The 57671-nt window shown below is 36.3% G+C and carries 46 protein-coding genes and 1 pseudogene (1 of these 47 cut by a window edge); 12 read left to right on the top strand and 35 right to left on the bottom strand.

Features of this window, described 5'->3' with window-relative positions:
- The 3 genes from WAX78_RS21360 to fdhF all read right to left on the bottom strand — a co-directional run.
- Positions 1-1187, bottom strand: the 5' portion of a protein-coding gene (locus WAX78_RS21360; RefSeq protein WP_336484053.1) for a xanthine dehydrogenase family protein molybdopterin-binding subunit. Its footprint begins 1153 nt before the window's first position; the window shows 1187 of its 2340 coding nt (coding positions 1-1187); it begins with the start codon at positions 1185-1187; its stop codon lies beyond the left edge, outside the window.
- 119 nt (positions 1188-1306) lie between these two features.
- Positions 1307-1792: a helical membrane plugin domain-containing protein gene (locus WAX78_RS21365; protein WP_336484055.1), complete on the bottom strand. Its 486-nt coding sequence runs from the start codon at positions 1790-1792 to the stop codon at positions 1307-1309.
- Positions 1793-1804: 12 nt separating this feature from the next.
- Positions 1805-4747, bottom strand: coding sequence for a formate dehydrogenase subunit alpha (gene fdhF / locus WAX78_RS21370; protein ID WP_336484057.1), 2943 nt, complete (start codon positions 4745-4747; stop codon positions 1805-1807).
- 281 nt (positions 4748-5028) lie between these two features.
- Here fdhF and fdhD point away from each other — a divergent pair, with 281 nt between their 5' ends.
- The 5 genes from fdhD to WAX78_RS21395 all read left to right on the top strand — a co-directional run bounded on the left by fdhD (position 5029) and on the right by WAX78_RS21395 (position 10278).
- Positions 5029-5829 (top strand): formate dehydrogenase accessory sulfurtransferase FdhD, encoded by an 801-nt coding sequence (gene fdhD, locus WAX78_RS21375; protein WP_336484059.1) that lies wholly within the window; start codon positions 5029-5031, stop codon positions 5827-5829.
- Positions 5830-6104: 275 nt separating this feature from the next.
- Entirely contained in the window at positions 6105-6611 is a 507-nt protein-coding gene (locus WAX78_RS21380) for a GNAT family N-acetyltransferase (protein WP_336484060.1), read from the top strand.
- Between the two features lie 744 nt (positions 6612-7355).
- Entirely contained in the window at positions 7356-8027 is a 672-nt protein-coding gene (locus WAX78_RS21385; RefSeq protein WP_336484061.1) for a response regulator transcription factor, read from the top strand.
- A 230-nt stretch (positions 8028-8257) separates the two neighbouring features.
- Positions 8258-9634, top strand: a complete 1377-nt coding sequence (locus WAX78_RS21390) for a HAMP domain-containing sensor histidine kinase (RefSeq protein ID WP_336484062.1) — start codon at positions 8258-8260, stop codon at positions 9632-9634.
- A 128-nt stretch (positions 9635-9762) separates the two neighbouring features.
- Positions 9763-10278, top strand: coding sequence for a GNAT family N-acetyltransferase (locus tag WAX78_RS21395; RefSeq protein WP_336484063.1), 516 nt, complete (start codon positions 9763-9765; stop codon positions 10276-10278).
- Between the two features lie 75 nt (positions 10279-10353).
- Here WAX78_RS21395 and WAX78_RS21400 read toward each other — a convergent pair whose 3' ends face one another.
- Both WAX78_RS21400 and pdxR read right to left on the bottom strand, forming a co-directional pair.
- Positions 10354-10872, bottom strand: coding sequence for a hypothetical protein (locus tag WAX78_RS21400; RefSeq protein WP_336484065.1), 519 nt, complete (start codon positions 10870-10872; stop codon positions 10354-10356).
- Between the two features lie 236 nt (positions 10873-11108).
- The gene (gene pdxR / locus WAX78_RS21405; RefSeq protein WP_336484066.1) at positions 11109-12506 is read right to left on the bottom strand and encodes a MocR-like pyridoxine biosynthesis transcription factor PdxR; all 1398 of its coding nucleotides are present in this window, start codon (positions 12504-12506) and stop codon (positions 11109-11111) included.
- Between the two features lie 128 nt (positions 12507-12634).
- On the opposite strand from pdxR, the gene WAX78_RS21410 reads away from it, so the two are divergent.
- Positions 12635-13573 (top strand): DMT family transporter, encoded by a 939-nt coding sequence (locus WAX78_RS21410; protein WP_336484067.1) that lies wholly within the window; start codon positions 12635-12637, stop codon positions 13571-13573.
- A 274-nt stretch (positions 13574-13847) separates the two neighbouring features.
- On the opposite strand, the gene WAX78_RS21415 is transcribed toward WAX78_RS21410, so the two are convergent.
- Complete coding sequence (locus WAX78_RS21415; RefSeq protein WP_336484068.1) at positions 13848-14963, bottom strand: RNA-guided endonuclease InsQ/TnpB family protein; 1116 nt, start codon at positions 14961-14963, stop codon at positions 13848-13850.
- Between the two features lie 227 nt (positions 14964-15190).
- Between WAX78_RS21415 and WAX78_RS21420 the strand changes: the two genes are divergently transcribed.
- Complete coding sequence (locus tag WAX78_RS21420) at positions 15191-15724, top strand: DUF4871 domain-containing protein (protein ID WP_336484069.1); 534 nt, start codon at positions 15191-15193, stop codon at positions 15722-15724.
- 300 nt (positions 15725-16024) lie between these two features.
- Here WAX78_RS21420 and WAX78_RS21425 read toward each other — a convergent pair whose 3' ends face one another.
- The 3 genes from WAX78_RS21425 to WAX78_RS21435 form a co-directional block, all read right to left on the bottom strand.
- Positions 16025-16798 (bottom strand): transporter, encoded by a 774-nt coding sequence (locus WAX78_RS21425; RefSeq protein WP_336484110.1) that lies wholly within the window; start codon positions 16796-16798, stop codon positions 16025-16027.
- A gap of 89 nt (positions 16799-16887) precedes the next feature.
- Entirely contained in the window at positions 16888-17325 is a 438-nt protein-coding gene (locus WAX78_RS21430; RefSeq protein WP_336484070.1) for a hypothetical protein, read from the bottom strand.
- Positions 17326-17808: 483 nt separating this feature from the next.
- Positions 17809-19302 (bottom strand): carbohydrate-binding protein, encoded by a 1494-nt coding sequence (locus WAX78_RS21435; RefSeq protein WP_336484071.1) that lies wholly within the window; start codon positions 19300-19302, stop codon positions 17809-17811.
- Between the two features lie 480 nt (positions 19303-19782).
- On the opposite strand from WAX78_RS21435, the gene WAX78_RS21440 reads away from it, so the two are divergent.
- Positions 19783-20427: an alpha/beta hydrolase gene (locus tag WAX78_RS21440; RefSeq protein ID WP_336484073.1), complete on the top strand. Its 645-nt coding sequence runs from the start codon at positions 19783-19785 to the stop codon at positions 20425-20427.
- Positions 20428-20589: 162 nt separating this feature from the next.
- On the opposite strand, the gene WAX78_RS21445 is transcribed toward WAX78_RS21440, so the two are convergent.
- The 9 genes from WAX78_RS21445 to WAX78_RS21485 form a co-directional block, all read right to left on the bottom strand.
- On the bottom strand, positions 20590-21882 hold the full coding sequence (locus tag WAX78_RS21445) for a sensor histidine kinase (protein ID WP_336484074.1): 1293 nt from the start codon (positions 21880-21882) through the stop codon (positions 20590-20592).
- On the bottom strand, positions 21879-22550 hold the full coding sequence (locus WAX78_RS21450) for a response regulator transcription factor (RefSeq protein WP_336484075.1): 672 nt from the start codon (positions 22548-22550) through the stop codon (positions 21879-21881). Before WAX78_RS21450 ends, WAX78_RS21445 begins: the two co-directional genes overlap by 4 nt.
- 338 nt (positions 22551-22888) lie before the next feature.
- Entirely contained in the window at positions 22889-24058 is a 1170-nt protein-coding gene (locus WAX78_RS21455) for an ABC transporter permease (RefSeq protein WP_336484077.1), read from the bottom strand.
- Entirely contained in the window at positions 24006-24743 is a 738-nt protein-coding gene (locus WAX78_RS21460; protein ID WP_336484078.1) for an ABC transporter ATP-binding protein, read from the bottom strand. Before WAX78_RS21460 ends, WAX78_RS21455 begins: the two co-directional genes overlap by 53 nt.
- Positions 24744-24745: 2 nt before the next feature.
- Positions 24746-25753 carry an HlyD family efflux transporter periplasmic adaptor subunit gene (locus WAX78_RS21465; RefSeq protein ID WP_336484079.1) on the bottom strand — a complete coding sequence of 336 codons (1008 nt, stop codon included), beginning with the start codon at positions 25751-25753 and terminating at the stop codon, positions 24746-24748.
- A gap of 434 nt (positions 25754-26187) precedes the next feature.
- Complete coding sequence (locus WAX78_RS21470) at positions 26188-26892, bottom strand: metallophosphoesterase family protein (RefSeq protein WP_336484080.1); 705 nt, start codon at positions 26890-26892, stop codon at positions 26188-26190.
- A gap of 249 nt (positions 26893-27141) precedes the next feature.
- Complete coding sequence (locus tag WAX78_RS21475; protein WP_336484081.1) at positions 27142-27435, bottom strand: DUF2653 family protein; 294 nt, start codon at positions 27433-27435, stop codon at positions 27142-27144.
- A gap of 15 nt (positions 27436-27450) precedes the next feature.
- Positions 27451-27921, bottom strand: a complete 471-nt coding sequence (locus WAX78_RS21480) for a hypothetical protein (protein WP_336484082.1) — start codon at positions 27919-27921, stop codon at positions 27451-27453.
- A gap of 254 nt (positions 27922-28175) precedes the next feature.
- Entirely contained in the window at positions 28176-32192 is a 4017-nt protein-coding gene (locus WAX78_RS21485; RefSeq protein WP_336484083.1) for a Pls/PosA family non-ribosomal peptide synthetase, read from the bottom strand.
- Between the two features lie 449 nt (positions 32193-32641).
- Between WAX78_RS21485 and WAX78_RS21490 the strand changes: the two genes are divergently transcribed.
- Positions 32642-34003: a transglutaminase domain-containing protein gene (locus WAX78_RS21490; RefSeq protein WP_336484084.1), complete on the top strand. Its 1362-nt coding sequence runs from the start codon at positions 32642-32644 to the stop codon at positions 34001-34003.
- Between the two features lie 126 nt (positions 34004-34129).
- Here WAX78_RS21490 and WAX78_RS21495 read toward each other — a convergent pair whose 3' ends face one another.
- From WAX78_RS21495 to WAX78_RS21510, 4 genes are all read right to left on the bottom strand, one after another.
- A complete protein-coding gene (locus WAX78_RS21495; RefSeq protein ID WP_413789219.1) occupies positions 34130-34894 on the bottom strand; it encodes an ankyrin repeat domain-containing protein in 765 nt (254 codons plus the stop codon).
- A complete protein-coding gene (locus WAX78_RS21500) occupies positions 34867-35811 on the bottom strand; it encodes an alpha/beta hydrolase family protein (protein WP_336484087.1) in 945 nt (314 codons plus the stop codon). The genes WAX78_RS21495 and WAX78_RS21500 overlap by 28 nt, the downstream gene beginning before the upstream one ends.
- Before the next feature lie 4 nt (positions 35812-35815).
- Positions 35816-36361 (bottom strand): helix-turn-helix domain-containing protein, encoded by a 546-nt coding sequence (locus WAX78_RS21505; protein ID WP_336484088.1) that lies wholly within the window; start codon positions 36359-36361, stop codon positions 35816-35818.
- 211 nt (positions 36362-36572) lie between these two features.
- A complete protein-coding gene (locus tag WAX78_RS21510) occupies positions 36573-36827 on the bottom strand; it encodes a hypothetical protein (RefSeq protein ID WP_336484090.1) in 255 nt (84 codons plus the stop codon).
- Between the two features lie 370 nt (positions 36828-37197).
- Between WAX78_RS21510 and WAX78_RS21515 the strand changes: the two genes are divergently transcribed.
- Positions 37198-38505, top strand: coding sequence for a CitMHS family transporter (locus tag WAX78_RS21515; RefSeq protein WP_336484091.1), 1308 nt, complete (start codon positions 37198-37200; stop codon positions 38503-38505).
- A gap of 185 nt (positions 38506-38690) precedes the next feature.
- On the opposite strand, the gene WAX78_RS21520 is transcribed toward WAX78_RS21515, so the two are convergent.
- From WAX78_RS21520 to WAX78_RS21550, 7 genes and pseudogenes are all read right to left on the bottom strand, one after another.
- The gene (locus WAX78_RS21520; protein ID WP_336484092.1) at positions 38691-39386 is read right to left on the bottom strand and encodes a response regulator; all 696 of its coding nucleotides are present in this window, start codon (positions 39384-39386) and stop codon (positions 38691-38693) included.
- A 1-nt stretch (position 39387) separates the two neighbouring features.
- Positions 39388-40989: a sensor histidine kinase gene (locus WAX78_RS21525; RefSeq protein WP_336484093.1), complete on the bottom strand. Its 1602-nt coding sequence runs from the start codon at positions 40987-40989 to the stop codon at positions 39388-39390.
- A gap of 249 nt (positions 40990-41238) precedes the next feature.
- Positions 41239-42762: a flotillin family protein gene (locus WAX78_RS21530; RefSeq protein WP_336484094.1), complete on the bottom strand. Its 1524-nt coding sequence runs from the start codon at positions 42760-42762 to the stop codon at positions 41239-41241.
- A 15-nt stretch (positions 42763-42777) separates the two neighbouring features.
- Positions 42778-43320: a phosphate ABC transporter permease gene (locus WAX78_RS21535; RefSeq protein ID WP_336484095.1), complete on the bottom strand. Its 543-nt coding sequence runs from the start codon at positions 43318-43320 to the stop codon at positions 42778-42780.
- A 441-nt stretch (positions 43321-43761) separates the two neighbouring features.
- A complete protein-coding gene (locus WAX78_RS21540) occupies positions 43762-43932 on the bottom strand; it encodes a hypothetical protein (RefSeq protein WP_336484111.1) in 171 nt (56 codons plus the stop codon).
- 159 nt (positions 43933-44091) lie between these two features.
- Positions 44092-45543: pseudogene (locus WAX78_RS21545) on the bottom strand (RNA-guided endonuclease InsQ/TnpB family protein).
- Positions 45544-45799: 256 nt separating this feature from the next.
- Entirely contained in the window at positions 45800-46360 is a 561-nt protein-coding gene (locus WAX78_RS21550; protein ID WP_336484097.1) for an NADPH-dependent FMN reductase, read from the bottom strand.
- A 73-nt stretch (positions 46361-46433) separates the two neighbouring features.
- Between WAX78_RS21550 and WAX78_RS21555 the strand changes: the two genes are divergently transcribed.
- On the top strand, positions 46434-47525 hold the full coding sequence (locus WAX78_RS21555; RefSeq protein ID WP_336484099.1) for a low temperature requirement protein A: 1092 nt from the start codon (positions 46434-46436) through the stop codon (positions 47523-47525).
- Between the two features lie 144 nt (positions 47526-47669).
- On the top strand, positions 47670-48932 hold the full coding sequence (locus WAX78_RS21560) for an S-adenosylmethionine decarboxylase related protein (RefSeq protein ID WP_336484100.1): 1263 nt from the start codon (positions 47670-47672) through the stop codon (positions 48930-48932).
- 60 nt (positions 48933-48992) lie between these two features.
- Here the strand turns inward: WAX78_RS21560 and yhbH are convergent, their stop codons facing one another.
- The 6 genes from yhbH to queG all read right to left on the bottom strand — a co-directional run bounded on the left by yhbH (position 48993) and on the right by queG (position 57597).
- Positions 48993-50168: a sporulation protein YhbH gene (gene yhbH / locus WAX78_RS21565; protein ID WP_336484101.1), complete on the bottom strand. Its 1176-nt coding sequence runs from the start codon at positions 50166-50168 to the stop codon at positions 48993-48995.
- Between the two features lie 377 nt (positions 50169-50545).
- Positions 50546-52441: a PrkA family serine protein kinase gene (locus WAX78_RS21570; protein ID WP_336484102.1), complete on the bottom strand. Its 1896-nt coding sequence runs from the start codon at positions 52439-52441 to the stop codon at positions 50546-50548.
- Between the two features lie 299 nt (positions 52442-52740).
- Positions 52741-54834 (bottom strand): sensor domain-containing protein, encoded by a 2094-nt coding sequence (locus tag WAX78_RS21575; protein WP_336484103.1) that lies wholly within the window; start codon positions 54832-54834, stop codon positions 52741-52743.
- Positions 54835-54968: 134 nt separating this feature from the next.
- Positions 54969-55457, bottom strand: a complete 489-nt coding sequence (trmL, locus tag WAX78_RS21580) for a tRNA (uridine(34)/cytosine(34)/5-carboxymethylaminomethyluridine(34)-2'-O)-methyltransferase TrmL (protein WP_336484104.1) — start codon at positions 55455-55457, stop codon at positions 54969-54971.
- A gap of 55 nt (positions 55458-55512) precedes the next feature.
- Positions 55513-56409: an amidase domain-containing protein gene (locus WAX78_RS21585; protein WP_336484105.1), complete on the bottom strand. Its 897-nt coding sequence runs from the start codon at positions 56407-56409 to the stop codon at positions 55513-55515.
- A gap of 48 nt (positions 56410-56457) precedes the next feature.
- Positions 56458-57597: a tRNA epoxyqueuosine(34) reductase QueG gene (gene queG / locus WAX78_RS21590; RefSeq protein ID WP_336484106.1), complete on the bottom strand. Its 1140-nt coding sequence runs from the start codon at positions 57595-57597 to the stop codon at positions 56458-56460.
- Positions 57598-57671: the final 74 nt, after the last annotated feature.

The raw sequence follows: 57671 nt of genomic DNA on the forward strand, positions 1-57671 counted from the left end.
TTCAAGCGAAATTTAAGCGGACACATCCCTAACTTCTGAGCAAGTATATCAATCGTTCGTTCCATTACAAACGTATACTCCGAATGCGCAAAACCTCTAAACGACGTTGCATATGTATGGTTTGTATACATAGCAAGCGAATCACACCAAACACTCTCGATAGCATATGGGCCTGTGCAGTCCAGTCCAGCCGCCTGACTCATTTTTACTGCCCGACCAGCATAAGCACCGCCGTCAAATAAATACAAAATTTCGGCTGCTTGCAGCTTTCCATCTTTTGTGCATCCAAGCTTTACTTTTGCTTGTAAACCGATATGAACAGGAGACGTTATAAAATCTTCTTCCCTACTATTTCGAAGAGTAACTCGTCTTCCCCCTACTGCTTTCGAAGCAAGATATGCTAAATATTCAAGTTGTACCGCTGTTTTTCCACCATATGCTCCTCCGACTAACGGTACATATACAATGACTTTCCCTTCATCAATTTGAAACGATTTACTTAACTGCCTCTTTATTTCAAAAGGGGCCTGCGAAGTAGAATGAACAATAACATCTCCATTCGGCTTAATTTCTACCCTAGCACACCGTGTTTCCATTGCCGCATGATCGGATTGCCGAAAAGAAAATGTTTCTTCAACAATCGCATCACTGTTAGCAAATCCTTTTTGAATATCACCTTTACGGATTTTCGTCCGATTTGCGATATTTGTATGCGGCTTTGGGTATACTTTGTCTTCTAATTCATATTGTTCCACATGTTCATGTACTAATATGTTTGATTCATTATAGGCTTGCAAAGGCGAATGAATAACCGGAAGTTCTTCATATATCACACGGATTCGTGTTGCTGCCTCTCTTGCAATTGCTTCATTATCCGCTACAACGAGCGCAACTGGTTCACCAAAATATCGTACTTTCTCGAAGGCTAACGGAGGACGATCAACGATACTTGAACCGACAAGAATAGGATAATCTGCTCCTGTTATCACAGCATGTACGCCCTGTACTTTCTTCGCTTCACGAATATCTACACTCTTAATGTAAGCATGCGCATATGTACTCGTAAGAAGTTTTGCGTATAGCGTACCAACTTCTATTTCATCATTAATATACTTTGCTCTTCCCGTTACCTTATCAGCACTTTCTTTTCGCTTAACACTTTTCCCGATGATACGATACCGTTCCATTCCGAGCCTCCTTTGTTGTACTCTTCTACCATCCTATTTACACTACTAACAATTTAGTACAGATCTCTCTATACAAAAAAATAGGCTACTAGTATTTAGCTAGCAGCCTATTTTTCTTATTAGTTCTTCTTTTCTAGTTCTTGACCAAATGCTTTCAAAAAATTAAATCCAAATGTAATTGCTCGATTTATATCTGGATCTCGTAATACTTTAAAGAAGTCCATCACACTTGTTTTCTGGCCTTTTTTTAATTCATCTGTTGCATATTGTAAACCTGTAACTAAACTAGATGTTACTTGCTTGGTCACTTCTGGGTCTACTGAAGATAGCGCTTCTCCTGCACCCATCATATTATTTAATGCATTTTTTACTGGTTCACGGTTTAGTTGTTCGATCGCAATTTTCGAAACATCTTCTTTCGCTGCCAACAAGCTCCCTGCAGCATCAAGTATACCTGCTTTTTGAAGCTGCGCTAACAAATGAATCGTTTCTTCAATTGCCTGTTGATTCTCTCCTAATTGCTGTAATAATTCCTCAGAAGCCTGTTGCTTCTTTTGTTCCTCTGTTACAACCGTTTTTTGAATCATCGTAATTTCTTTTGCCACAGTGCTCCCCCCCTAGTTTTCATCCACAAGTGATACATATTGTTTTCGTTGCCATTTCTTCTCTACTTCTACACCATTTTGCGGATGACGCTTTTTATTTCGCGGGTTGGAAGCAGGCAGCGGACGATTTCCTTTTTCACGCAGCACACGCATTTTTACACGTGTTTGTTTATATGCCGGTGTACATGTATAAAGGTCTGTTGCCGTTCCTGTTAAAATATTAATTGCTTCTTCATTTACTGTTGCATGCATCGGTAAATATAATTCGTTTCCAGTTACCCGATCTGTAATAAGCGCTGGAACTTTTATTTTTCCAAATGGTGATGCAAGTTCTACAAGTCCTCCATCTTTCACATTTCGCTCCATCGCTAGCTCTGGAGAAATCTCAACAAATACCTCTGACATCTTCGATAAAATACCAGCCGATTTTTTTGTCATATTCCCCTCATGGAAATGCTCGAGCATTCGGCCATTATTTAACAATAAATCATATTCTTCCGGTGCCTCGACTGGCGGTACCCATTCATTAAGTGATAGACGTGCCTTTTTATCTGGAAAATTAAATCCATCTACATATAATAATGGTGTATCACTGCCGTCATGACTACCCCAGCACAAGCTATTCCATCCTTCTAAACGGTCATATGTTGCCTGTGAATATAACGGAGCAAGTGACGCAATTTCATCCATAATTTCGCTTGGATGTTCATAATTCCAATTTGCCCCTAGCGTACGAGCTACCTTTTGAAGAATCCACCAGTCTGGTTTCGAATCACCAAGCGGCGGCATTACTTCGTATAAACGTTGAATCCGGCGTTCTGTATTCGTAAATGTGCCTTCTTTTTCTAAACTCGGTGCTGCTGGTAAAATGACATCTGCAAAACGAGCTGTTTTTGTTAAAAACATATCTTGCACAACAAGGAAATCAAGATTTCCTAAAATGTGCTGCACATGATTAGCATTAGAGTCGACTAATGCCATTTCTTCCCCCATAACATACATGCCACGTAATTCCCCTGATTCTGCAGCAATCAGCATCGCAATATTATTTAATCCTGGTTCTTTCGGAATAGATACGCCGTATGCACTTTCAAATTTTGCGCGCAGTGCATCATCCGATATTGCTTGATATCCAGGCAACCAGTTTGGTAATGTTGCCATGTCACAAGCACCTTGTACGTTATTATGTCCACGCAGTGGGTATGCTCCTGCACCAGGACGACGGTAGTTACCTGTTACAAGCAATAAGTTTGAGATAGCAGCAGACGTAGTACTTCCACCTGTATTTTGGGTAACACCCATGCCCCAAAGTACACATGTGCCATCTGCATCACGAATCATTTTTGCCATTTCTTTTAATGTATCTTTGGAAATACCTGTTATGCTTTCTGTATAATCAAGCGTATACTTCTCTAACATTGTTTTATATTCATCAAAATTCTTTACGTTTTCAGCAAGAAATGCTTTATCATGCCAATCTTGATCGATCATATATTTCGTTACACCTGCAAGCCAAACATAATCTGTACCTTGACTTGGGTGAACAAATAAATCGGCACGCTCTGCCATTTCATGTTTACGTAAATCAGCTACAATTAATTTTTGATCATGTAGTTTATGTGCACGTTTCACACGCGTTGCAAGAACTGGATGACCTTCCGTTGGGTTTGCCCCAACAATAATAACAAGCCCAGCCTCTGCAATATCTTTAATTGTCCCTGCGTCACCGCCCATGCCTACAGTTTTAAATAAACCGTCTGTTGCTGGTGATTGACAATAACGGGAACAGTTATCCACGTTATTTGTTCCGTATACTTGGCGCGCAAGCTTTTGCATTAAATAGTTCTCTTCATTTGTTACTTTAGACGAAGAAATAAACCCAAAAGCATCACTACCGTATTGATTTTTAATATGACTCATATTTGCTGCAACAACTTCCATCGCTTCTTCCCAAGTTGCTTCAACAAACATGTCTCCTTTACGGATAAGCGGCTTTGTAATACGCTCTTCACTATTTACAAAATCCCATCCAAATTTCCCTTTTACACACGTTGAAATCCCGTTTACCGGTGCATCCGATACAGGCTGTACTTTTAAAATTTGACGGTCTTTCGTCCATACTTCAAATGAACATCCTACACCGCAAAACGTACAAACAGTTTTCGTTTTATTTATTTTCGTTTTACGCATTGCTGCCTCTACTTCCGAAACAGCTAAAATACTGCTATAACCCGGTTCTACATCCTTAACAAAATCAATCATTGGATTTAAAACATCTTGTTTGAGACCTGTCATAAAGCCAGCTTCCCCAAGCATCGACTTCTCCATTAAAGCATTACATGGACAAACAGTTACACATTGACCGCAACTTACACAAGACGAATCATTAATTGATACGCCATTATCCCAAACCACACGCGGCCGATCTAAATTCCAATCAATTGATAAGGTTTCATTTACTTGTAAGTTTTGACATACTTCTACACATTGCCCGCATGCAATACATTGATTTGGATCATAACGATAAAATGGATGAGACATATCCACTTCTGAAGCGCTCACTTTTGGTTCATATGGATATTTCTGCTCTTCAATCCCCATCATATGCACTGTATTATGCACTTTGCAATTCCCGTTATTATTATCACAAACAGTACAATACAATAGATGATTCTCCAATAACCGATCCATCGCTTCTGTTTGTGCTTCAATCGCTCGCTTTGATTTTCTTTCAATATACATACCTTCTTCAAGGTTCGTTGAACATGCACGCACCAACTTCCCGTTTACCTCAACAATACACGTATCACATGTCTGAATTGGATCTACTTCTGGTACGTGACAAATTTGCGGATGTTCAAGCTTTCTTTCGTTTAATAACTGCAAGATCGTTTTCTTACCAGATGAAATATACTCTACGCCATCAACAGTTACACGAATTGTGTGTTCTGACATCTTTCCCCTCTCCTTACAACCAACTGTACAACACGTTTTAAATACATTTTGAATGCGTTTTCAAAACAATGTTGCTATACGCTCTTTTTCAAAACAGTTCTTAGAGTTAGATTCTTGATGTATAAAATAAGCTTACAATCGATGGATATTACTACTATTCTATTATATCGTAGAACACAAATAATCACCAAGAAATGTAGCAAAAATACAAAACGGATGCGTTTCCTTTTCTATTGTTTTATGATGAAAATGGGAGAATAATTGATAAAGGGGAATTTTATATGGAGTCTGTTCAAGGTACATATCCAATGATTCAGTACCGAAATGGTACATTTCATCAAAAAGATGACGAAATTGTAACAGAATATCCACTTACAATTAAACTAAATGGTGAAGAATACGTAACGATTGTCTGTACACCTGATCATATTGAAGATATGGTCGTTGGCTTCTTAGTATCAGAAGGTATCATCTCTTCCTATGAACACATTGAACAATTATGGATCCAAAAAGAAAAAGGATTTGCGCATGTAACAACATCGCAAACAAATCCACTATATCAAACTTGTTATAATAAACGTTATGTTACATCTTGCTGCGGGAAAAGCAGACAAGGCTTTGTATTTGTCAATGATGCTGCAAAAGCAAAAACAATGCACGATATTCATATTACTCTCAAGCCAGAAGATTGCTTTCGTTTAATGAAAGATTTACAAGAGTCCTCTACTACTTTCAGGCAAACAGGCGGTGTACATAACACTGCGTTATGTGATGCAACACAAATTCTTATTTCCCGAATGGACATCGGACGCCATAATGCTTTGGACAAAATTTACGGTCATTGCTTACGTAATAACATTTCAATACATGGAAAAGTAATTGCCTTTAGCGGCCGCATATCATCGGAAATTTTACTCAAGGTAGCAAAAATCGGCTGTGAAATTGTCCTATCGAAATCAGCCCCGACAAAATTAGCTTTAGAACTTGCTCACGATTTAGGAATTACTGTCGTTGGCTTTATTCGCGGTGATTCTTGCAATATTTACACACATCCAGAACGAATTGAAGGGTTTATAAGGTGAAACTTCCTTTTGGAGCGCTCTTCTCCAAAGGGTTAGCCATCACCAATCGGGTTCTTACAGTCGGTTTGGTATTACTTCGTAGCTAAGCATCTTATCGACTGTTAGAGCGGGGTAAAGTGAAACTTCCATCAGTACACACAAAGAAATAACACAATCAAAAGGTTTCTCACACGAGGAACCTTTTTAGTTATAAAAACGTAACATATATAGCTATTGAATAATTAATAAAGTTAATATATAATTTCATTACATAAAACCATTAGGAGGTTGCTTGTATGAACATTCGTGTCTTAACAAAAGAAGATGCAAGTATATATTTACAGCTTTGCGTAGAAGGGTTAACTCAAAATCCTGAAGCATTTAGTTCCTCTTATGAAGATGTTATGAAACAAGAAGATCCTGTTGCTGCGATGGCAAAGCGATTAGATAATCCTGAGAAATTTACAATAGGTGCTTTTAAAGACGATGAATTAATCGGCATTGCCACACTTGAAATTAAACCTTTTATTAAACAAGAGCATAAAGCAAAAATTGGTTCCGTGTATGTTTCTCCGAAGGCACGTGGTCTTGGTGCTGGAAGGGCATTAATTGAAACAATCATTGAAAATGCACCAAGGTTAAATATAGAACAAATCATGCTTGATGTTGTTGTCGGAAATGAACCGGCAAAGAAACTATACGAATCACTTGGTTTCCAAACATATGGCGTAGAAGAACGTGGTTTAAAATATAACGGACAATATTGGGATGAAGAGCATATGGTTTTATTTTTAAATACTTAGTCTTCTTTTACTTATAGAAATTCAAAAAAGAAGCCTCGCACACTGTGCGAGGCTTCTTTTTTTATCCCGTTCTAACAGGCGGGTTTTAATACAAAATCATCTATAAGAGCCCAATTGGCTCAGTTCATTATCATCTTTACCGCAATACAGGCTATAGCTGCATTTCGTTCCTATTTTTCAAGGAATCCTTCTTTGTGTTCATTATTTAAATTCCCTTTATTAACAAAAAAAAGGTGAGATAGACATTTTTCTTATCCGATGCGAGGTGAATACGAAAAATGTTCTCTATCTCACTTACACAATAGAATGGAATTTGCCATTTTGAAAAACAAAATGACAAGACGTTATGTCGCAACATAGGGTATTTTTTGTGCTGCTACATTCCCAATTATAAAAGAAAGATTTGCAAAAGTAGTGCATTTTTTATGGCAATTGTCCTTTTCTTTATAATATGAACAGAGTTTTTTATAAAGTTCATGTAAAATATATAAGGGAAACTTCTAGTAATGAGAGTTTAACTTTACCTATCTTCTGTAGAAAAGCGGAAGCGGCTCGCCCAGAATCGCAGGACGTTGGAGCTCAAGGCAGAGAGGCGCTTTTCACCTCGTCCGAGGGGGCGAAACGACCGGAGATTCTAGCCGCTAGAGCTGGACAACGCTCTTCTCTGAATCTTGAGGCCGGGGTCTTACTGCCCACGAATAGAGGGATAATTATAAATACTGGAAACTTGAGGTGTACATCATTATGGCAAAACTATTATTAGTAGATGATGAAGAACGTATGCTGCGCTTATTAGATTTATTTTTAAGTCCGCGCGGGCATTTTTGTATGAAGGCAACTTCAGGACAAGAAGCACTTGAACTCGTTCAACAAAAAGAATTTGATCTTATCTTATTAGATGTGATGATGCCAAAAATGGACGGATGGGAAACTTGCTTTCAAATTCGGCAAATAAGCAGCGTACCCATTATTATGCTAACTGCACGTAATCAAAATTATGACATGGTAAAAGGTCTCACCTTAGGTGCTGATGACTATATTACAAAACCGTTTGATGAGCAAGTATTAATTGCTCGTATTGAAGCTGTACTGCGTCGTACGAAAAAGGAAGGGTTCGTAAGCTTTAACGGAATTGACTGGGATAAAACGAGGCATACCGTGACTGTCTATGATGAAAAACTTGCTCTTACACCAATTGAATTTTCATTACTTGGACTCTTTTTGCAAAATATAAACCGTGCTTATAGCCGTGATGAACTTATCGAAAAAATATGGGGATTTCAAACAGATATTGAATATCGTACCGTTGATTCTCACATTCGTAATATACGCGAAAAGCTTCGAAAAGTAGGATTCCCTATTGAAGATCATCTAGAAACTGTTTATAAAATCGGTTACAAATGGAAAGGTAACTAATCGTAAAGATAAAGTGAAACTTCCTTTTGGAGCGCTCTTCTCCAAAAGGTTAGTTGAACCAATCGGGCTCTTACAGACGGTTTGTTACTACTTCGTAGCTAAGCATCTTACCGACTGTTAGAGAGGGCATATGCCAGCAGTTTTTCTTCTACCGAATTTCGTTGTTTCTTCAGAACTTCGCGGCGGGAGTCTTACTGCCTGTTAGTACAGGAAAAAGGTTGTGAATCATAATGAATAAACTTTCTATAAAGCTTGGTACATACTTTTTATTATTATCTCTTTGCATTGAATCCGTATTATTTGTATCCTTTCATACAACACTGGCGCAAATGCGTATAAATGAAGAAACTACAGCCTTATTAGCAAAGGGAAATTGGTATCGTGATATTATTGAAAAACGCTATAGCGAACGAGCCGTTGAACGCGCAGCGATGATGGAATCTAACTCCCCATCCCATACGAAACTCGTCGTAACAAATGCAGCGGGTAATATTTTATCTTCTTCTGATCCCATTACAGAAGACATGCACAAACAACTTGTACAAAAGATTGAGTATATTCCTAGAGATGGAATGATAACAGAAGATCGCTGGAAAGCGTCAAAATATATTTCAACAGTCAGTCCTATTACAAAACATGGGGTAGTGGTTGGCTATGTCCATATGTTTTTAGCAACTGCTTCTATAAAAGAAATGATTTATCGCTTAACGAAACAATTCATTAGCGTCGGTGCATTGACAGTGGCTCTCACAACAATTTTAGTGTTTTTATTTTCAAGAGTTATTACAAATCCACTTATCAAAATGAAGCGAGCAACCGAAAAAATGATGAAGCAAAACGAACCGATTACATTAGGTATTAAGAGTAAGGACGAATTAGGAAGTTTAGCAGGAACAATCGAACAGCTTTCTAGTGAGCTAACCTATATGAAAAAAGAACGAAATGAATTTCTCGCAAGTGTCGCACATGAATTATTAACCCCGCTCACATATGTAAAAGGATATACAAAAGTTGCAAAAAGAGAGTCTTTATCGAAAGAAGAACGGGAAGAATATTTACAAATCATTGAAGAAGAAACAGAAAATATTACCGAACTCGTACAAGATTTATTTGAACTTGCACAGCTTGAACAACACCAATTTGCTATAAAAAAGCAGCCCATTTCACTGCTACCATTTGTAGAGCGTATGGTTGAAAAAATAAAACCATCTCTTCAAAAAAAGAAAATGAACATCTCTTTATATTGTCCTGAAGATTTATCTGTCTGCATAGACGAACGCCGCATGGAGCAAGTCATGCTGAATTTACTCCATAATGCACACCAACATTCTCACGAAAATTCTCAAATTACAGTACAAGTATTAAAAAAGGAGCATACTTTTCTTATACATGTGCAAGATGAAGGAGAGGGAATTCCAAGTGAAGACTTACCACATATTTTTGAGCGCTTCTATCGGGTCGATAAATCTCGAACACGAGCAACTGGTGGAAAAGGTATTGGCTTAGCTGTTGCAAAAGAAATCGTAGAATTACATGGTGGTTCTATACATGTAACGAGTGAAGTTGGAACTGGAACTGTATTTACGATAGAATTACCAATTCAATAGACATTTTTATTATTTTAGTAAATAATTTTCAACCAATAACATTAACCATAAATAGTATATTTTTGAAATTATTATTACTTTAATATAATATGTATATACAACTACCAAAGATTTAGAAGGTGATATGATTGGAAATTCGTGTATTGACAAAAAAGGATGCAGAAATTTATTTAGAACTTCGCGTTGAAGGATTAAAACAAAACCCGGAAGCTTTCAGTTCCGCTTACGAAGATATTCTTAACAAAGAAGATCCTGTTGAATATAAAGCAGAAATATTATCTCAAAATGAAAATTACACACTTGGCGCTTTTAAAGATGGCGAATTAATCGGTGCTGCAACTCTGGAAACGAAATCATTTTTAAAGCAGGAACATAAAGCAAAAATCGGTGCTGTTTACGTTTCTCCAAAAGCGCGTGGACTCGGTGCTGGTAAAGCACTTATGCAAGCAACCATTGAAAAAGCAAAAGAATTAGAAGTAGAACAACTTATGCTTGATGTTGTCGTTGGCAATGAAGGCGCGAAAAAACTCTATGAATCATTAGGCTTTAAAACATTTGGCGTACAAGAACGTTCGTTAAAATATAACGATCAATATTGGGACGAAGAGCATATGGTACTGTTTTTACATGAAGAAAACGAATAGAAAAAGGGACTTGCGAGAGTCCCTTTTTCTTTATGATTATAGAAACTTTTTCATTTTACAAACACTGAACTCAATTTATGAAGTAAAATGAGTTGCTCCTTTTAATATCCCTTCAATTTGTTTATTATAAAACCGAATTTCTGATGGACTAACAGCTGTTTTTACTTGCATTTGTAAATTTTTAAGTTTTTCTTTAGTCTCATCTTCTAAATTTATTTCTAATGAAGCAAGTTTCCCTTCATATTTCTTAATAATATCACTACTCTTTTGAGCTTCTATTACCATTGATTTTTGCACATAACTTTTCAGAAATGTGCTACTTCCAAAACCTGCAATTAAAGCTGTTTGTATAAATAAATAGTGCTCTTTCGTTACATCCATCGGTAGTGTTACTAAAATTGCACTAAATATACCAGCAATAGGCTCTTTAATTGTTCCAAACACATACCGACTTTCAATTCCACTTTGATCTGAGAGTATCATTCGACTTTTAATATAATTCCCATTTACTACAATGTTTACAATTCCTCCAACACAGCCGCAAATAGCTGCAAGGACTATTCTCCAAAGTATCTCCCTACAAGCATCCTCCACTAGCCATTCCCTCCCATCTCAATATCTATGCTGCAAGATTTCCTCTTCTTTTCCTAACCTATGATTGTTCTTCCACCATTATGTATATGTGGATGTAGCCACTTTTACATAGAGTAAAACTTCCATCGATAGAGGGCTTTCGCTCCATTAATATGAGCTAAAGAAGTAGACTTGTGAATAAGTTTCATCAGGAGAAGGATTATATGTAACCGTTCTAAAAAACATAGTTAAAATCATTAATTAAACCATGCTTTTGCCAGCAATTGAACCGCTTTCTCAATTTCTTCCTCAGATAAAATTGCAAAACCAAACAAAACGGTTTTATTATCCGCTTTCACCTCATCATAGTACATAGAAACCGAATATACCTTTATACTATATGCTGCTGCTCGTTCAATAAGCTCTTCCTCTGTCATGCCATTATTTGTGCGTAATAATATATGCAGCCCTGAATCTTGTCCAATTATTTCAACATATTTTGGAAAATACGTTGAAATTGCTGAAACTAATGTATCTCTCTTCTTTCGATATACAACTCTCATTTTATGAATATGCTTTTCCCAATGTCCGCCTTCGAGAAAACGTTTCACAATTTCTTGATCAATTCGCGATACGGTCTGCGTATAAAAGAAATACTCTTGTTGATATACTTCAATTAGCGCTTTTGGGAGCACCATATAACTGATACGTAACGATGGTAGTAGCGCTTTCGAAAAAGTACTCATATAAATAACCTTTCCATTTGGATCTAATCCTTGGAGGGCTGGAATTGGTTTACCAGAATAGCGAAATTCACTATCATAATCATCTTCTACAATATAACGCCCTTCCTCTTTCTCTGCCCAATTCAAGAGCTGCATTCGCCTTGAAACTGGCATAATCATCCCGCACGGAAATTGATGAGACGGCGTAACAAACACGACATTTGCATCGCTTTCTTCTAAATGCGAAAGTATAATTCCATCTTTATCAAGAGGAAGCAGTTCCACATGCTCTATCCCTTTTTCATACGTAACCATTCTTCGATGGTATCCTGGATTTTCTACCGCAAACATACTTTTCTTTAACATTTGAAATAGCATTCTTATTAAATATTGTGTTCCTGCTCCAATAATAATTTGACTCGGTGAACAATGTACACCACGCGATTCATATAAATATTTTGCAATTTCTTTTCGCAGTCCAAGTTCCCCTTGCGGATGCCCAAGCAGCAACACTTCTTCATTCTCAGTCTGCAGCACCTCGTTTGTTAATTTGCGATATAAGGAAAATGGAAATGAACGAGCATCAACACCTGTATGCGTAAAATCAAATACATAGTCTCGTTCATGATAAAGCATTTCTTTTACATGCTGCATCTTTTGTTTTACATGCAATACAGTTTGCTCCATTTCACATACAAAATATCCTTTACGTGGAATCGCCTCTACGTAACCTTCTGCAACAAGCTGGCCATAAGCAGCTTCAATTGTATTTTGGCTAACTTGCAAATAGTGGGCTAATTTTCGCTTCGATGGTAATTTCGTATAAGGCGGTACATTTCCAGATTTCATTTCCTCTTTCATGTAATTATATAGTTGTACATATAGTGGTTCTTTACTATGAATATCAAGTTTCGGCGTTAATTCTAACATACAAACTGACCCCTTTATTTTATAAAAAACTGACACTTTTTGCAGTACCAGATGTTATATATAATACTTTCATACTTATCATTTCCGTTTTAATAAATCAAGATTTTTCATACAAAGGAGGATACATCATGAAATCACCTAGACATCTCGGTCTAATGATGATTATTAGTGGAGCAACATTATGGGGATTATCTGGCCCTATGATTCAATGGCTATTTAACTATACTGAGCTATCATCTACTGATTTTTTAGTCATTCGTCTACTATTAGCGGGCATGTTTATTTTATGCTCCTTACTATTTACAAAACAAAATATATTTGAGATTTGGAAGTACCCGCGTCATTGGATTCAACTACTAATTTTTGCGATTGTTGGCATGCTTGGTGCTCAGTATGCATTTATTGAAACAGTGCATATAAGTAATGCTGTAACCGCAACACTATTTCAATTTCTTGGTCCAGTTCTTATTACTATTTATATTGCAATACAGCATAAAAAACTTCCTTCCTTTATGCAGGTTATAGCAATCTCTGCTGCACTGACAGGTACGTATTTTCTTATTACCAATGGTTCAATTGAAAATATTGTTCTTTCTAAACAAGCAATATTATTTGGTATTTTAACAGCAGTCGGCTTTGCTTTTTACACACTCCATCCCGCTTCTCTCATAAAACAGTGGGGGACATCAATAATTGTTGGTTGGGGGATGTTACTTGGAGGAATTTCCTTATTTCTATATAATCAAGAATTTCATTTCCGTTATGTAGCAAATACATTAACAATGAGCACATTCTCTATGCTTATTCTCGTAATTATAAGTGGAACACTTTCTTTCCTTCTCTATATTGGTAGTCTAAAATATTTATCTGCAACAGAAACAAGTATTTTATCAAGTATTGAACCACTCGTAGCAGCTATTGTTTCAATCATCTGGTTAAATGAATCGTTTGGAGCCTATCAACTATTAGGCGGTATTTTCATTATTGTCGCAGTTGTCTTTTTAACAATGCCAGAAAAATCTAGCAACAGAACACATGTAAGAAAAGAGGAAACGCTATCCGCGTAGCCTCTCTTTTTCTTTTACAGGAATTGTTCTTTCTTTTGTCCAATACAATTAAAATACAAATATGCATAGGAGCGTGGCCAAGTCAACAACCCGCCACTTAACACCCTTACGGGTCGTTTGAAGTGGGGGCTTGCGTCTGTCAGAGTTCGACAGTGCTTCTACCCTCATAGAGAGCAACTACGCTTATTCCTACCCAGTAGTACGAACGAGCAACGCTCTCCTACCTTGGTGTGGTGGAACATAAGGACGGTTGACTTCGCCCTTACTACAAGAGCTATACTCCTGTAGTAACTACACCAATATGTTCAATCCCTTTACGGTGTAGATTCATAGCACCAATACGGTCATCATTTGACTTGTATTGACAGTTTTTACAACAGAATGTGTGTAATTTCTTATTACGGTTTTCTTTCTTGATATGCCCACATTTAGGGCAGGTTTGAGAAGTATATTTTGGGTCTACGACAATTACCTTCTGTCTGTTCATTTCCGCTTTATATTCCAGCATCTGACGGAACTGGTAGAAAGCCCAAGAGACAGAAACATAGCGGTCTTTCACTCGTACTTTTTCAATTGCGGAACGAACACCTGTTAAGTCCTCTAAAACAAACATAGTACCTCTAGGGTATTTATCAACGAGTGCCTTTGTAATTTGATGGTTTACATCAGTTACATAACGGTTTTCTCTTGGACCAATTTGTTTTAGTTTTTTACGAGCAGACGGTGTTTGTCGCATTTGCAACTGTTTACGAGTAGCTTTAAACTTACCACGCTTATGCTTAACAACATTTCCGTTGTAGAAAGTAGTTTTACCCTGACTATCATAAGTGGTAGCAAGAAAGTTGATTCCTAAATCAATACCGACAATATTGTTTATATCTGCGTAATCTAATTCAGTAAATTCTTTTGTCATTGGAATGTGTAAGAACCATTTTTTATGTTTATGCACAAGTTTAGCAGTACCAAACTTCCAAGTATTATTAAAGTATTTTTTCATAGCCTTGCGTTCATAATTCAATTTAAGACGACCATCAAGTGTATTTACACTAAATTGGCTCTGAGTTAATGAGTAGTCACGATTCCAAACAAGGTCATATTCTGGAAGTTTAAATTCAATTAAAGACCATTCATGTCCATTTGATTTAGCTGACTTGTATCGAGCAATCACTGTTTTCATAACAGATTGAGCCATTTGACTTTTTAGTCCAAACTGATTTCGTAAGTTAGAATAATACAAGTTATTCAAGTTTACCTGATTTAGATTTTTTGTTTCAAAGATATGCTTTGATAGCCAATTACAAGCTTTACGATAAGCGTTGGTTGTTATCTTTAGGCTTTCAGCTTGATTTCCAGAAACATAGATTTGTATTTTCGCAGTAATTGTAGACATTATTCTCACCACCTTTCACTAAATATATTGTAACAAAATTTTAGTGAAATCAAATAACCTAAATAGGAGGAAGGAGGAGGCAAGGTGGAAGTTTCAGATACTTAATATGGTACAAAATCTTACGATTTTTAACGTACCATACCGTATCTGACGGCAATTCCTCCCCCACTTATCGTTGGGCTACGCCCTGCACACGATTGAAGTAGGGGTATCCTTGCCGATTTTAGATGAAAAAACTTGGAACCGTGCTGCTTCTCTTCTGTCTCATCACTGGTTGTACAACTATAGTAAAAAAATCTACTTCCCCCAAAATCATTGGAACGATGCAACCACAAAATCATATTCCCTCTTTCTTTCACCCTAGCATCCTTAAAGATGTCAATTGGGAGGAAAGTCCATCATTTCAGCATGATAAAATATCTCTAAAAGGTATAGAAAATAAGGTCGCACTTGTAGATACTACTTGGATTGCTAATCAACCAAATAAATATACGTGGTTCTTTCTGGGGCCAAATATCCCCTCTGGAAAGCTAACCGTCATTGCAATAAAACAAGGCTCAACGAAACCAGTTCCTGTCCTTTTTCAAGATGAGATAACAGGCAATGTTTGGACAGCACCGCAAGAGATTACAAAAGATATCACAAGTATTCCCTCTAGTATGTTACTCCCTTCTTCTGGCTTATGGCTATTAAATGTATACATTGGAGAAAAGTTATATGGACAGATTGTTGTACATGTAGAAGAAAGTGACAAGTCATAGCATTTCCCTTACAAAACTGTAATCCTTACGTCATCTAATTCAATGGTTCCATCTCTTCCTCCCATTTATACTAAGAGTAAGAAATAAAACAAGAAACAAGGAGAGATAAGAGATGAAAAAAATAATGGAAGTTGTAGTAGCAGTAGCCTTAGTTTTAGTGAATGGTAAAAATATTGCAATGGAGTTAAACAAATAATGAATATCACTCATACAATAACATAAAAAGAGATATGGTTTCATTGTTTTGATCCCTTATCTCTTCTTTTTATGAAAAACCAGCATACGTTATAAAACTCCTTTTTAGGACGTTAAATAATAATAAAATGCCTCTGCATCTGTTTGTACCCAAGGCGAAAAATGAAGTTCTTGCACTCGGTCTGGCTGTTGTTTTCCAATTTCCTCTGTAAGCTGCTGTGTATCCTTATTCGTCACATCTATCCCAAGCTCTTTTGCCACTTGCAAAGCCTTTTGATCATTAATTTCTTGTAACACTTGATAAATATCTTTTCCGTACAAATCAATATGAAGGTTTTTCGCTTCTGTTTGAATTTTCGTTTCATATATTTCTTTCGCTAACGCTTCCATACTTTTTCCCTTTTCTGAAATACCAAGTTGCTTTGCTTCGTTTTTTACTTTTGTGCCATAAAGCTCTTCAGCTATCGCACCAATCTCTTTCCCTTCTGTAGAAACTCCTAATTTTTCTGCTTCACTTTTTATTTTGATTTTATTAATTTCCGCTATTAAATCTACAATTGCTTTTCCCTCTACTGGTATCCCAAGTTTTTCTGCTTCTTTTTTAACCTTCGCTTCATATATTTCTTCAGAAAGTGTTCCAGCATCTTTTCCTTCTGTAGAAATTCCCAGCTGATTTGCTTCTTTTTCTACTTCCGTTTCATGAATTTCCTTCTCAAGTGTAAGTAGCTCTTTTCCTTCTGTGGAAATTCCTAAATTCTGTGCTTTATCTTCTGTATATGCAGCATGTATAGTCTCACCATTGACTTGTGCACTACTAGGTTGAGATGATTGTATTTCTTTATCTACCTCTTTATTTGTACAAGCTGAAGCTCCACCCATTACACTGAGACTTAATACTCCAACAACCAGTAGACCAAACGTCTTTTTTCTAACCACCTTTCACTTCCTCCCTTCATCATAACTGTTCCTTAAGCCTTTATGTCTTTTTGACGCTTTACTCTCCATTTTGCTCGCAACATGACAAAAGATATACATAGTCCAGTTCCAGCTAAAATAAGCATAACAATCGCACCAATTAATCCAATTACTCCTGTATGCAGTTCCTTAACTAATTTTGATAGAGAATTGAGTCCCCCATTATTTCTATCTTGAAAAAATTGTCCATTTGCCGCTGCACCTCTTTGATTAAAATCGGAATTCCCAGCTTGCATTCCTTGTCCATTTTGTCCATTCCCTATAGCACCATTTCTGCCAAATCCTCGTTCTTTAAAATTGGCAGCTCCTCCTATTCTTTCACCGTGGCCTTTTTCATTAAAATACATATATATCCCTGTTGCAGATTGAATAAAAATAAATACCGAAGCAATTAACCCAATCCAAAAATGGAGTTTTCTCATTCTTTTCATTTTCCACTCTTCACTCTCCTTTTTTATCATTTCTCATTTGTAATTCGTCATTAAGTCTATATTTATTATGAAAAGGGTTCCTTAACTTTCCCTTAAAAAAGACAGCCTTGTATAAAACTAACAGGTTCGGTTTTGAAGTACAAAATTTAAATTAACATAAAAAAAGTGGTGCAATTCGCACCTCTTTTTTTATCATTCAGCATATGAGTTAGCATTAGAATTAAATGTCTTTGTAAAGTAAGCGTCAAATATTTTTAAGAGTTCGGATGAAATACTGAATTTATCAAAAGAAGACTTTAAATTCCGCCCACCTAATTGAACTACCCCTACCTACCGTTTCCGCTTGAGGTGGGGGTCTTCTCGCCAGATATGATACATTCATTAATTATATTGGGACTTTAAGTACGATGACGTATGCCATCAGGGCAAAATGAAAAACAGGAAGCAAAATGCTCCCTGTCCCACAGATATATCAACATTTTATCAAGAACTGAATGTAAACCAATCTATATTTCCAAAACCATCTCCGCTGCCTTTTGAAACGATATACAATTTATGTATCCCTGAAACACCCGATACGCTGGAGGTTTGTGTAGCATATGTATTCCATCCTCCAGTAGAGCTTATAGTAAATGTACCGATAATGGTGCCTGTTGGACTATCCAACCGCAGTTCAAGTTGCTTGTCTATAGTTGCAGATGAAGGATCCATTCCTACGCTTGCGATAAACTTTGTTTTGCCTGTTCCAAAGTCAACATTGTCATAACTCAGCCAGCTTCCGGAATTTATGTTGCCTACCACAGTTCCCGTTCCGGCACTATGTGTCAATATTCCCTGTGAACCGCTATAACTCTCAGCTTGTATCGTCGGGGATGGCGCAGGATTTGTTGAGATCTTCTCAACTTTCAGACTTGACACTTGATGATTTAAGTTACCCAAATCATCAACATTACCTGTAACAACTGTCGATGCTCCACTATAATTTGCATCTGCAAATAAAGTTACTTGATAGCCTGGCGCAATGTGGATGGAAGAAATGGCATCATTGCCAATACCTTTTACGAGCTGGTCATAATTATAATTTCCAGAGCCGAGTAATTCTGATGCACCAGTTCCACTGTAAACCGTCACAGGCATTTCAACACCGTTTGAGCGAAAAAACATATCTATGAATCCAGCAGTCTCACGCTCCGCTTGATTCAACTGATTAAGGATCGGAGTTTTTACGGCGTTCTTCCACATGTCGGAATAATAATTACTGGTAGCTGCTTGCCAGAACCAACTAATGATAGAATCATTCCATACTTGAGGCATAACGGATTTCGCTTGTACTGCAGCTTGATGAATCCATAGCTCAGGATCGGTTGAAGATACCCAATTAAATAGACCTGAATCTGGAACCGTCACTTGATTTTGAATACTTTCGGAATATGATTCGAGTTTCGAATGATATCCAGGTGCTTGATGATCAAGATTGGAAATATTTGAAGCATGAAGAGGCATTGTAGCATCTGTAAAATAGTGCAAAGATACCCCTAAGTAATAGAATGCATTGTAAAAATCGCCATTTTTGTAGTAGTTCGATGCTAGATTAAAATATTTCGCCCCTGATTGACGTGCTGTTGGATAAGACAGTCCCGCATAATTCGTTTGCGTGTCCGGGTCATAAAAGTGGGACATAAATGTGCTAGAATCATAAAAAGGATTAATGTGATCAGCATCGTACAAGCCTTGCTCCCAACGATCACGAAACTGCGCAAGCAGAGTGGTTGGCTTGTTAATTGCAGAATCCGCATTGCCGGAAATAAGTTTCATACCGTTGTTTACGATAAAAAGATGTGTACTTTGATCTTGATTATGCGGATCATCGCAAGACCACGCGAAAGCTTTTGGAACACTGCTGAATAATGAAGTGATGGTAATTGCACTTACGGCAACTAATGACAATAGTTTTTTAGTTCGAATACGTTTTTTCATCATACACCTTCCTTATATTTTTTGATGTTGTCATACCGGTAATAATGCTAAATATAAAGAAGTTTTGTAAACGCTATATTAGTGTTATGTGAAATATTTGTTTAATTTTGTCGTTTTTAACCAATAATATTGTGATTTTTTGTATATTTTTATTGAACAATAACGAAAAACCACCGACACATAACATGAAAATGCTTAGTTCGAAACGGACTCATGATTATCCCAATGAATGTGGCAGCTTATTCGTCTGTCTAATTCTTTCCGATGTTTCAAATTAATTTTTTTCAACTATTTACTGATCACATAACTATAAAAGTTCCTTCAGAAGGGTATGTATCGTGATAGCAATCCCCCATGAATCAAGCAAACTATGAACGTGTGTATTTCCGATAAATCATCCTACTATAAAGAGGATGATTTTTTTATTAATAAATTGGTAATTTATGTTATGATGTTATAAAAGTTTCGGAGGGGAAAATGATGAAAGGAAATAAAAAGGAGATACAAACAAACGACAAAGCGATTCGTTATACACATATAGAAATGGGTTACAAAACGATTTGCTTTATGTTTTCAGGTTCAGGTTACAATTACGATAAACCCTTGTTTTATTATTCAACGATGGTAATGCTCCAAAACAAAGTCGACGTTGTCCATATCCATTACTCCTATGATAAGCAAACAATGAAAAAAACGATTGAAGAACTAACCAAAATAATGATGGATGATATTAATCCCGTGATTTTAGATGTTTTAAAAAATGGGCAATACAACAATTCGATTTTTTTAGGCAAATCACTCGGAACAATTCCAATAGTGAATGACTTAATGAAGAGAGATGAATTCTTAAAGTCAAAAATGATTTTACTTACTCCGCTGTTACAGTCTGATTCAATTTTTGATTCAATCTTGAATAGTGAACATCAAGGGCTTTTAGTTATTGGGGATAAAGACCATCATTACAATTCAAATCAAATTGACCAATTAAGTAAATCAAATTTAAAGATTGATGTTGTCCAAAATGCAAACCATTCCTTAGATGTTGGAGAATTTGAAACAACAAATTCAATTGTAGCTTTATCAAGGGTAATGGAAAAACTCCAAGAAACCGTTAGAACAAATTAGGGATAAACTGCTATCAAAAGTTCACCAATTTTGGTGCTAATTTCATTGCTAAAGTAAATGCAAAAGAGGTGCTAATTGCACCTCTTTTTAAATAGTTATTTTTAATTTTGTACTTCAAAGCCGAACCCGTTAGTATGAAACAAAATCGTCTTTTTTAATTGCCTATTTTTCTTTCATATACATATTTCGTACTTTTTGATTCTTTGGAAATATAATTTCAAAACAAGTACCTTCTCCGATTTTGCTATGCACTTTTATTTTCCCGTAATGCTTCTCAACAATCCAGTTTGCAATAGAAAGACCTAATCCAGCTCCGTTTGATGCCGCCCTTGCTTTATCACCTTGATAAAAACGATCAAAAATTTTTGGGATGTCTTCTTCAGCGATACCAACACCATCATCTTTCACTTGAATTACAATCCCATTTGTTGTTTCAAAGCAAGATACTTTAATATTTCCACCTGCATTTGTATACTTCATCGCATTATCTAATAAAATTACAATTAATTGATGAATACGCTCTTTATCTCCCATAAACGAAATAGAAGGAACGACATCTAACGTAATTGTTTTTTCTTCAAACAAAGCAATTTCCGAATAAGGATTTACAATTTCACTTAGCAATTCATCTAGTGCAAAAGTTTTCTTATCCATTTCAATTTGATCTGAATCAGAACGTGCTAATGTTAGTAAGTTTGCAACTAGTTTGGATAAGCGGCGGCATTCCTTTGATATAGTCGAAATATCCATCGCCTTATCTTCTATCGTTGCAGTAGGTGATTGAAATAATACATCCGTTTTCGATTGAATTACCGCCAAAGGAGTCCTTAGTTCATGCGAAGCATCTGAAACAAATTGCTGTTGTTTATGCCAAGCATTCTTAATTGGTATAAGCGCCTTTCCAGCTAAGAAAAATCCAATTCCCACCGCACATATGCTTCCTATACTGCATCCAATTACAAGAATAAGCAGAAGTGTATGCAGCATTTCCTTTTCAGGATTTATTTCCCTCAATACTTCAAACGTGACTTTTCCTAAATCCGTATCTCCCTGAGCTGCAATCATCCGAAAGTTCATACCTTCCACTTCTATATCTTGCCGTTCTCCAAATGTTTTAGGAAATAACTTCGATTGATTTCTCTCAAAAAAGTCTGGATCTAGAAGTCGCGGTTCCATCCCTATCAGTTGATTCTTTGCATCCCATTGTAAAACGATAATCCGAGAATCACCGATATGCAGGTCCTTGTTAAAATCAAAATGACTTGGAATAGACTTGTCCCCTTGTTCTAGTTTCTTAATGAACCTATCCATTGAATCATCTATTCCTTCATATAAACGTTTATGTGTATATGAATAAATAACATTTCCTAACATACCAATGAATATGATGAATACTAATGAGTTCAAAATCGTAAGTCGAATGCGCGTCTTTTGAAACATACTCTGTTTTCTCATTGTTCTTTTAATATATATCCAATCCCACGAACAGTTTGAATATCTTTATGATAACCAAATGGTTCTAATTTTTTTCGCAGATGATGCACATATACCTCCACAATCGCTACTGTTGTATCAGAATCAAATCCCCATACTCTATCAAAAATTTGTTCGCGCATTAAAATCTTCCCGCTATTTTGAATCAGATATTCCAATAGTTCATATTGCTTTAACGTTAATTTTATAGGTACCTCATCCACTTGAATATCTTTCTCTTTTCCAAACAACTCAATACCACGGTACTGAATCGTTTGATTGGTTGTTAAGCTTCCGCTCCTTCTTAATAAAGCGCGAATTCTCGCTTGAAGTTCTGGCGCCTGAAACGGTTTCACTAAATAATCATCTCCGCCAAAGTCCAATCCTTTTACTCGATCTTCTAAAGAGTCTTTTGCAGTAAGGAATAAAACAGGCGTTTGAATCTTTTCACTTCTAATTCGCTGAATTACTTCAAATCCATCCATCTCTGGAAGCATCACATCTAGAAGAATTGCATCATAAATATTTTGCAATGCTAAAAATAATCCTTCCTCACCATTTTTTGCTGTATCTACTTCAAATTCATTTCGTAAAATTTGTGTAATTGACTCCAATAATGGAGGATGATCTTCCACAACTAATAAACGCATCTCACTTCTTCACCTCTTATTTTTTCTTCGGTTATTCACGAACAATAAGACTTTCACCTCATCATTCTAAAAAACAAAGAAGATAGGCGGACAATAACTGTTCGTAAAAGTCCGATTGATGATGCAAATCAGTAGGGATAAAAAAATCACTGCTTTATCTCGCATTAACGAGCAGTACCCCCCCTAGATTATGAGGAACCACAAAAGAAATTTACTTATAAGACTATCATAGAGTAACTCCTCCACTGATGGAAGTTCCACTTTCTACTAGCAAAAGAAAGCGGCCGCAGTATGCGATCGCTTCAATTTCTAGGCAAAACTACTGCCTATAACATGTTCTATTCATATCGAAGTGCTTGAATAGGGTGCAACTTCGATGCTTTATTGGCTGGAAACACCCCAAATCCAACTCCTACTAATAAGGAGAATAAAAATGCAAGCAATGTAATAGGAAGAGAATAAGCAACCGTCATACCGGTTGCCGCGGAAAGAACCTTTGCAACCAATAGCCCTATTCCCATTCCGATTAATCCTCCAAGCGAACTTAGTACTACTGATTCAATGAGAAATTGTAATAAAATATCTCTTCTTTTCGCCCCAATTGCTTTACGAATGCCAATTTCTTTCGTTCGTTCTGAGACAGATACAAGCATAATATTCATAATTCCGATTCCGCCAACTAATAAAGAAATGCAAGCAATTCCTCCGAGCATCATCGTCATTGTACCTGTTACCGAACTCATCGTATCTACTAAATCTTTTTGATTAAATACGCTGTAGTTATCTTGCTTATTCGGGAACATTACAGCTAATTTATTTTGAATTTGTGCCATGACAGTATTTATTTTTTCCTCACTGCTCACTTGTACATACACTGTCTGTATACTTGTATTCTTTACAATTCGCTGTGCTGTACTTAGCGGCATAATAATAACATCGTCACCGCTTTGTCCCATAGAACCACCTTTTGAAGCAAGTACACCTACTATTTTAAAAGACGTACCATTTACTTGTACATATTTTCCAACTGGACTTTCAAATCCAAATAGATTTTGTGCTGTATTCGCACCAAGTACAATAACTTTTTGTCTATATTCTACATCCATATCTGATAAAAAGCGACCTTCATTTACTTTCATATCGCGAACTTGCTCATAAGAACTATTTGTTCCAGTAAGTGATACTTGTGTTGAAACCTTCCCATTTTTTACAGTAACTCGTCCTGAAACAACAGGGGACATGTTTTTTATTCCATCAATCTTTTGAAACTTTGCAACATCTTCCTCAGTAAGTTTTATCGTGTCAGATCCCATCATGTTTACTGTTAACAAATTCGTCCCTAAGCTATTAATTTGATTTGTTACAGCTTGACTTGAGCCTTGACCAATTGAGACAAGTACAATAACAGACGCAACACCAATAATAATCCCTAACATCGTTAAAAATGCTCGTAACTTATTGCCTTTGATACTGCGCATTGCCATTTTGACGGATTGTATCAGTCCCAATGTACTCACCTCTACTTTCAAACAATTGCCCATCTTGTATACGAACAATCCGGCTTGCTTGTTTTGCTACTTCTAAATCGTGCGTAATTAAAATAATTGTATGTCCCTGCGCATGCAGCTCTTTCATTACCTCAATAATCTCTTCACTTGTTTTGCTATCTAATGCCCCTGTCGGTTCATCCGCTAATAAGATTGGCGGGTTTCCAGCTAAAGCGCGTGCGATCGCAACGCGCTGCTGCTGTCCACCTGACAATTGGCTCGGCAAATGATGAGCCCTCTCTTGTAAACCCACTTTCTCTAAACAACTATACGCCATATTTGTTCTTTCCTTTTGACTCATCCCTCGATATAAAAGGGGCAATTCAATATTTTCAAGCGCAGTTAATTTTGTAAGCAAATTAAAGTTTTGAAAAATGAATCCGATTTTTTCATTTCGAATCGTGGCTAGTTGATTATCATTCATCTTATCTACTGCATCTCCATCCAATAGATACTGTCCATCATCTGGACGATCTAAACAACCAACCATATTCATAAACGTAGATTTTCCTGATCCAGAAGGACCGATAATGGAGAGAAAATCACCTTCATAGATTGTAAGAGAAACATTATCGAGCGCACGTACAATTTCGCCGCCCATCTCATATGATTTAGCCATATTATGAATCTCAATAATTGGTTTCATTCTCACCCTCTCCCCCCAGCTCTATTTCTATTCATACCTCCGCCGCCGTAGCCGCCACCGTAGCCGCCTCCCATGCCTCCGCCTGGTGACATCATAAAGCCTTTTTGTTTATTGTTGTTATTATTTGCTGCATTTCCTTGTGCAGCCATAGGTAATTGAACATGATCGCCTTCTTGCAATCCTTCCGTAATTTCTACGTAATCTTCATTATGAATACCTGTTTTAACAAGTTTTCGTTCCATATTTGCCTGTCCATTAGAATTTGTCTTACCCTTAGAACTTGTCTGTCCATTAGAAGAAGCTGTTGAAGATTGAACAAGAACGAATTTTTGATCTCCTCTTGTATGAACTGCTTCTACTGGAACATATAGAACATTATCTTTACTATCAGTCAAAATGCTAGCTTCTGTTGTCATTCCAATTTTCACATCTTTTGGATCATCGATATGAACCGTTACATTAAAGGAGGATACACCATTAGAAACTGTTCCTTCCTTCGCTACATCTGTTACCTTTCCTGTATAGGTTGTATCTGGGAATGAATTCACTTTTAATGTTACACTTTGTCCAACCTGCACTTTTGGAATGTCTAATTCATCAACTTGAATAATTGTTTCTAAATCACTGTAGTTTGTAATATGAGCAACAGCCTTCCCACTTGTTACACGATCTCCAGCTTGCACTGATATAGATGTAATCGTTCCATCAGCTGGCGCTACAATTGAATCACTTCCATCTGTAAATGTAATTAACTCCTGACCCTTTTTTACAACATCATTTGCTGAAACTAATACTGAATCGACTACTTTATTTGAGTCTGCTGTAATATCTTCATTTGTCACAGATTGAGTAGAACCAGAACCTGTTACTTTCACATCTAGTTTCCCTTTTTGAACTGCCACACTTACTGCTTGATTCATCACTGGTTGCGACTTATTCTTCAATACATACCAAGCCCCTGCACCAAGTACAATGATAAGAACCCCTAAAATACTAATCCATTTTTTCACAGTCCTATCTCCTTTTCTATGGTTCATTAAATAAGACTTATTATCGAATCTATTCCTTAAAATTCCCTTAATAAAAATAAATTTTTTAATTTGCTAGTGTTATTCATTTAAATCTCATTCCTTACAACACTGTAATTCTTACGTCACCTAATTCAACAGTTAGGAAATGAGCTTTTTACTACACTAAAAGTACGAAATGAAACAAAAAAATATGGAGAGATAAGAGATGAAAAAAATGATAGAAATTGCAGTTGCAGTAATCGAGGTTCTTGTAAACGGCAAAAATGTAGTAATGGAATTAAACAAATAACGAAGCAAGGAATATTAATTATGAATGATACAAACAAATAAAAAAGAGATAAGGTTTCATCATTGTTTTGATCCCTTATCTCTTCTTTTCCCCTACATTAGCTCGTTTGTATAGGGAATCTTTCTTATTTTATAGAATATACTTTTTGACTTGGCAATTCTAAACAGTTCAGCTGGCCGCCGTATACAGCCCCTCCATCAATACCAATGATACGATTTTCACCAAAATACACATCAAAATTCTCGTTATCCCCGTGAAGAATTTTCGTTTCTGTATGCCCAAAGACAACAATTTTCTCACCATTATATCCATTATGAAACTCATTTCTAATCCACATCAATGTATGCGCATCTGTTTCAGAAACAGGTGTCATTGGTTGTACACCCGCATGAACAAAAATATACTCATCTGTTTCAATATAGTGATCTAAGCCTTTTATGAATTCTAAATGTTGTTCTAACACTTCAGAATGTAACTGTGGTCTTATGAACTCCTCTTCATTTACAGCAATATCCCTTTCAGAAAAACCGTAGCTATGTAACGTTTGATCTCCTCCATTTCTCTTTACCCAATGATTCCAAAATTTCTCTTCCTCTGTCGTTAAAGCTTTTATCATCATATCTTCATGATTACCTTTTAAGACTAGTGCACCAGCTTCTTTTAATCGCATTACTTTTTCAATTACCTCTTTAGCATTAAGACCACGATCTACATAATCTCCCAGCAAAATGAGTTGATCTTCTTTTGGATTGTATTCTACTTTTTCTAATAACTCTTCAAATCTCTCTAATTCGCCATGAACATCACTTATCACAAGCATCCTTCTCATATGTATTTCCTTCTTTCTAATTTATAAAAGTTAATTCATATTATAGAGAGACTCTATTAATATCTCAATTTTCAAACTAAAAGGATATTACTAAAATAAAAGACTAGCGTCTATTTAGACGCTAGTCTTTTAAACATGTTTCATGTACTATAATCAATTTACTTTTTCATTTCTATCTATTCATTCCGTAAAACAACATTTTTCATACAATTTTCTTAAAGTAACTTAACTTACGGAATGTTTTCTTATCTACGCTACTTCGATATCCGCTGCAAATCCTGTTTGCTCATGGAATTGTAAGTCAATACGCAAACTTTCTGGAATAAAGTTGTGATATTCCCTTAGATAAAATGCAATTGCATCAATTAACTCCTGTTCACCAAGCTCTACAGTTCGGTACGGTAAACGAGCACTAGCGCCAAATCCCCTATTCGGATGAAACTGCAAATCAACATCAATTTGTTCCGGACGATACGCGTGGATAGAGGCCGCATGCACACAAACCGCATCAACTACATCCTGTTCAGTAAAGAAAATCTTCATTATTGTCTCTCCTTCTTAACGTCTTGCGAAAATACGTCGCAGAATCCAAACAATTGCTAAAATGATGACAATATCTATTAATAAACCACTAGAGAAAAAGCTTCCGCCTACTCCACCAACTCCATGATTTCCAAATGGATGTAGCATACTACCTAGTAAAGCTCCTGCCCCAAATGATGCTGCATGACCCCAGAAGCTAGATTTTTTAGGAGCTGGCTGTGGCTGCGATGTATGCTGATCTACAGAAGCTGGTTTCTTCGATTGCACATTTGATGACGAAGATTTATAGCCAGAATGATATGTCCCATCTGAAGAACGATAACTACTAGAACCAGAAGTTGATCCTTTCGTGCTGAATCCACCACTACTAGAATGAGATGAAACTGACGATTTACCGCCACTAAAAGTTTTTGCCTGTGCAAATGTTGGTAAGGCAAACAACGTGAAAGCTAACATTAGCGTGAAAATTTTCTTACTTATATTCATCTGAATCCCTCTTTTAATAAAAATGAATTGTAGCAATAGTATAAGCAACTTTTCTATTTCTTGCACGTATTTTGTACAAGGGATAGCTATAGTTGAAAGTCCTTGCTAACACTATGTTTTTTAAGATAAAACAACAAAAATCAGAACAGTTCTTCTGCATTTCCCGCTATGATTGTAATAAAAGAAAGAGGACGCTCCCAATTGATGAACGTCTCTTTCTCCATATGCACAGCATATATTTTTGGCATATGAAATCACCCGACTTCCTTAACTTGTCTCTGCTTGGCATAACAATAATGAGCAGATGTCCCTTCCCAATGTGTATAAGCTGGCAAAGTTTCTCCTTTCATGACAAGCGAAAGATTTCCAAGCGATGATCCTTGATTCATAACTGTATCATATAAAACAACAGAACCATTTCCGATTGAACAATTATCACCAATAACAAGATTGGACATTTTCATCACACGGTCCTCAAATAGATGCGTCTGCAATGTACTGTTCAAGTTAATAGCAGCCCCATTTCCAATATGGACCAAATCAAATTCTGATATGTGTGTAGAATCCAGGAAGACTCTTTCTCCTACTTTCACACCAAACCAACCAAGAATATAGCGAGCAAATGGTGTCCCAAGAAATAGATTTAACAAGTAAGGGACAGTCACATTTTCGTATAAAGCTGTCACTAATTCACTGCGCCATACAAATGTGCTCCATAGTGGCTTCGCTGTCTGCTCATAACTGCCAATAAGCAACCTTTTAATAAGAACAACTGCTCCTGATGCTAGCAAACCTGCTCCTATAGACAACAATGGAAACAACGCAATGGTCTCGAGGGCAGAAAAATAGCGAGTTTCCTCCCAGAGGCTAAACACTAAAAAGCCACTAATCCAAATCGCAAAAGCACCAGGAAGCGTAACGCGACAAAATTCAATCATAAGTCGTTTTATATAAAGATTTCTTGTTGGATGATATGTTTCCTCTTCCGAAAAAGAAGTATTAATGTCTCGGTTTGGTAAAAATATAGATGGTGAACCTAACCATGATGTATCATCCGAAATCTCTTTTTCTTCAGGAGGAACAGACATAACTCCAATTAAACAACCATTTCCGATTGTTTTTCCTCCTTCAATATGAGCGCTATTTCCAATAAACGTACGGCTTCCAATCTTTGTTTTCGCAATATGAATTTGATTACGAAATACTTTTGGTGTGCCAATAGAAACAGCATCAGCAATAAAGCTGCCTTCACCCGCGATTAGTAAATCCGGGGCAATATTCGTAACTGTAGAAACTTCAACCATTTTCCCCATTTTCGCACCGAGTAGACGTAGAAATGGCGCTGCATAAATTGTCGCATACAGCGAATTGTTGAATACTAAGCTCATCATAAGTAGCTTATCTACAAACCATTTTCGTACATAAAATGTGCTATGCAAAGAATATTGTCCTTCTTTTACTCGGCCTAGTATAACTCGTTTTAGCAATACGATTACAAAACATAACGTAACTACACCAATAAGCGAAAATATAGGTGCTAAAAGCAACTCCCAAGCTCCCATATATGGAAATAAGCCTCGTATTAGAAAAATAGCTGGTAAAAAACTCATGCTTGGAACGAGCATAAGCATAATGATTCCAAGTATATACAATGCGCCAAGTCCGAAACGATGCAATCTGTTTTGTTTTGCTGTAAAAGCTGCCATCGCTTCTACATGATCATCTTTTACATTTGTTTGTCGTGCAGGAGAGCCGCTCCAACGCTCATTAGATGGTATAACCATATTAGAAGGAAGCATCGATTGCTCTCCTAATTGCGAGTGATCTTGGACAGTTGTATTAGGTGAAATAACAGCATTTGATCCAATATAACAGTTGTTTCCCACTGAAATTTTACCGATTTTCAGCATGTTCCCTTCAACTGTGTAACCAAGCAGCTGTGCGTCCAATCCAATACTGCTTTCATTCCCGATTTCAATTAAGTCAAACGAATGCACGTGCTGCGTGCCAATATAACAATCTCTTCCGATTTTCGCTCCCATCAGACGATAATACCAATTTAAAAACGGTGTTCCTGTTAAGAAGCTAACCGGTGCAAGTGCTTGAATTCGGCGCACAAGCCACCAACGAAAATAATAATTTCCCCAAAGTGGATACTCTCCCTCTTTAAAGCGACCAATTAAGAGCCACTTTGCCGCAATAGAAATAATAATCGTAGCCGGGCAATAAATAGCAAACGTGGAAACCACAGCAAGGAAAATTTGTTCATCTCCCCATGGACTATTAGATAAATATAAATACACAAGCACAAACGGCAAAGATGCTAGCAGCGCAAGAGCATATATACTTATTCCCTGCATAAGTCCATTTCTCTTATACACGCTATCTGACACGGGAGGTAGTTCTTTACGAACTGGTTGTTTTGTTTCCGTTCTACATTGTGATTGTATAAAATCAGAAAGTTGTTTAATTGTTGGATGTGTATATACATCTGAAACAGCCATTCCCGTCATCATGCTATGTTCCCGAAGTTTTGATACGACAAGCGCAGCAAATAGAGAATGCCCTCCTAAATCATCAAAGAAATGCTCTGTAACGGAAATCATCTCTTGCTGGAAAACTTCTTGCCATGCCTTTGCAATTATTTCTTCCGTTTCATTACAAGGCGCTATATATTCTTTATGGAAACGATGCTGTCCCGTCGGTGCAGGTAAACTCTTACGATCGACTTTCCCGCTTAAAAGAGTCGGAAGTTCATCAAGCACCTCAATATAAGAAGGTACCATATATGCAGGAAGACGTTCTTTAAGACGATTGTGTATAACAGATATATCCAACGTTTTTCCTTCATCCAATACAAGATAAGCAACTAATACTTGTAGTCCAGGTGCTTGCTCATGTACATTCACAACGGCATTGCGTACATCGGGAACGGCCATAATAACTGCTTCAATTTCGTTCAGCTCAACTCGATATCCACGAATTTTTACCTGACTGTCAATTCTCCCTAAAAATTCAATGTCTCCTTGCTCGTTAAAACGAACTAAGTCTCCTGTCCGATATAAACGTGAAGAATCAAAAGGCGTTTTACAAAATGGATTATCAACGAACTTTTCTTTCGTTAACTCTTCTCGATTCACATAGCCACGAGCTAATCCGGCACCTCCAATATATAATTCACCAGACTCTCCAATTGGAATGGGATGCATCTGTTCATCTAAAATATAAACAGTATAGTTAGGAAGGGGTTTTCCAATTGTCACTGGTTTGTTCGGATCACATTCTGCATAAGTCGCAATTACTGTTGCCTCTGTTGGACCGTACGTATTCATCATGCGTCTTCCTGAACGACACCAGCGCTTCACAATATGACTTGGACACTCTTCTCCTCCTACAATTAACAAACGAAGTGTCGGAATATCTTCTTCCCACATCGTAAGCAATGTTGGTACACAAGAAAGAACAGTCACGCCAAGCTCCGTCAACCTCTTCGGTAACTCCATTCCGCTTTGCTGTAACTTACGTGTACCAACTACAAGAGCTGCACCATTTGAAAATGCCATCCAAATTTCTTCCACAGAAGCATCAAACGCAGTCGTAAATCCTTGATACACTCGATCTTCTGGCACAACGTTATAAAAGGTTTGCGAAGCTCTCACAACATGAGCTGCAGTATGATGCTCGATTAGCACGCCTTTAGGACGCCCTGTAGTGCCTGAAGTGTAAATAATGTAGGACAAATCCTCACATTGTACTTGCACTTCTTCTTTACATAAGCGTTCACCGTCTTGATTTGTAATCAACGCAGCCTCTTGATCCAATCGTACAGCTAAGCATTCTACATGATACCGAGCAGCAATTTCCTCAGTCATAATAACTGCAGCAATACCGCAGTCTTGTACAATATATTGCACCCGATCTTCCGGATAACTCGGATCTAGCGGCACATATGCAGCTCCCGCCTTCATAATACCTATCATCGCAATATAAGTTTCTATAGACCGATCAAGAAGAATCGCTACACAGCTGCCGCGTTTAATTCCTTTCGATCGTAAATATCTTGCTAATTTATTCGCTTCTACTTCTAGCTCTCTATACGTTATCGTTCTATCGTCACAAATAACAGCTATTCTATTTTCGTAACGATCTACAGTTTCTTCAAATATATAATGTAAGCATTCCTCTTTAAGAAGTTCTGGTTTCCTTTGACCGTAATTCCATTCGAAAGGAGGAAAATGCGTATGTGTAGATGCTTCAAGTGTAGACCTCATACAATTCAATCCTTTCCAAAAACTAACATATAATGAATAACAAATCGTTTTTTACTACTAAAAGCTGTGTGAATGGCGTACTCGTATGATTACGCAAAAAATACGAAGAACAAGAGCAAACAGCTTTCATTTGAAATATAGCACACACATATGTCAAAAGTGTGTCCGCCATGTGTTCAATATATATACAAAAAAAATTATATATATTGACCCCTCCGTCAACAGGAATTTTCTTCATCATTCATTGATAGAAGTTTCACTGTATTCCATTAAATTTAGTAATGAGGTTTTTACAGCGGTACTCTTATTTTAAAATCAAAATTTCCTAATAAAGTAATAAATTCACAAAAATACACTTGTAAAAATTAGTAAGATAATTTTAAATAGAAATTGATAGGACTTTTATTTAGAAATATACGACACACGTTTAAGGGAGTGGACACACTACTATGAAATCATATAAAAAGCATATTTCGATACTAACTCTTTGTTCTACATTCGTTCTTGGCATATCTACTATACCTTCTCATAGTTATGCAGAAACAAAACTAGCAATCTCACAAAATGATGAACAATTATTACAGCAATTTAAACAACAACTCACAGCCCATCTTAATAATCGTGAGACAAAAATTGTCCTTCCGTATAATACACAAAGTAGTAATATACAAGAAATACTTAATCAACTTATAAATTCATATCGTGAAATACTTAAAGAAAATGATTATTTACGCAACACTGTAGGTAACGCCAACTTTTCTATTCGAGGACTACCGGGTAGTTATACACTTACATTAACTATGAACTACTTAGAATCAAAAGAACAGGCACAATATGTAGCAGAACAAGCGGAACAAATTATCAATTCCATTATTACAATAAATATGGACGACCATGAAAAAGTAAAGGCCGTGCATGACTATGTTGTAAAACTCATCTCATATGACACTTCATTGCAAGCGCATACAGCATACGAAGCGTTAACTAATCATTCTGCTGTATGCCAAGGATATGCGTTATTAACATATCAGTTGTTAAAAGAAGCTGGCCTTCATGTAAGGATTGTTGAGGGAACTGGAAATGGACAACCACATGCATGGAATCTCGTTGAAATAGAAGGAAAATGGTACCATCTTGATACGACTTTCGATGATCCCGTTCCAGATGTACAAAACAGAGTCACGTATTCTTATTTTGATTTAACAGACGATCAAATCTCAGGCGACCATGTTTGGGACCATAGCCAATATCCTTCTGCAACAACAAATTATGCAAAAGAACTTTCACAAAAAATTAATAACGGTGACCCAAAAGCAACGGCTTATAAAAAAATCTTACAGGATGCACATCTACCTTATGAATCACAAAACCAAAATAACTCCATACAAAAAGGATGGATTCAAAAGAATGGTAAGTGGTATTTCTTTGATTCTTCCGGGAGTATGAAGACTGGATGGGTACAAAACGGGGGAAAATGGTACTTCCTCGATTCCTCTGGTGCTATGAAAACTGGATGGATTCAAGATAATGGGAAATGGTATTTCCTTGATTCTTCCGGGGCTATGAAGACTGGATGGGTGCAAGATGGAGGGAAATGGTACTTCCTCGATTCCTCTGGTGTTATGAAAACTGGATGGATTCAAGATAACGGTAAATGGTATTTCCTTGATTCTTCCGGAGTTATGAAGATTGGATGGGTGCAAAACGGAGGGAAATGGTACTTCTTCGATTCCTCTGGTGTTATGAAAACTGGATGGATTCAAGATAATGGGAAATGGTATTTCTTGAATCAAGACGGTTCTTGGAAGTAAAGTGAAACTTCCTATCAGTGGAGGGCTTCATCCCCCACTGTCCCTGAATGCGGGATAAACAAAAAATAATACTTTCAACGGTTAAACAGCAACCCTCACATAATAAAATATGTGAGGGTTTTTCCATCAATAGGCCCCCACCTTTTCTAGTATGGGCTGGATTTTTGTAAATCCTCTTTCTTTAGCATGCTGAAATGGAGTAACCCCTTCTTTATCGGGAATGTTTACATCAGCATTGTGCTCTATTAACATCTGTACAATTTGCTGATATTCTTTACCTCCACTTCCTAAAAGAACAGCTTCCATTAATGCAGTCCAGCCAAGATTGTTAATATGATTGACATCGATATCTGTATAAGTGAGAAGTTCTTTTACAACTTCAACATGGCCGCGCTCTGCTGCCGGAATTAATGCTGTATCGCCAAATTGATTCATTATCTTTGGATCCGCACCTGCTTCAATTGTTAACTTTAAAATTTCTAAAGTCCCCTCTGCCGCAGCATATAAAAATGGATTATCTTTGTGATTATCTTGAATATTTACATCTGCTCCAGCTGCCAGTAATGTTTTCACAGTATCAATATGGTTATAATACGTTGCTGCCATAACCGGTGTTTCCCCTTGTGTACCTCTTACATTCAGATTTGCCCCGCTGTTTATCAATTTTACAACTGTTTCTGTATCTCCAAGCTGTGCTGAAAGTAACAACTGCTTATCCATCCAGTTCTCTTTCTTTGTATCTACGTCTTCCTTTTTCACTCTCATAAACTCTGTTTGATTCTGTTTTCCACAAGCTGTCATTACCACCAATAGTCCAAGTAACACGAGAAATGAAACGTTTTTTCTTCGCACAGTCTCATCTCCTATGGAAGATTGTATTTTGCTAACCATTCCTTCATAACATACAATAACTCTTCTTGAATATTTTTATCCACAAGCCCTTTATATTCCTTCATTGCGCCTAGTATTGTATGATTTTTCTCGACTTCTCGTAAAATATGATTCATTTTAGGGATGATATGCCACTCTGCTTCACTTGCTACATACTCTGCAATATCCTTTGCGTGTTCTGGCGGCACTTGTATATCTCGGTCTCCGGTAATCGCTAAAACAGGACATTCTACTCTCTCTAAATATTCTACGACATTGTATTGAAATTGTTCACGTATCCACTTTGCATTTACCTTTACTCCTTTTATTCGCATAACAGGATTTGATGATTGTTGTATTTTTTCCATTACAGTTTCATTTTGTTTCTTAATACGCTGTGAAAGTTTTAAAAAGCGGTATAGCCACCCTCGAAATCCAGATGCTGCTTCCAATTCTTTCACTACCATTTCATTTTGTCTTGGAAGTAATGTTTTGGAAGGTTCAGCTGCGCCGCTAAGTAAAATTAAGTTAGCAACTGATTCCCGTACATAAATAGCTGGCGCAAGTAAAGCCCCTTCACTATGACCTACAATTACGATTCGCTTTGGATCAATTTGCGGATGCTCCTTTAAAAAACGTACGCAAGCAACACCATCATCAATTAAATCTGTAACACCTGTTTTATAATAATCGCCTTCGCTTTTGTGCGTACCACGCTTATCATAACGCAGCGTTGCAAATCCTAATGCAGTGAAATAATCCGCTAAATCTTTATATAAATTTAGTTTTAAACCGCGAACATTTCCATCCCGATCTCCTTTTCCAGTTCCGCCAATAAGTAAAATAGCTGGGTACATTGCTGCGTCGTATGCCGGAATTGTTAACGTCCCTTGAAGTGAAACTGCACTTGCAATTGTAACGAACAATTCTTTTGCCATCTTTTTATTCTCCCTTCTCATTTCTTTCAGGAATGATAATTGTTGAAATTGTTCTTCGCTTACGCTCTGGAGATGGCTTGCGCTCCATTGCTTTTAAAAATACTCCACTCATTTCCTGTATAAATTCTTGAAACTCCTCATTACTCATATAAAAACTTGCTTGTCGATATCCCACTCCATCCTTCTCGAAATCAACATGATCTTGCTGCAAATAATCTTTAAAATTTGCTGTAAGCTGTGTGACAAACATCATAAAATATTGCATATGTTCTTCTTTCGTTACATCTTGCAAATCCTTTTGCGAAACATTGGCCACACTGATATTTAACACATATAACTTTTCAATCGTTCCTCGTATTTGCGTTTCCTGAGCAACTTGTAATATATGTGCTGTCGTTAGTTTTTCTAAATGACGATATAACGTCGCTTGTGGAATATGAGGTAATTTTTTAGCAAGCTGCTTTGCTGTTAATTTTTCTCCTCCAATAAACTCTTGAATAAGTTGAAAGCGAATTGGATGAAATAATATATCCATCTTTTTTTCTTTCATATATAAAAACCTACTTCCTTTACTATATCTTATGATTATATTATCAAATATGATAATAAAAATAAACACAAAGTAATCTTTATTAAAAATATTGATGGGTATCAATGAATAGAACCCTTCGACATATCATTTTTCATTACAAAAAAACGAGTACATGTATTATTTACACCCATACTCGTTTTGTCTTTTTTATATTTTAATAAAGTAAAATTTATTCGCATCCTGTTATTAAAAAATCATCTTCTACTTTACACAATACTGTATTCCTATCTACTTCCTGTCCAACTACTACATCTACAGATAATATATTTCCACTAATCCCAACCGCTGCTTCTTCTAATATCCCTTTATTATTTCTAATAATAAGTAGCTTTTCCCATTCATATACATAAGACGTTTCATTGATTAACACTTCTTCTACTACTCCATTACATGGGCTATAGACACTTTCAATTACTGCTTTCATACAAGCTCTACTCCTTACTTTCCTATTCAAGATCTCATTTTCCTCACCCATTCTATCACTGTTATTCCAGATCTTTTATATTTTAAAAGATTTGAATTGTATTACATTTTTTAGTTAGCTATACCAATATAATAAAGTGAAACTTCCATCGGTGGGGGAGCTTACTGCCCTAGAATAGCAGGATAAATTTGTAAAAACATAAACCTGTGAACAAAATGAACTATATAAAAATTATGCTTTTAATAGATTTATTTCTCTAATTATTTACCAGGTATCCTTTATCACGTATCATGACCGTAATAACATCGTTATCTGAAAATTTAATTATTTTTACTGAAAGCGCAATCAATTTATTAAGGAGGGGTTTTTCATGTTAGCTATATTAGGATTTGCAATGATATTTGTGTTCATGCTTTTAATTATGACAAGGCGAATGTCCGCACTAGTGGCCTTAATGCTTATACCTACTTTATTTGCTTTAATAAGCGGTTTTTATACGAATGTAGGCCCAATGATGTTAGCGGGAATTAAAAATTTAGCACCTACTGGTATTATGTTAATGTTTGCTATTTTATACTTTGGTATTATGATTGATAGCGGTTTATTCGATCCCGCTATTTCGAGAATATTAAAAATTGTAAAAGGCGATCCATTAAAAATTGTTGTTGGAACAGCTATTTTGACACTACTTGTTTCTTTAGACGGTGATGGAACAACGACATATATGATTACTGTATCTGCTATGTATCCGCTATATAAACGCCTTAATATGAATCCGCTCATTTTGGCTGGAATTGTCATGCTAGGTGCTGGCGTAACAAATATTATTCCATGGGGTGGTCCTACTGCTAGAGCAATGAGTGCACTTGGTCTTGATGCTTCTCAATTATTTACACCGCTTATTCCAGCATTAATTGGCGGGGCACTATGGGTGATTTTTGTCGCTTACATGCTTGGAAAGAAGGAGCAGAAACGATTAGGAATCATCGATATTCAGTTTTCCACAGCAGAGAAATCAGCTTTTACAGAACAAGCAGCAACTGTAGAAGTATGTGATTATAAACGCCCCCAATTATTATGGATTAATTTCTTATTAACTGTGGCTCTTATGGTATGTTTAATTATGGAAATTTTACCTCTTCCTGTTTTATTCATGATTGCCTTTGCAATTGCTGTCATGATTAACTATCCGAACCTTGAACAACAAAAAGAACGGATTGCTTCTCATGCTGGAAATGTGTTAGCAGTTGTTTCCTTAGTATTTGCAGCTGGTATTTTCACGGGTATTTTATCAGGCACGAAAATGGTCGATGCGATGGCACATAGTTTAGTTGCTCTTATTCCAGATTCCCTTGGCCCGCATCTTCCAATCATTACAGCCATTACAAGTATGCCATTCACGTTCTTTATGTCTAATGATGCTTACTATTTCGGTGTGCTGCCTATTCTTACGAAAGCTGCAGCAAGCTACGGAATTAGTGCTGCTGAAATGGGAAGAGCTTCCTTATTAGGACAACCTGTTCATATGCTTAGTCCACTCGTGGCATCTACATATTTATTAGTAGGAATGGCGAAAGTTGATTTTGGAGATCATCAACGATTCACATTAAAATGGGCCGTTGGAACGACACTCTTTATGTTGTTCATTGCTATTCTTACAGGGGTAATTCCCTTATAAAAAAGCCTGCATCACAATAGTTTATAACATGTATAATCATATTTTAGGCTAATAAAATAGAAACAAGACCTACTTAAACTATACAAGAAACTCCTTTCTCATAAGGAGTTTCTTATTTTCATCTACTCTACCACAAAAAAGAGCAGCCCCTTTATATACGAGCTGCTCTTCTCCTTTATTCTAAATTATGAAGAAATAGGAAAATATCTTCTTTCTGGTCGTCCTACATTTCCATAAATCAATTCAGCATAAATTCTCTTCTGCGAAATTAAATACTCTAAATATCGCCTTGCTGTCGAACGGCTGACTCCTGATTCTTTACTAAGCATTTCAGCAGTTATTCCGTTATACTCCATTGTTAACACACACTGTAAAATTTTTTTTAGAGTCAGAGGATCAATCCCCTTAGGCGAATGTTCTATATGAATACTCTCTCCCTGCGTTCTCCTGTTCCATAGACTTTCAATCTGTTCTGGTGATAATTGTTGAGATTGCTTTAATTTCTCCACTTTATTTCGATAGTTTTCTAAACTTTCCTTGAACCTTTCAAACATAAGCGGTTTTACAATATAATCAAATACACCACCACGGAGTGCACGCTGAACAACCTCAACTTCAGATGCTGCAGTAATCATAATGACATCTGTATCTGGCACATGATGACGAATGAACGTTACCAAATCTGTTCCTTTCATATCAGGTAAATAAACATCAAGTAATACAAGCTGCGGCTTTACAAGCTCTATCCATTCCTTTGCTTGCTCCCCTGTTATTGCTGTACCCACTACAGTAAACCCTTCTACTTTATCAGTAAAACGGCGATGAATTTCAGCAATGCGAACATCGTCCTCTACAATTAACACCTCGATAGTTTGAGACATGCTACTCCCCTCTTTCCTTTGGTAACGCCACAATAAATAAAGCTCCCCCTAAGTCCCCTTTTTCAATCGTAATGTTACCATGCAATTCATCAACTAATTCTTTCACTTTAGCCAATCCATACCCACGCTTTTCTCCTTCTTTCGTAGAAAAGCCTTTATGAAAGATATGTGCAACCATCTTATCATCAATTCCAGATCCAGAATCTTCTACTTCAATAATAATTTCATCTCCAATATCTGTTACAAATAAGTTTACTATTTTCCTATTCTCTTCTTTTCTCTCTACTGATTCGAAAGCATTCGTAATTAAATTACCAAGAATGGATACAACATGGTTACTATCTATATGAGCTGGCAATTCTTTTAAACAACTCTCTCGATCTATTATTAAATCAATTTTTAATTCTCTAGCACGATTATAAAAACCAACTACAATTCCTCCTAACCACGGATTTTGTAATTTTGTCATAATAAATTGCACAAAATCCTGCTGAAGGGCTGTTTCGTTATGAATGAGCTCTATCGCTTCCTCATAAGATTCTAGTTGAATTAATCCTGATAATGTATATAAAAAATTCTTATATTCATGTGTCTGCGCCCGAAGTGCTTCTGTATATGTTTTTACTTGTGAGAGTTCTTCAGTTAACTGATCAATCTCTGATTTTAGCCGGAAACTAGAAACGACTCCGATCACTTCATTTTCTACCTTGACAGGCAATCGATTTACAATCACTACTTTCCCGTTTAAATCTATTTGTCGATCCAATTGTTCCTCTCCAGTCCGAAGTACTTCTAATATGGAAGAATTGGGCACAATCTGCAAAATAGGTTCACCAATAACAGACTCCTCTTGCCTTAGAGAAAGGATATCGTAAGCTGCCTGATTTACTAAACTAATACGCTCTCGTTTATCAATAACTATAATCCCTTCACGTACAGACTGAATTACAGCACTATGCTCCTCATACAAAGAAGAAATCTCTTCCGGCTCTAATCCAAACATTAATTTTTTAATACCCCGTGCCAAATAGACAGAACCAACAATACCTACTACAAGTCCACATACAGCTACCCACAAGATTGGAACACTATGCTTTTCTATTACTTCATGTATATCCTCCGCGAGAAATCCCACGGACACAACTCCTATAACCTTATTCGTTTCATCACGAATTGGAACTTTCCCGCGTACAGAAAGTCCTAAAGTTCCAGTCGCCTTTGATACGTAAGACCTTCCCTCTTTTAGTACACCTTCGTTATCTCCACCAACCATTTTTTCACCAATTCTATCTGGCACCGGATGCGCGTAACGAATCCCTTCCTTATTACCGACTACAATAAATTCTGCGCCCGTTTCAGCTCGAATTTGTTCTGCAATTGGCTGAATCACTTCAGATGGATGATTTGTATGAAATGCCTTACGAATTTCTGGTATAGAAGCCACTGTCTTAGCTACCTGTAAAGCTCTCTTCCCAATTTGCTCTTCCATGCTATCAGATAATATGTAATAAAATAAAATACTCATTTGAATGATAACGAACAAAACAAGAATACCTATAAATAATGCAACTCTTGGCTGCAATTTTAGTTTTTTCAGTTTCAAAGCAAGATCCCCTAACTAATACCACACTTAAGTTTCAAGAATATACAGAAATTTAATTCTACATTATATGAAATACATTCTATCTATATTGTACTAGGAGATCTATTTCCTATACAAGCTATGAATCTATAACCACCCTTATAACAATGTAATCCCTATGTCAATTGATTCAATCATATCTAGTCTTCTATACAGATATACAAAAATAAGAAAACTCTAGATTTAATTCTAGAGTTTTCTTATTTTCAACTAATTATTATCTTTGTTTTCTTCAACTACTTGCACAATCATTTTTTCCTTCGTTGTCTGCTGCACTGCACCTTTTCCAGCGAAACTCTCTAGCAATTCTTTTAAATCAATTCCCGAAGAAGCCTTCAAAGTTTCTTGCATCGTTGCCATTAAATCAGTCGCATAACCTGCTACTTTACCAGCACCGCTGTTTTTTCCACCGCCGCCTGTATCCACAACTGTAATTTTGTCGATATTACTAAGCGGACTTGCAATTTCTTTCGCATAACTTGGTAACATTTTCAGTACCATATCCATAATCGCTGCTTGACCGTATAGTTCAAATGCTTCAGCAATTTTTTGTTTTGCTTCTGCTTCGGCAAGACCTTTTAGTTTAATTACGTCTGCTTCGGCTGTACCTTGGGCTTTTTGTACTTCTGCTTTTGCTAAACCTTCAACACGTACTTCTTCTGCACGTGCTCTTGCTTCCGCTTCAATTTTATACTGATCTGCATCTGCTTTTTTAATTTGTTTTACTTTTTCTGCTTCAGCAGATTGCTCAACTGCATAACGATCAGCATCTGCCTTTTTCTTCACTTCTGCGTCATATTGCTTTTCACGACGAGCAATTTCTTTTTCTTCTAATTCAATTTGTTTTTCACGCTCAATAATTTTTACACGCATTTGCTCTTCTGTTACACCTTGTTGTGCCTTCGCTTGCTGTAATTCATATGAAAGGTCTGCATCAGCACGTGCTTGCTCTTGCTCTCTTTTATATGATTGCACCTTTAATTCTTTATGTTTCTCTGCTTCAGCAATTTGTGCATCACGTTGGTACTCTGCTTCTTTTGCTTCTTTCTCGGCACGTGCTTTTTCAATCCGTGCCTCTTTTTCTCGTTCTGCGTTTGCAATTTGTGCATCACGTTTTACCGTTGCAATTTGCGGCTGGCCAAGCGCATCTAAATATCCATTTTTATCACTAATTTCTTTAATAGTAAATGATACAATGCGAAGCCCCATCTTCTTCAAATCAGTAGAAGCAACTTCGTGTACTTTCTGGGCAAACTGCTCTCTATTACTATACGCATCTTCTACTGTCATCGAAGAAAGAATTGCTCGTAAATGTCCTTCTAACACTTCTTTCGCCTCTACCTTCAGCTCTTCTGTTTCTTTTCCTAAATATTGCTCTGCTGCTGTTGATACTTCTTCAATTGTAGAACCTACTTTAATAATAGAAACACCATTTACTGTTACAGGAACACCTTGCTTCGTATATGTATCGCGTGTTCCTACTTCTAACTTATAGTTTAGTAAGCTAAGAGGTTCCGCTTGTTGCATAATCGGCACAACAAATGTACCACCCCCACGAATAATCTTAATCTTCTTACCATCGTCTGTTGTAACAACATTTTTCCCGGTGCCGAGTCCACTTCCCGTTACAATCAACGCTTCATCCGGTCCAACGGTACGATATTTTGTAATAAAGACTAAAATCAGGATCGCTAATATCGCTAACAAAACACCACCAATAATTAATGGAACCATAGTAACTCCTCCTTATTATTTCGGTTTCTTTAAAGAAATTGCTAAATTTTGTACAAGTAAAATACCGTCTTGCACACCTTCAACAATGACATAAGACCCTTGTAAAATATCTTTCTTCCCTATCGTTTTAGCTGGCATCGCATTACTGCCAAATTGAGAAGCTAGCAAAACTTCACCTAGCCCTTCTTTCGGAATTGTTATAATCACTTCTCCCTTACACCCAATAAATTCTTCCATACGGTGCATTGTATTTTGCTCTGCTTTAGAAATTGGTGCTAAAACAAGCATTTTCATCGTAATAACACCAACAAGTGCAAGAAAAAAAGAAATCACAAAAATAGAAATACTACTCCAAGGAAATATATATTCTAATATGTAGCCAAACCCACATAACATAGCGAGAAAACTAAATAACAGTGTAAAAGGCGAAGTAGCCCCGCTTGATATACTAAAAAGAGATTCTAAAATATCCCCAAAAAGCAAATAAAGAATGGCAATAGCTGCAGTTATAATAAGTCCATATAAATAAATTGTTTCAATTGGAAAATGAAATAACATACTGCTTCACCCCTTTCAACATAAGCGAAACTTTAATCAATGAAGGGCTTTTTTATCTCCAATTTCCCCTTCTTCCCTTTTTGCAGAATTTTGAAGTAGTGATATCACTGCTCTTTTCTTAATATGTATTCCACCTCCTTTTTAATTATCTTAATTTTCAGTCATAATAACTTTTAAAAAGAGCCTTATACTACAGACTGCCCCAAAAAAGAACAGGAGGAAGCTGTAGTGACAGCCTCCTCCTGAAAATAAATTGCTATATTATATATTTATATGATACAAAATTTTACATAAAAAGTAAAGTAATGTACATATTGGAATTTTCATAATAACCCACATATCTGTCCCTATACTATTTATATTTTATAGATTCATTCATTATGAATACATCATTCATTAGTGGGTCACCTATGCCTCCAAGACTATTTACTGTTAAACCAATCAAAAAAACTTAGCAGTATTAGCAGGAGTCAAAACATTGTTCTTGAATTCATCAACATCATAGTCACGCGCTAAGCCAGAAATAAGGTCGGTTTGATGATTCACTAGAGGAACAGCAGCAACATCTTGGGAAAGACGAGAATAGAGATCAGACGTTTTATAGTCCTTCACTAATTAATATAATCGAAGAAAGTTCATATATCGGCAAATCTCCTTCGTTTGTTACAATCAGTTTATGAATAAATTGATTGTTGTCATTGGTCTATCTATGAAAACTCCCGCCACTTATCTCCTTCTGATCTTGAAGTGGTGGTTTCTCGTGTATTACCTTCAAGAGATGCTTAACACGAGTGGAGTTGACACAGCTGCCTGATGGCACAACCCCTCTATTCCATCGGTAAACGCCTTTGGAACTGCTTTTTTTAAGATGTTATAGGAACCATTCACATCTGCGTTCAATAATTTGTTTTCTTTCGTTCGATACAAGCCACGTTTGATCCTTTTACCACTAAATATAGGAATGTTTTTCTCACCATAGGTTGGGATATCATCATTGTCTAAAAAGGATGCCTTGCTTGTATATGATTCTTCCACAACTTGTACCGTAATGCCCTGTCGATTCGCCTTGTACTTGATCATTTCAATGAGTAGATTATGTGGGATATGACAGAAAGTTTGATTCTGTTGTTTCCCCATCTCACTGTTTTGCTTCCACGATGTATTTTTCCCAATCACAATCATAGAAATCTCCTGTTGAATCGCCAGCTGGACAATGTGATAACTCATTTTATGAAAGAGATCTTTGATTTTAAGAAAGCGTTTTTCATGAAGTCGCTCTAAACGGTTTGATGTGTGTGGTCCTTCTTTTGGTCCTTTCCCATGACGAAAAATCCCCGTTAAATAAGCCTTTTGCTTGTTGTAGTATTGATTGATGCTTTTGATCACATTGCCCTTTACCAACACAGGAATGGTCCCTGTATTCGTTGTGATAGTTGCAATGTTATTGATTCCTAAATCAATACTCATATAGCGATTATTGTCGACATGCTCAGCTGCTGGCTCAGATTGTTCTGTCACAATTTCCACTTTAAACTTCCCATAAGCAGGAGAAACGCGTACCTCTTTGAGATTGCCAATTCACCCAAACAATTTACCAATATTTAATTTTATGCTTGTTTTTGGAAAACGAATGTATTTATCTTGGAGTTTACACACTTGATTCGTGAAAACAATTTCTTTCATAGATGATTTGATATATTTTGGAATGCGAGGTCTGCCAGTAAAAGTGGAAGGATGTTTCTTGTATGCCTTGATGGAAGCAAAGAATGATTTCCAGTTTTGATATAGATTCTTCATAACTGCTTGATTCGTTTGCGCTGGCAAATTCATATAATCTTGTTGTTTCATCGTTTTAAACAAACAATCTAGGAAGTTATACGATAAGAACGATTTCTCTTTTGTCGGGAATGTAAACAGGTTACATTTCATTTCTTTTTGTTCTTTAACAGGTTTTTCTTTCTGTTTTTGTACACGTTTTTGATACGCATGAAGTTGATTTTCATTCATGATTTCGATATGTGCCTGTAAAGTATGAAGAACTTCTTGTTGAAGTGGCTGTAATGGTTGATCAGTACGTAAGGCCGTATACACTTGGCGAATATAGAAGTTTGTTGTATTGTAGAGATTTTTTGCGTTTTGACACATTTCCATGAAGTAGGCGTGCAATTTGTGACCTTTCTTAATCCAAATTTGATAGGCTGCATATTCTTTTTCGTTTGTCATAATTTTCACCTCCCTCTCTTCTTACCTTCATGATACTACAAAACGACAAAAAGAACATACATTCGCATCGATACCAAAAATTTTTTTACGAATACAAGGGCAATTCATCCCCACCTTAAACTGGGCTATGCCCTGCGCGTTTTGAAGATGGGGTTCTCTTGCCAATTTTCTGATAAACTTATAAAGTATCAACAGTATTTTTTAAAAATGAAAAATCAGTACAAAAAATTACTTGATGATGTTCAGTATTCTTTAGTTAATCTATAACAGGAGTGTGATCGATCCAATGAATAAATTGTTGTAAATAACGCTGAAGATATCGTTTTGTTTTTTCGTCAGTAAGCACTTTTTGATCGGAATCAATTTTTTCATGTACTTGCGAAATCAGCATTTTTTGAAATGGAAGAACATGAACTTGCATGGCTTCTAGTATTTGTCTGATTTGCATTTGAGCAAAGGCGGTACCTAATCCGCCAGGAGTTGCTCCGATTAAGCCAACTGGTTTTCTACTAAGAACAGAGGATTTCGAAGGTCTTGACGCCCAGTCCAATGCATTTTTTAACGCACCCGGAATTCCAGAATTATATTCTGGACTAACGATAATAATACCGTCAACTTCTTGAATAGATGACTTAAATGATGTTACTACTACTGGATCTCCGCCTACTTCTAAATCTTCGTTAAATAGAGGAAGCTCTTTTATCTCGATCCAACGAAATTGAACAGAATCACTCATATCTGTCAATGATTGAGCAATGATTCGGTTATAAGACTTTTCTCGTAAACTTCCACAAATAAGGCCAATGGTTTTGGGCATACAAATTACCTCCTTGTTTGAGTTCACCTTTCATGATACTATATTCTATCATCCGTGGAAAGGAATGTTAAAGATGGAAGAAAAAAGAGTAACGTGGTTAGAACTTTTTTATGACTTGTTATTTGTGGCAGCAGTTGCAACTACTACTCAAGTTTTACTTCATGTTGAAAAAGGTTATATTCATCCAGAATATTTATTAAAGTTTGCTCTAATGTTTATCCCAATATGGTGGTCTTGGACTGGACAAACCATGTTTATTAATCGATTTGGACAAGATCTTTTGCATCAACGTATCTTTATAATTCTTCAAATGTTATTTGTTCTTATTATGACATCCAGCTTATCGGTAGATTTTGATCAATACTATCTCCCTTTTCTTATTGGCTATATTGGAATAAGGGCACTAACAGCAATCCAATATCTTGTTGTTCAGAATTTTGAAGAAGGGGATGGAAAAACGGTTGCTCGGTTTTTCGGAACATGTTTTTGGATTGGAATCATCATCTCATTTCTCTCTATCTTTTTTGATTCATGGATTCGATACGCTGTGTTATATGCAGGAATTATTGTCGATGTGATTGTGCCTGTTTTAGGACGCAAGTATTTGGTAAAAGCCCCGACCAATACGGCTCATTTATTAGAACGTTTTGCTTCATTGACATTAATTCTTTTTGGAGAATCGGTCGTCAGCACCCTTTTTGTATTACAGCCCCAAAAAGGTGATTGGAATTCGATCTCATTTTCGATCATTTCATTTATCCTTATTATTTCGATGTGGTGGCAATATTTTGATAATGTAGAAAAGAAGGTGAACAAGTCTATTCAAAGGGCAGGACAAACGATTATTTACGGACACCTGTTTATTCTAATGTCGTTGAGCATGATTGCAGCATCTATCAAACTGATGTTTTTATATAAAGTCCAGCATTCATTTATCTTATATTTTTTATTTAGCTCTGTATTGCTCTATTTCATTGCAACCTCCATTGTTTTTCATCAATACAGATATGAACAACACCGTTTGAAAATCTATCATTTAGGGTTGTTTTTAGGGATATTAGCAGCCTTTTTTATTATTAATTTAATCATGGTAGTTCCAAACATTGTCATAATGGGAGAATTAGCCCTATTTTTTATCATCTATGCTAAAATTACAACCACTTAATAAAATACGGAAATTTTATAATGGGATTCATCAGGAAGCAAAAATTCGTATTATAAATAGACAGCGGATTTTTATGCATTTATGGACAAACAAATAAGCCTTCCTCATGTGATGAGAATATCTTAATCACATAGGAGGGAAAACATGAAAAAAGAACAACTCATTCTTACTATACTTGGAAGCAGCGGCGGTGCTGCTCGCGCATTTTTATCTTTATTAAATCATGCCGTGAAAGACATTCATAATCCTTTATACTCTCAGTTGCAAAACTGTTCCATTCATTTAATTGACATAAAGCAAAAACCGCAATCTTATTTTAAAGATACGTATCCTGCATTATACGATAGTTTTACATTCCATGTGTTCGATCTAAGCGATAACACATTATTTCGAAATCATCTACAAAAAACGGGGACAAACCTAGTCATTGACGCTTCCTTAGCAGATGCAGTAGAAATGTTAACATGCTGCAATGAATTTGGTGTGCATTATATTAATACGGCATTGCAATCACCAAAAATCGATGCGAATGAGCATATAAAACGCTTCAGTTTATTAGAAAGACAAAATTTCTTTGAAGAGCATAAACCTACCTTCACACAAATGACAGGTATTATTTGTTCCGGTATGAATCCCGGCGTCGTCCAATGGATGGCAATTAAATTAATGAAGCAAAATCCTACGGAAATCCCCCTCGCTTGTTTCATCGTCGAACACGATACAACTTTCTATCATGATCCAACTCTTATTAAAGAAAAAACAGTATACTCGACATGGTCTCCGGCAGGCTTTTTAGAAGAAGGCATTTTAAACTATCCTCTTTTTATGAAACATCAAACTCCCATTCTCTTATGTGACACCGCTTATGAACAAGAGTTTAAAGTAACATTAGGAGATAAACAGTTTTTCGGTAGTTTAATGGGGCACGAAGAAGTAATTAATCTCGGGAAATTGTACGATATGGAGGTTGGCTTTCTGTATCGTATCAATGATTATATGACACAATTAATCCATGACAATCAACATAACGTTGATGAACTATGGAGCTGGAATCATCACGTATTAAATCCGGAAACGGGACAACTTATCGGTGAAGACTTAATTGGTGTATTACTTGTGTATAAAGACAAAGAAGTATATATGTACAATACAACTGCTACTCAACATGTGTACACACAATACGGAACAAACGCAACCTATTTTCAAGTGGCTTGCGGTGTTTACGGGGCACTTGCTAGTCTCTTACTCGATGATTTACCACTTGGTTGTTATTTTGTGGATGAACTTCTGTTAAATACAGATTCAAAGTATGGTCAGTATCTTTCTTATTATATGAAAGATTTTGTAGTAGGAGAAAATCATACAACAGATGGTTTATTATTTGATCGCATGAAAAAGATTGAGTAGTTTTTTCTACTCAATCTTTTTGGTTTCACTTAAAAACAAAAAACCCCTGCACTTAGGGGTTTAAGCCATCTTTTCTTTCGATTCTTCACGGAAGAAGCTCTTCATCGCATGAAACACGTCAGCTTTTTGTTTTAAAATATAATAGCGAAACTTCTCATCTTTCACATTTTTATATGCTGACATGAGTGTACTGTGACGATTGTACTGGTTCACTTCTCCGTATCCAAACATATTAGATACTTTCATTAATTCTTGCACAAGTTTCACACAGCGGGCATTATCAGATGTTAAGTTATCTCCATCTGAAAAGTGGAACGGGTATATGTTATAGCGTTCCGGAGAATATTTTGTTTCAATCAATTCTAATGCTTTTCTGTATGCTGATGAACATATTGTTCCGCCGCTTTCACCTTTTGAAAAAAATTCTTCTTCTGTAACAACTTTTGCTTCTGTATGGTGTGCGATAAATTCAATATCTACTGTTTCATATTTCGTGCGTAAAAACCGTGCCATCCAGAAGAAAAAGCTACGAGCCATATATTTTTCCCAAAGTCCCATCGAACCGCTCGTATCCATCATCGCTAACACAACAGCTTTTGATTCCGGCTTCAAGACTTCGTTCCACGTACGGAATTTTAAATCTTCTTGTTTAATTGGATGAAAAGCTGGATTGCCATTCATTGCATTTCGTTTATAAGCAGATATCATTGTCCGTTTTTTATCAATGTTTCCCCAAAGTCCTGTTTTACGAATATCGTTAAATTCAATGTGTTCAATACGATTTTCATCCCGTTCTTTCTGCTTTAAGTTAGGAAGCTCTAATTCCTTAAAAAATGCTTGCTCAAGCTCTAAAATCGATACCTCTGCCTCGTAGTAATCTTCTCCTGCAGAGTCTCCGGCTCCTTTCCCTTTCCCCGGTCCTTTTTGCTTTTGGCCGCTCGATCCATCTCTCGCTACAACGTCACCAACTTTACTATCACCTGTTCCTTGACCGACATGTTTATTTTTATCATAGTTATAACGAATTTTATATTCATCTAATGAACGAATTGGTATTTTTACAACATCCCTACCATTGGACATGATAATACTTTCTTCTGTAACAAGGTCTGGTAAATTATTTTTTATTGCCTCTTGTACTTTTTCTTGGTGCCGTTGTTGGTCATCATGTCCTTTACGATGGAGGGACCAATTTTCCTGCGAGACCGTATAATTATATTGATTTTCTTCTGCCATTCCTTTCCCTCCTTACATAGTTTTTTATACTTTCACTTAAACACAGATTAAAACATTAGCTTCTTCGTTAGAAAACAAACAGTGAAAAAACAAATCCTACTAAGAGAAATTTCCTTCTACATTTTCATAATTAAGAAAGAAACACAATGCATTGTTGCACACTTTACAGCTGCACAACATATTGTATTGTGTTGACTTTTTCTGTATGAATGGTTGGTTACTCTATCATATGCTCATTGTGAAAATAATTGACAAATAAATTCATAAGATTGCATTTTAATTTACTCATAATGGACAAGCACTTCTTATATTTGAAAAAATATAAAAAAGCTGCCTCCTTCCAAGAGACAGCTTTTCTTTTTCTACAACTATGATTATTATCGATTTAACAAACTACCTACATAACGCAGTAATTCGTTTGCAGATGTAGAATTATAGCCATGTTCATCAATTAATCGTGCTACAACATTATTAATTTTCTTCAGCTGATTTTCATCCGGCGTTTTCGTTGAAGTCGTAATCTTCACAACATCCTTCAAATCGGCAAATAGTTTCTTCTGGATTGCTTCACGAAGACGCTCATGTGAATTATAATCAAATCGCTTCCCTTTGCGAGCATATGCAGAGATACGAATTAAAATTTCTTCACGGAACGCTTTCTTCGCATTTTCAGAAATGCCAATTTGTTCTTCAATAGAGCGCATAAGTTTTTCATCCGCACTCATTTCTTCTCCAGTTAATGGATCGCGTAGTTTTGATTTATTGCAGTATGCTTCTACGTTATCTAAATAATTATCCATAAGTGTCTTCGCGGATTCTTCATATGAATATACAAATGCTTTTTGTACTTCTTTCTTCGCAATTTCATCATACTCTTTACGTGCTAATGAAATGAAATTCATATAGCGCTCACGATCTTCATTGCTAATAGATGGATGTTGATCTAATCCATCCTTTAAAGAACGTAATACATCTAAAGCATTAATTGATGCTACTTCTTTACGAATAATTGTAGAAGAAATACGATTGATAACATAACGCGGATCAATTCCACTCATACCTTCATCTTGATATTCGCGCTGCAGTTCCTCTACATCAATAGAATTGTACCCTTCTACCATTTCACCATCATATAAACGCATTTTCTTAATTAAATCGATGTCTGGCCGCTTCGGATCTTTTAAGCGTGTTAAGATTGTAAACATTGCTGCAACGCGAAGTGTATGCGGTGCAATATGAACATCAGAAACATCGCTTTCATGAATCATTTTCTCATAAATATGCTCTTCCTCACTTACCCGTAAGTTATATGGAATTGGCATTACAATAATCCGCGAATGAAGTGCTTCATTTTTCTTATTAGAAATAAAAGAACGATATTCTGTTTCATTCGTATGCGCAACAATTAATTCATCTGCGGAGATCAGTGCAAATCGGCCTGCTTTAAAATTTCCTTCTTGCGTTAACGATAATAAATGCCATAGAAACTTTTCGTCACATTTTAACATCTCTTGAAATTCCATCATCCCACGGTTCGCTTTATTTAATTCTCCATCAAAGCGGTAAGCGCGTGGATCTGATTCTGAACCAAATTCAGCAATAGTAGAAAAATCAATACTACCTGTTAAATCAGCAATATCTTGTGATTTTGGATCGGATGGACTAAATGTTCCAATCCCTGTTCTGCGATCTTCTGAGAAGAAAATACGCTCTACAATTACATCTTCAATTCTGCCTCCATACTCTTGTTCTAGACGCATTAAGTTTAATGGTGACAAGTTTCCTTCAATTCGCACGCCATACTCTGCATAAAAATCATCACGTAAATGATGAGGAATAAGGTGAAGCGGATCTTCATGCATTGGGCACCCTTTTATTGCAAAAACCGAACCGCGATCTGTATGTGAATATGCCTCTAATCCGCGCTTTAACATTGTAACTAATGTAGATTTCCCACCACTAACTGGTCCCATTAATAATAAAATCCGTTTTCTTACATCTAAACGTTTTGCAGATGGATGAAAATACTCTTCTACAAGACGTTCTAATGCTTCTTCTAATCCAAATAATTGATTACTGAAGAAATTATATTTTCTTAGGCCATCTACTTCCTCAATTCCAGCATCCTTAATCATATTATAAATACGAGAATGTGCTGTTTGTGCCACCCATGGTCTTTCTTTAAGAACTTCTAAATAATCAGCAAATGTACCTTCCCACTTTAAGCGCTCTTCTGCTTCCCGGTGCTGTTCGATCTTCTTTAAAATATCCATTATAGCTCCTCCCCCATCTCCTTGTTCAAGCGGATTATTATAAAACTATGCGAGGATGTCCTTAAACATTCGTACGAATCAAAATGAAATTGCACACAAACTTTATAAATTTTATTACCAAAATTGAAAGAAAATTCGATATAATACAAGTAATAGGGAATGAATATGAATGGGAGGCTAAATTCTCATGAAACTTTTATTAATTTTGGGTGTTATGGTCACATTTCTCACTGCAATTTTCACATCAGGATATAATGATAAACCAGGAACAAAATAAAAAGTGATGAGCTTAACGCTCATCACTTTTTATCTGTTTTAAAATAGAATCTCTCAATATCGTTTATAGAAAGAGGCTTATTAAAATAATAACCTTGGGCTAAAATCGCATTTTTTTCTTTCAAAAATTGAATTTGTTCCGCCTCCTCTACTCCTTCGGCAATAACATTCAATCCCAGTGTGTGGGCAAGATCAATAATAGCTGTCGTAATATTTGTCCCCTTTTCATCCGCACCTACTTCTTGCATAAAAGATCGATCAATTTTTAGAGTATCAATTGGATATTGTTTTAAGTAGCTAAGCGATGAATATCCTGTTCCAAAATCATCAAGATGAATTTCCAACTTCTTCTCTTTTAAGCGAAGGAGCACTTTCTCTGATAATTCTTTATGCATTAAAGCTCCTTCTGTAATTTCAATTGTTAGTAAATGCGGCGGAATCCGATATGTTGTTAAAGCATTCGTAACGGCTTCTATTAATTTAAAAGAACGAAAATGCTTTGCAGAAATATTTACCGCAATTGGTACAGGAGTAATCCCCTTCTCTAACCATTCACGTATTTGTCTGCATACTTCATGTAATACCCACTCATCAATTTTAAGGATAAATCCCGTTTTCTCTGCAAGTGGAATAAACTCGCCAGGTGAAACATTTCCGAGTTCTTTATTGTTCCAACGAAGCAAAGCTTCCATCCCTATCATCTCTTCTGTCACAATATTAATTTGCGGCTGATAATATAATGTAAACTCATTTCGCTCTAATGCTTGACGCAATTGATTTTCCATCATAAATTGTTTCTCACGCTGTGCATTAAGACCGCAATAATAAAAGCTATAGTTACCTTTTCCTTGCTCTTTTGCACGTGCTAATGCTACGTCAGCACGTTTAAATAATGTTTGTTCATCTTCTCCATCTGTAGGTGACATTACCATCCCAATAGAAGCACTTATGTATACTTCCTCTTCCCTTATGACAAAACGCTTCTCCATTCCTTTCAATAACATCTGAACAAATTTTTCTGCATATTCCTTATCTGTATTTTCTTTTACAATCACAAATTGATCACCGTGTCCTCGAAAGAAATATGCTTCTTTTGGAATAAGAGATTCTAAACGCCTTGCCACTTTTTTTAATACTTCGTCCCCAGTTTCGTGGTCAAATGTATCATTAATTAAATGAAATTGATTTAAATCTATAAGAATGAGTGTAAAGTTCTTTTTTCCCCTTAACAAATGAGCTAACATTTCTGTACATGAAATACGATTCAATAGGCCTGTCAGTTGATCATAGTAGGCTAAATGTTCTGTTTTCCGTTCATTTAGTATCTGCTTCGTAATATCCCGTGCTATAAAATATACACCAGTGATCTGACTGTTAATAATAATTGGAACAGTTTTAAACGATACATACAATTCGCAGCCATTTTTATGATCAGATTTTTTGGCAGAAACCTGGTTAGTATAACCTTGTAACGCATCTTGAAACATGTTTTTAAATTTATTTATGTCCCCATCTGCAATATATTGAAAGATAGATTGATTTTCCAACTCAGCATCACTGTAACCAAAAATCGTATATGTCGCAGGATTTGTATACGTAATTTTCCCCGTTAAGTCAAGCGATACAATAGCATCATCATTATATTCCAATAAAGATTGAAACAACATTTGCTTTTCTTGGATTTCTGCCTTCTCCTGTATCTGTTCTGTAATGTTACGTGTAATACAAATAATATATTGGCATGTGCCATCCGCTGAACATATTGGATTTAATGATGACTCATAATGTGAAATTTCTCCTGTATGTAAGGTTACATAATCACGAAACGTACTTGCTTTTTTCTTTTGTAAGACATCCTCATATTGTACTTGTAGTAAATGGGCAACATCTGAAGGTAATAATTCTTGAAATGTCTTACCATAACAGCTTTCATCTAAATTCGCATATTGCAGCCCTTTTTCATTCACATATATATATTGAAACCATTTATTTTCTACAACTTTTACAATAAACACTAAATCTTGAATGGCATGAAGCAAGCCTTGGTGTATTAAATTCATATCTATGCCATGTAAAGAGTTAACTATACTTTTCTTGTTTGTAAATAATTCTTTCATTAGCATCGCAACCTGTCTTGTTTTGTATTTATATATACTATTTTAACGGAATTTGTCGTTTTTTTAAACAGATGCAAATTTTTATCAAAAATATTAATTTTCTTCCAAAAAAAAAAGCCGTCATAGGACGGCTTTTAATAAACAATTTCTACATCTAATCCTGGATAATTTTGCTGACGCAATGCCTCATAAATTAAAATTGCTGCAGTATTAGATAAGTTTAAAGAACGGACTTTATCAGTCATTGGGATACGTAAGCAATGATCAAAATTCTCTTCAATCACATTTGCTGGAAGACCATTTGTTTCTCTTCCAAATACGAAATAGTAATCTTGTTCTACATTGCTATAATCAAATGCCGTGTGTGCTTTCTCACCATACTTTGTTAAGTAGAAAAACTCACCATTTGCATTTTTTTCATAAAATTCCTCAATAGAATCATAATACGTAATTTTTACGTGCTCCCAATAATCTAATCCAGCACGCTTTAACGCTTTATCGTCAGTAGAAAATCCAAGCGGTCTAATTAAATGTAATTCTGCACCTGTTGCTGCACAACTACGCGCAATATTACCTGTATTCGCTGGAATTTCTGGTTGATATAAAACAACATGTATTCCCACAATGTTCACCTCAATCTTTTTCTACTACGTATTATACCACTTGGACAAAAAATCTCTAGTCGTTATTGAGAATATGAAAAAACTTATATTTCATTTGCGGTGTATACTTACTTGAGTCTTCATAATTCCAATAACGCTTGCGACTATTGGCAGAATGCGCATTTACAAGAGGCATACCATTCGCATCCTTTGCTACGACAATCGTTGTATGATTCCATCTTCCATCATCTTCAAAATCATATACAATCACATCTCCAAGCATAAGATCTTCTGGTTTCTCCATTTGTTTTGCTCGAAGTCCTACGGAAGTACTTGATAAGTACCAATGAAAGGAATGTGCTACCGCCCAGCTCCAGCTCCATTGACTGTTTTGCTGCCACCACCCACTGCGAATATTCGGATATCCAGTCATCGGTGTTTCCCCGGCATGAAGACATTGTGAAATAAAATTTGTACAATTATCAGGGAAGTTCTGATAAGCTGGATTACGGTCATCCCACCACCGCTCTGCATATTTTACTGCCTCTAATCGATTATAACTATATGGGACATATTGTCCTTTTCCCTTTATTACTTCACGTTCTAACGTTCCAATTTTCTCTTCATCCATTGGTGTTTCAATCATTATATCTTGCGTGATACATCCATCTTCTAATCGTAAACGCCTCTCCATTTGTTCTTCCTCTACATAAAATAAATGATGATGACGAATTAAATACTGAAAATGAATTTGATAATCTACCTCATCATAATTAACGCCTTTTAATTGTCTAATAAAAGATACATTAGCATTGCTCTTTACAATTTCAGCATTTCGCTGCTTAAAGAGCGTCCGTTTACGCTGTAGCATATCAACAATATCATCTGAAATTTCCTGTTCATCTATACGTTTATTTGTTATATAATCCAATTGCCTTTGAAGGCATTCTTGAAGATGCTGTTTTACAGTCATAACGCTTCCCTCCCCCTATTACAATATGAGGGAATGGGCAATAATCTGCTATTTTTTCTCAGCTAATAGTTCAAGACCACGATTCATTTCATGAAGTACTTCTTCATCTTTCTCCCGCTCTTGTGCTTTTTCAATAGCCTCTTGAACCCCTTCTCCACCAATTTTACCTAGTGCCCACGCCGCTGTTCCACGAATAACAGGACGAGGATCTTCTTTCATTAAGGCAACTAAATCAGGAATAGCCGTCGTATCTTTAAAGTGCGCAAGCGCCAAAATCGCATTTCTCTGTAATGGCTTTTTCCCCCGCCATGAACCAGACATAATGCCATACTTTTCTTTAAAATCACGATTGCTAATCGTAAGAAGAGGTTTTAATAACGGCTTGACGAGCTCTGGATCTGGTTCCATTTCTGGGTGATTATGAAAATCTATCCCCTTATTTTTTGGACAAACAGTTTGACACGTATCGCATCCGTAAATGCGATTTCCAATCTTATCTCGATATTCTTCCGGAAGAAATCCTTTCGTTTGCGTTAAAAATGCAATACATTTTTGAGCATTTAATTGTCCGCCTTGGACAAGCGCCCCTGTTGGACAAACATCAATGCACTTTGTACAGCTCCCGCATTGATCTTCAATTGGAGTATCTGGTGGAAAAGGAATATTTGTAATCATCTCGCCCAAATAAACATACGAACCAAATTCCGGCGTAATAATGGAACAGTTCTTTCCGCTCCACCCAATGCCTGCTCGCTCTGAAACGGCTCGATCGCTTAATTCTCCCGTATCTACCATCGATTTTACTTCTATCCCTGGTAAACGTTCAATTAAATATGCTTCCAGCTTCTCTAAACGATCACGCAAAACAAGATGATAATCTTGTCCCCAAGAAGCACGGCAAAAAATACCTCGTCGCTCACCACGTTTGCTTAGCGGTGCATTTTTCAATTTTGAAGGATAAGCCAATGCAATAGCAATAATTGATTTTGCACCTGGTAATAATAATTGCGGATTCGTTCTTTTTTCTATATCAGACTCTTCAAATCCAGATTGGTATCCTAATTGTTGCTGCTGCATAAGTCGTTGCTTTAACTCTTCAAATGGCGAAGCGCTCGCAAAACCTATTTTATCAATTCCGATTGTTTTACTATAAGCTATCACATCTTGCTTTAATTGTTCGAAGTTCACACTTACTCTGCTACTGAAAATGTGTACAAACATACCCATTCAGAGTTTTCCTGTTTCTACAAACCCTGCCTCAT

The sequence above is a fragment of the Bacillus yunxiaonensis genome (assembly GCF_037104695.1).
GTDB classification, from domain to species: domain Bacteria; phylum Bacillota; class Bacilli; order Bacillales; family Bacillaceae_G; genus Bacillus_A; species Bacillus_A yunxiaonensis.

What these genes read in the sequence shown, in the direction of transcription:
- WAX78_RS21390 (WP_336484062.1), top strand. Translation starts at nt 8,258, where the DNA reads ATGAATAAACTTTCTATAAAGCTTGGTACATACTTTTTATTATTATCT.
- WAX78_RS21415 (WP_336484068.1), bottom strand. Translation starts at nt 14,963, where the DNA reads ATGTCTACAATTACTGCGAAAATACAAATCTATGTTTCTGGAAATCAA.
- WAX78_RS21420 (WP_336484069.1), top strand. Translation starts at nt 15,191, where the DNA reads ATGAAAAAACTTGGAACCGTGCTGCTTCTCTTCTGTCTCATCACTGGT.
- fdhF (WP_336484057.1), bottom strand. Translation starts at nt 4,747, where the DNA reads ATGTCAGAACACACAATTCGTGTAACTGTTGATGGCGTAGAGTATATT.
- WAX78_RS21425 (WP_336484110.1), bottom strand. Translation starts at nt 16,798, where the DNA reads ATGGGTGGAGCTTCAGCTTGTACAAATAAAGAGGTAGATAAAGAAATA.
- WAX78_RS21445 (WP_336484074.1), bottom strand. Translation starts at nt 21,882, where the DNA reads ATGAGAAAACAGAGTATGTTTCAAAAGACGCGCATTCGACTTACGATT.
- pdxR (WP_336484066.1), bottom strand. Translation starts at nt 12,506, where the DNA reads ATGTTAGAATTAACGCCGAAACTTGATATTCATAGTAAAGAACCACTA.
- WAX78_RS21435 (WP_336484071.1), bottom strand. Translation starts at nt 19,302, where the DNA reads ATGAAAAAACGTATTCGAACTAAAAAACTATTGTCATTAGTTGCCGTA.
- WAX78_RS21555 (WP_336484099.1), top strand. Translation starts at nt 46,434, where the DNA reads ATGGAAGAAAAAAGAGTAACGTGGTTAGAACTTTTTTATGACTTGTTA.
- WAX78_RS21485 (WP_336484083.1), bottom strand. Translation starts at nt 32,192, where the DNA reads ATGAGGTCTACACTTGAAGCATCTACACATACGCATTTTCCTCCTTTC.
- WAX78_RS21575 (WP_336484103.1), bottom strand. Translation starts at nt 54,834, where the DNA reads ATGAAAGAATTATTTACAAACAAGAAAAGTATAGTTAACTCTTTACAT.
- WAX78_RS21510 (WP_336484090.1), bottom strand. Translation starts at nt 36,827, where the DNA reads ATGAAAGCAGTAATTGAAAGTGTCTATAGCCCATGTAATGGAGTAGTA.
- WAX78_RS21585 (WP_336484105.1), bottom strand. Translation starts at nt 56,409, where the DNA reads ATGACTGTAAAACAGCATCTTCAAGAATGCCTTCAAAGGCAATTGGAT.
- WAX78_RS21520 (WP_336484092.1), bottom strand. Translation starts at nt 39,386, where the DNA reads ATGTCTCAAACTATCGAGGTGTTAATTGTAGAGGACGATGTTCGCATT.
- WAX78_RS21560 (WP_336484100.1), top strand. Translation starts at nt 47,670, where the DNA reads ATGAAAAAAGAACAACTCATTCTTACTATACTTGGAAGCAGCGGCGGT.
- WAX78_RS21515 (WP_336484091.1), top strand. Translation starts at nt 37,198, where the DNA reads ATGTTAGCTATATTAGGATTTGCAATGATATTTGTGTTCATGCTTTTA.
- WAX78_RS21480 (WP_336484082.1), bottom strand. Translation starts at nt 27,921, where the DNA reads ATGAATATAAGTAAGAAAATTTTCACGCTAATGTTAGCTTTCACGTTG.
- yhbH (WP_336484101.1), bottom strand. Translation starts at nt 50,168, where the DNA reads ATGGCAGAAGAAAATCAATATAATTATACGGTCTCGCAGGAAAATTGG.
- WAX78_RS21550 (WP_336484097.1), bottom strand. Translation starts at nt 46,360, where the DNA reads ATGCCCAAAACCATTGGCCTTATTTGTGGAAGTTTACGAGAAAAGTCT.
- WAX78_RS21570 (WP_336484102.1), bottom strand. Translation starts at nt 52,441, where the DNA reads ATGGATATTTTAAAGAAGATCGAACAGCACCGGGAAGCAGAAGAGCGC.
- WAX78_RS21475 (WP_336484081.1), bottom strand. Translation starts at nt 27,435, where the DNA reads ATGAAGATTTTCTTTACTGAACAGGATGTAGTTGATGCGGTTTGTGTG.
- WAX78_RS21490 (WP_336484084.1), top strand. Translation starts at nt 32,642, where the DNA reads ATGAAATCATATAAAAAGCATATTTCGATACTAACTCTTTGTTCTACA.
- WAX78_RS21440 (WP_336484073.1), top strand. Translation starts at nt 19,783, where the DNA reads ATGAAAGGAAATAAAAAGGAGATACAAACAAACGACAAAGCGATTCGT.
- WAX78_RS21380 (WP_336484060.1), top strand. Translation starts at nt 6,105, where the DNA reads ATGAACATTCGTGTCTTAACAAAAGAAGATGCAAGTATATATTTACAG.
- WAX78_RS21385 (WP_336484061.1), top strand. Translation starts at nt 7,356, where the DNA reads ATGGCAAAACTATTATTAGTAGATGATGAAGAACGTATGCTGCGCTTA.
- fdhD (WP_336484059.1), top strand. Translation starts at nt 5,029, where the DNA reads ATGGAGTCTGTTCAAGGTACATATCCAATGATTCAGTACCGAAATGGT.
- WAX78_RS21450 (WP_336484075.1), bottom strand. Translation starts at nt 22,550, where the DNA reads ATGCGTTTATTAGTTGTGGAAGATCATCCTCCATTATTGGAGTCAATT.
- WAX78_RS21500 (WP_336484087.1), bottom strand. Translation starts at nt 35,811, where the DNA reads ATGGCAAAAGAATTGTTCGTTACAATTGCAAGTGCAGTTTCACTTCAA.
- WAX78_RS21505 (WP_336484088.1), bottom strand. Translation starts at nt 36,361, where the DNA reads ATGAAAGAAAAAAAGATGGATATATTATTTCATCCAATTCGCTTTCAA.
- WAX78_RS21535 (WP_336484095.1), bottom strand. Translation starts at nt 43,320, where the DNA reads ATGTTATTTCATTTTCCAATTGAAACAATTTATTTATATGGACTTATT.
- WAX78_RS21430 (WP_336484070.1), bottom strand. Translation starts at nt 17,325, where the DNA reads ATGAAAAGAATGAGAAAACTCCATTTTTGGATTGGGTTAATTGCTTCG.
- WAX78_RS21470 (WP_336484080.1), bottom strand. Translation starts at nt 26,892, where the DNA reads ATGAGAAGGATGCTTGTGATAAGTGATGTTCATGGCGAATTAGAGAGA.
- WAX78_RS21460 (WP_336484078.1), bottom strand. Translation starts at nt 24,743, where the DNA reads ATGAAACCAATTATTGAGATTCATAATATGGCTAAATCATATGAGATG.
- WAX78_RS21530 (WP_336484094.1), bottom strand. Translation starts at nt 42,762, where the DNA reads ATGGTTCCATTAATTATTGGTGGTGTTTTGTTAGCGATATTAGCGATC.
- WAX78_RS21495 (WP_413789219.1), bottom strand. Translation starts at nt 34,894, where the DNA reads ATGGTTAGCAAAATACAATCTTCCATAGGAGATGAGACTGTGCGAAGA.
- WAX78_RS21410 (WP_336484067.1), top strand. Translation starts at nt 12,635, where the DNA reads ATGAAATCACCTAGACATCTCGGTCTAATGATGATTATTAGTGGAGCA.